This is a genomic window from Dermabacter sp. HSID17554 (assembly GCF_003989295.1).
GTDB classification, from domain to species: domain Bacteria; phylum Actinomycetota; class Actinomycetes; order Actinomycetales; family Dermabacteraceae; genus Dermabacter; species Dermabacter vaginalis.
This window is the reverse complement of the sequence record NZ_RBLW01000001.1, coordinates 288358-346028: the sequence shown is the minus strand read 5'-3', so window position 1 is coordinate 346028 and position 57671 is coordinate 288358. Positions and strand designations below refer to the sequence as shown.

The 57671-nt window shown below is 62.6% G+C and carries 49 protein-coding genes (1 of these 49 running past the window's edge); 26 read left to right on the top strand and 23 right to left on the bottom strand.

The window, feature by feature from the left end; translation table 11 throughout:
• Nucleotides 1-42: 42 nt before the first annotated feature.
• Complete coding sequence (locus D8M36_RS01610) at nt 43-642, bottom strand: DUF3043 domain-containing protein (protein WP_126846188.1); 600 nt, start codon at nt 640-642, stop codon at nt 43-45.
• A 132-nt stretch (nt 643-774) separates the two neighbouring features.
• Here D8M36_RS01610 and D8M36_RS01605 point away from each other — a divergent pair, with 132 nt between their 5' ends.
• From D8M36_RS01605 to ctaF, 5 genes are all read left to right on the top strand, one after another.
• Nucleotides 775-2148 carry a dipeptidase gene (locus D8M36_RS01605; RefSeq protein ID WP_126846187.1) on the top strand — a complete coding sequence of 458 codons (1374 nt, stop codon included), beginning with the start codon at nt 775-777 and terminating at the stop codon, nt 2146-2148.
• 101 nt (nt 2149-2249) lie between these two features.
• A complete protein-coding gene (locus tag D8M36_RS01600; RefSeq protein ID WP_126846185.1) occupies nt 2250-2606 on the top strand; it encodes a HesB/IscA family protein in 357 nt (118 codons plus the stop codon).
• A 332-nt stretch (nt 2607-2938) separates the two neighbouring features.
• A complete protein-coding gene (gene ctaC, locus D8M36_RS01595; RefSeq protein ID WP_074296613.1) occupies nt 2939-3847 on the top strand; it encodes an aa3-type cytochrome oxidase subunit II in 909 nt (302 codons plus the stop codon).
• Nucleotides 3844-5556, top strand: a complete 1713-nt coding sequence (gene ctaD / locus D8M36_RS01590) for an aa3-type cytochrome oxidase subunit I (protein ID WP_074296615.1) — start codon at nt 3844-3846, stop codon at nt 5554-5556. Before ctaC ends, ctaD begins: the two co-directional genes overlap by 4 nt.
• A 2-nt stretch (nt 5557-5558) precedes the next feature.
• Nucleotides 5559-5975: an aa3-type cytochrome oxidase subunit IV gene (gene ctaF / locus D8M36_RS01585; protein ID WP_126846183.1), complete on the top strand. Its 417-nt coding sequence runs from the start codon at nt 5559-5561 to the stop codon at nt 5973-5975.
• Between the two features lie 733 nt (nt 5976-6708).
• On the opposite strand, the gene D8M36_RS01580 is transcribed toward ctaF, so the two are convergent.
• The 6 genes from D8M36_RS01580 to ctaE all read right to left on the bottom strand — a co-directional run bounded on the left by D8M36_RS01580 (nt 6709) and on the right by ctaE (nt 13089).
• Nucleotides 6709-7845: an MFS transporter gene (locus tag D8M36_RS01580; RefSeq protein ID WP_126846181.1), complete on the bottom strand. Its 1137-nt coding sequence runs from the start codon at nt 7843-7845 to the stop codon at nt 6709-6711.
• Nucleotides 7842-8168 carry an ArsR/SmtB family transcription factor gene (locus D8M36_RS01575; protein ID WP_074296621.1) on the bottom strand — a complete coding sequence of 109 codons (327 nt, stop codon included), beginning with the start codon at nt 8166-8168 and terminating at the stop codon, nt 7842-7844. The genes D8M36_RS01580 and D8M36_RS01575 overlap by 4 nt, the downstream gene beginning before the upstream one ends.
• A 664-nt stretch (nt 8169-8832) precedes the next feature.
• Nucleotides 8833-10464: a cytochrome bc1 complex cytochrome b subunit gene (qcrB, locus tag D8M36_RS01570; RefSeq protein ID WP_126846179.1), complete on the bottom strand. Its 1632-nt coding sequence runs from the start codon at nt 10462-10464 to the stop codon at nt 8833-8835.
• A gap of 6 nt (nt 10465-10470) precedes the next feature.
• Nucleotides 10471-11547: a cytochrome bc1 complex Rieske iron-sulfur subunit gene (qcrA, locus tag D8M36_RS01565; RefSeq protein ID WP_164497567.1), complete on the bottom strand. Its 1077-nt coding sequence runs from the start codon at nt 11545-11547 to the stop codon at nt 10471-10473.
• Nucleotides 11548-11552: 5 nt separating this feature from the next.
• Nucleotides 11553-12353 (bottom strand): cytochrome bc1 complex diheme cytochrome c subunit, encoded by an 801-nt coding sequence (gene qcrC / locus D8M36_RS01560; RefSeq protein ID WP_126846175.1) that lies wholly within the window; start codon nt 12351-12353, stop codon nt 11553-11555.
• A gap of 49 nt (nt 12354-12402) precedes the next feature.
• Nucleotides 12403-13089: an aa3-type cytochrome oxidase subunit III gene (gene ctaE / locus D8M36_RS01555; RefSeq protein ID WP_065247913.1), complete on the bottom strand. Its 687-nt coding sequence runs from the start codon at nt 13087-13089 to the stop codon at nt 12403-12405.
• A 228-nt stretch (nt 13090-13317) separates the two neighbouring features.
• Here ctaE and trpD point away from each other — a divergent pair, with 228 nt between their 5' ends.
• Nucleotides 13318-14388 carry an anthranilate phosphoribosyltransferase gene (gene trpD, locus D8M36_RS01550; RefSeq protein ID WP_126846173.1) on the top strand — a complete coding sequence of 357 codons (1071 nt, stop codon included), beginning with the start codon at nt 13318-13320 and terminating at the stop codon, nt 14386-14388.
• On the opposite strand, the gene D8M36_RS01545 is transcribed toward trpD, so the two are convergent.
• Together D8M36_RS01545 and D8M36_RS01540 are read right to left on the bottom strand one after the other, a co-directional pair.
• Nucleotides 14366-16072: a DEDD exonuclease domain-containing protein gene (locus D8M36_RS01545; protein ID WP_126846172.1), complete on the bottom strand. Its 1707-nt coding sequence runs from the start codon at nt 16070-16072 to the stop codon at nt 14366-14368. The genes trpD and D8M36_RS01545 overlap by 23 nt on opposite strands.
• 12 nt (nt 16073-16084) lie before the next feature.
• Nucleotides 16085-17887: an AMP-dependent synthetase/ligase gene (locus tag D8M36_RS01540; protein ID WP_126846170.1), complete on the bottom strand. Its 1803-nt coding sequence runs from the start codon at nt 17885-17887 to the stop codon at nt 16085-16087.
• Nucleotides 17888-18019: 132 nt separating this feature from the next.
• Between D8M36_RS01540 and D8M36_RS01535 the strand changes: the two genes are divergently transcribed.
• Together D8M36_RS01535 and D8M36_RS01530 are read left to right on the top strand one after the other, a co-directional pair.
• Complete coding sequence (locus D8M36_RS01535; RefSeq protein WP_126846168.1) at nt 18020-18760, top strand: lysophospholipid acyltransferase family protein; 741 nt, start codon at nt 18020-18022, stop codon at nt 18758-18760.
• A gap of 58 nt (nt 18761-18818) precedes the next feature.
• On the top strand, nt 18819-20219 hold the full coding sequence (locus D8M36_RS01530) for a class II 3-deoxy-7-phosphoheptulonate synthase (RefSeq protein WP_126846166.1): 1401 nt from the start codon (nt 18819-18821) through the stop codon (nt 20217-20219).
• A 6-nt stretch (nt 20220-20225) separates the two neighbouring features.
• On the opposite strand, the gene pknB is transcribed toward D8M36_RS01530, so the two are convergent.
• Entirely contained in the window at nt 20226-22337 is a 2112-nt protein-coding gene (gene pknB / locus D8M36_RS01525) for a Stk1 family PASTA domain-containing Ser/Thr kinase (protein ID WP_238638339.1), read from the bottom strand.
• A gap of 64 nt (nt 22338-22401) precedes the next feature.
• Here pknB and D8M36_RS01520 point away from each other — a divergent pair, with 64 nt between their 5' ends.
• Nucleotides 22402-22776, top strand: coding sequence for an Rv2175c family DNA-binding protein (locus D8M36_RS01520; RefSeq protein ID WP_238638338.1), 375 nt, complete (start codon nt 22402-22404; stop codon nt 22774-22776).
• Here the strand turns inward: D8M36_RS01520 and D8M36_RS01515 are convergent.
• Nucleotides 22773-23855: a polyprenyl synthetase family protein gene (locus D8M36_RS01515; protein WP_161970179.1), complete on the bottom strand. Its 1083-nt coding sequence runs from the start codon at nt 23853-23855 to the stop codon at nt 22773-22775. The two genes, D8M36_RS01520 and D8M36_RS01515, sit on opposite strands and share 4 nt — an antisense overlap.
• 164 nt (nt 23856-24019) lie before the next feature.
• Here D8M36_RS01515 and D8M36_RS01510 point away from each other — a divergent pair, with 164 nt between their 5' ends.
• From D8M36_RS01510 to D8M36_RS01500, 3 genes are all read left to right on the top strand, one after another.
• Nucleotides 24020-25252 carry a hypothetical protein gene (locus tag D8M36_RS01510; RefSeq protein WP_126846160.1) on the top strand — a complete coding sequence of 411 codons (1233 nt, stop codon included), beginning with the start codon at nt 24020-24022 and terminating at the stop codon, nt 25250-25252.
• Between the two features lie 101 nt (nt 25253-25353).
• Nucleotides 25354-25836 carry a universal stress protein gene (locus D8M36_RS01505; protein ID WP_236886215.1) on the top strand — a complete coding sequence of 161 codons (483 nt, stop codon included), beginning with the start codon at nt 25354-25356 and terminating at the stop codon, nt 25834-25836.
• A gap of 128 nt (nt 25837-25964) precedes the next feature.
• Nucleotides 25965-27485: an RNA polymerase sigma factor gene (locus D8M36_RS01500; protein WP_153246493.1), complete on the top strand. Its 1521-nt coding sequence runs from the start codon at nt 25965-25967 to the stop codon at nt 27483-27485.
• Nucleotides 27486-27637: 152 nt separating this feature from the next.
• On the opposite strand, the gene D8M36_RS01495 is transcribed toward D8M36_RS01500, so the two are convergent.
• A complete protein-coding gene (locus D8M36_RS01495) occupies nt 27638-27841 on the bottom strand; it encodes a DUF7455 domain-containing protein (RefSeq protein ID WP_074296640.1) in 204 nt (67 codons plus the stop codon).
• A gap of 150 nt (nt 27842-27991) precedes the next feature.
• Here D8M36_RS01495 and D8M36_RS01490 point away from each other — a divergent pair, with 150 nt between their 5' ends.
• Nucleotides 27992-30109, top strand: a complete 2118-nt coding sequence (locus D8M36_RS01490) for a DNA gyrase/topoisomerase IV subunit B (RefSeq protein ID WP_126846158.1) — start codon at nt 27992-27994, stop codon at nt 30107-30109.
• A gap of 27 nt (nt 30110-30136) precedes the next feature.
• Here D8M36_RS01490 and D8M36_RS01485 read toward each other — a convergent pair whose 3' ends face one another.
• Nucleotides 30137-31009: a D-hexose-6-phosphate mutarotase gene (locus D8M36_RS01485; protein WP_126846156.1), complete on the bottom strand. Its 873-nt coding sequence runs from the start codon at nt 31007-31009 to the stop codon at nt 30137-30139.
• Entirely contained in the window at nt 31006-33468 is a 2463-nt protein-coding gene (locus D8M36_RS01480; protein WP_126846154.1) for a DNA gyrase/topoisomerase IV subunit A, read from the bottom strand. Before D8M36_RS01480 ends, D8M36_RS01485 begins: the two co-directional genes overlap by 4 nt.
• A gap of 62 nt (nt 33469-33530) precedes the next feature.
• On the opposite strand from D8M36_RS01480, the gene D8M36_RS01475 reads away from it, so the two are divergent.
• The 3 genes from D8M36_RS01475 to D8M36_RS01465 are packed head-to-tail and all read left to right on the top strand — an operon-like array spanning nt 33531 to nt 37623.
• Nucleotides 33531-35978, top strand: a complete 2448-nt coding sequence (locus tag D8M36_RS01475) for a GNAT family N-acetyltransferase (RefSeq protein WP_126846152.1) — start codon at nt 33531-33533, stop codon at nt 35976-35978.
• A complete protein-coding gene (locus tag D8M36_RS01470) occupies nt 35975-36532 on the top strand; it encodes a DUF5998 family protein (protein WP_126846150.1) in 558 nt (185 codons plus the stop codon). The genes D8M36_RS01475 and D8M36_RS01470 overlap by 4 nt, the downstream gene beginning before the upstream one ends.
• A complete protein-coding gene (locus D8M36_RS01465) occupies nt 36529-37623 on the top strand; it encodes an alkaline phosphatase family protein (RefSeq protein WP_126846149.1) in 1095 nt (364 codons plus the stop codon). The genes D8M36_RS01470 and D8M36_RS01465 overlap by 4 nt, the downstream gene beginning before the upstream one ends.
• 21 nt (nt 37624-37644) lie before the next feature.
• On the opposite strand, the gene sepH is transcribed toward D8M36_RS01465, so the two are convergent.
• The gene (gene sepH, locus D8M36_RS01460; RefSeq protein WP_126846147.1) at nt 37645-38922 is read right to left on the bottom strand and encodes a septation protein SepH; all 1278 of its coding nucleotides are present in this window, start codon (nt 38920-38922) and stop codon (nt 37645-37647) included.
• 264 nt (nt 38923-39186) lie between these two features.
• Here sepH and D8M36_RS01455 point away from each other — a divergent pair, with 264 nt between their 5' ends.
• The gene (locus D8M36_RS01455; protein WP_055088108.1) at nt 39187-39489 is read left to right on the top strand and encodes a DUF4193 domain-containing protein; all 303 of its coding nucleotides are present in this window, start codon (nt 39187-39189) and stop codon (nt 39487-39489) included.
• Nucleotides 39490-39501: 12 nt separating this feature from the next.
• Here D8M36_RS01455 and D8M36_RS01450 read toward each other — a convergent pair whose 3' ends face one another.
• Nucleotides 39502-39981, bottom strand: a complete 480-nt coding sequence (locus D8M36_RS01450) for a DUF3093 domain-containing protein (RefSeq protein WP_161970178.1) — start codon at nt 39979-39981, stop codon at nt 39502-39504.
• Nucleotides 39982-40104: 123 nt separating this feature from the next.
• Between D8M36_RS01450 and dut the strand changes: the two genes are divergently transcribed.
• From dut to D8M36_RS01430, 4 genes are read left to right on the top strand one after another with little or no spacing between them, the layout of a single operon-like run.
• Complete coding sequence (gene dut, locus D8M36_RS01445; RefSeq protein WP_082991107.1) at nt 40105-40620, top strand: dUTP diphosphatase; 516 nt, start codon at nt 40105-40107, stop codon at nt 40618-40620.
• A 2-nt stretch (nt 40621-40622) separates the two neighbouring features.
• Nucleotides 40623-41306, top strand: coding sequence for a DUF3710 domain-containing protein (locus D8M36_RS01440; RefSeq protein ID WP_126846143.1), 684 nt, complete (start codon nt 40623-40625; stop codon nt 41304-41306).
• A 3-nt stretch (nt 41307-41309) separates the two neighbouring features.
• Nucleotides 41310-41672, top strand: coding sequence for an OB-fold nucleic acid binding domain-containing protein (locus D8M36_RS01435; protein ID WP_238638337.1), 363 nt, complete (start codon nt 41310-41312; stop codon nt 41670-41672).
• Nucleotides 41669-42382 carry a DUF3159 domain-containing protein gene (locus D8M36_RS01430; RefSeq protein ID WP_126846141.1) on the top strand — a complete coding sequence of 238 codons (714 nt, stop codon included), beginning with the start codon at nt 41669-41671 and terminating at the stop codon, nt 42380-42382. Before D8M36_RS01435 ends, D8M36_RS01430 begins: the two co-directional genes overlap by 4 nt.
• 18 nt (nt 42383-42400) lie before the next feature.
• On the opposite strand, the gene D8M36_RS01425 is transcribed toward D8M36_RS01430, so the two are convergent.
• Together D8M36_RS01425 and D8M36_RS01420 are read right to left on the bottom strand one after the other, a co-directional pair.
• Entirely contained in the window at nt 42401-43111 is a 711-nt protein-coding gene (locus D8M36_RS01425) for a potassium channel family protein (protein ID WP_126846139.1), read from the bottom strand.
• Nucleotides 43108-43776: a potassium channel family protein gene (locus D8M36_RS01420; protein ID WP_126846137.1), complete on the bottom strand. Its 669-nt coding sequence runs from the start codon at nt 43774-43776 to the stop codon at nt 43108-43110. The genes D8M36_RS01425 and D8M36_RS01420 overlap by 4 nt, the downstream gene beginning before the upstream one ends.
• A 145-nt stretch (nt 43777-43921) precedes the next feature.
• Between D8M36_RS01420 and D8M36_RS01415 the strand changes: the two genes are divergently transcribed.
• Genes D8M36_RS01415 through acnA form a run of 3 tightly spaced genes read left to right on the top strand, consistent with a single transcriptional unit; the run spans nt 43922 to nt 49954 of the window.
• Complete coding sequence (locus D8M36_RS01415; RefSeq protein ID WP_161970177.1) at nt 43922-45931, top strand: APC family permease; 2010 nt, start codon at nt 43922-43924, stop codon at nt 45929-45931.
• Nucleotides 45928-47253: a class I SAM-dependent RNA methyltransferase gene (locus D8M36_RS01410; RefSeq protein ID WP_126846133.1), complete on the top strand. Its 1326-nt coding sequence runs from the start codon at nt 45928-45930 to the stop codon at nt 47251-47253. Before D8M36_RS01415 ends, D8M36_RS01410 begins: the two co-directional genes overlap by 4 nt.
• A gap of 40 nt (nt 47254-47293) precedes the next feature.
• Nucleotides 47294-49954 carry an aconitate hydratase AcnA gene (gene acnA, locus D8M36_RS01405; protein ID WP_126846131.1) on the top strand — a complete coding sequence of 887 codons (2661 nt, stop codon included), beginning with the start codon at nt 47294-47296 and terminating at the stop codon, nt 49952-49954.
• A 211-nt stretch (nt 49955-50165) separates the two neighbouring features.
• Here acnA and D8M36_RS01400 read toward each other — a convergent pair whose 3' ends face one another.
• The 5 genes from D8M36_RS01400 to D8M36_RS01380 all read right to left on the bottom strand — a co-directional run bounded on the left by D8M36_RS01400 (nt 50166) and on the right by D8M36_RS01380 (nt 56223).
• Nucleotides 50166-52400 (bottom strand): CAP domain-containing protein, encoded by a 2235-nt coding sequence (locus D8M36_RS01400; RefSeq protein ID WP_126846129.1) that lies wholly within the window; start codon nt 52398-52400, stop codon nt 50166-50168.
• A 332-nt stretch (nt 52401-52732) separates the two neighbouring features.
• Entirely contained in the window at nt 52733-53530 is a 798-nt protein-coding gene (gene map / locus D8M36_RS01395; protein ID WP_126846128.1) for a type I methionyl aminopeptidase, read from the bottom strand.
• A complete protein-coding gene (locus tag D8M36_RS01390) occupies nt 53527-54495 on the bottom strand; it encodes a COX15/CtaA family protein (protein WP_126846126.1) in 969 nt (322 codons plus the stop codon). Before D8M36_RS01390 ends, map begins: the two co-directional genes overlap by 4 nt.
• Nucleotides 54496-54532: 37 nt before the next feature.
• Nucleotides 54533-55327 carry an ABC transporter permease gene (locus D8M36_RS01385; protein ID WP_238638336.1) on the bottom strand — a complete coding sequence of 265 codons (795 nt, stop codon included), beginning with the start codon at nt 55325-55327 and terminating at the stop codon, nt 54533-54535.
• The gene (locus D8M36_RS01380) at nt 55324-56223 is read right to left on the bottom strand and encodes an ABC transporter ATP-binding protein (RefSeq protein ID WP_126846124.1); all 900 of its coding nucleotides are present in this window, start codon (nt 56221-56223) and stop codon (nt 55324-55326) included. The genes D8M36_RS01385 and D8M36_RS01380 overlap by 4 nt, the downstream gene beginning before the upstream one ends.
• 186 nt (nt 56224-56409) lie before the next feature.
• Here D8M36_RS01380 and D8M36_RS01375 point away from each other — a divergent pair, with 186 nt between their 5' ends.
• Nucleotides 56410-57216: a helix-turn-helix transcriptional regulator gene (locus tag D8M36_RS01375; RefSeq protein WP_126846122.1), complete on the top strand. Its 807-nt coding sequence runs from the start codon at nt 56410-56412 to the stop codon at nt 57214-57216.
• Nucleotides 57213-57671, top strand: the 5' portion of a protein-coding gene (gene sufB / locus D8M36_RS01370; RefSeq protein ID WP_126846120.1) for a Fe-S cluster assembly protein SufB. The gene runs 969 nt beyond the window's last position; 459 of the gene's 1428 nt are visible here — the first part of the coding sequence; it begins with the start codon at nt 57213-57215; the stop codon falls past the right edge of the window. The genes D8M36_RS01375 and sufB overlap by 4 nt, the downstream gene beginning before the upstream one ends.

Sequence of the window (57671 nt, the reverse complement as noted above, 5' to 3'; positions counted from 1 at the left end):
GAACGAAAGTTCGGGCCGGGGGTTTTGGTGTGTGAGGAAGTCTTACGGACGCGGAGCCTCGCCGTGTTTGATCTGCGGCTTAGGCATACGCCACGGGCGAATGTTCGTTGAACGAAGAAGGCCGTACGACACCATGCCGGCGGGGACCACGCCGAAGCGTTCGGTAAGAACCTTGCGAATCTTGCGGCGCAAGAGGAACGTATCGATCACGACGACGAGGATGCCCGCCCACAGCACGACGAGGAACACGATCGAGACGACCTGGAATTTCACCGGGTCGATGAGCTGCATGGCGAACGGGAACAGCATCGCGATAAGCGCGAACGGCAAAAAATACTCAGCGACGTTGTGGCGCGAATCGACGATGTCACGCACGAGACGGCGATCGGCGCCTCGGTGCTGCACGGGGTAGTGCGCCTCATCACCGGTGAGCAGAGCTTGATGTTCGCGGTTTGCAGCGGCGCGATCTTTCTGCTTAGAGCGGCGCTTTGCTTCCTTGCGGTCCTTCGGCACGAGAGGCGTGCGGCGCGCGGCGACAGCTTCCTTGCGCGAGCGGGTTGGACGCCCCTTCTTCGGGGTCGTCGCGGAGTGCTCAGCGCGAGTGGGGCTAGGGGAGTGCTCGGATGGGGTCTCGGTATTCACCCGGCCAATCTTAGTCTCCCGGGGGCCGGACTCGCGCGGTTGGTACGGAGTTTCGTGAGGAATTCCGACGCTTGCGGGGATACGGTGGAGCCAAAGCCAGTATCGCGCTCGCCGCGCGGAAGGAGAAGAGGAATGTCGCTCAGCGTCGACGCCATCAATGACAAGGTCAAAGCCCTTCAACCCCAAGCACTCGAGGATCTCACCGCGCTCGTAGCGATCCCCTCGATTGCCTTCGATGGCTACGATCAATCGCACGTGCAGGCGAGCGCCGAGAAGGTGGCGTCGCTCCTCGAAGATGCGGGCATGCCCGAAGTGAGCATCGAGTCCGTTGATGGTGGCGCCCCCGCGGTTCTTGCTCGCCGCCCAGCGAAGCCTGGAAAGCCGACCGTGATGCTGTACGCCCACCACGACGTGCAGCCCGTTGGCGACGAATCCGAGTGGACCACCCCGCCGTTCGAGGCCACTGAGCGAAACGGCCGCCTGTATGGCCGCGGAGCTGCCGACGACAAGGCCGGCGTTATGGCGCACGTGACCGCGCTTCGCGCCCTTAAAGATGAACTCGAAGAGTCCGGCGTGGGCATCGTCGTGTTCGTCGAAGGTGAAGAGGAATACGGCAGCGAGACCTTCCGCCCATTCCTCGAAAAGCACCAGGACCTGATGCGCAGCGACATCATCGTTGTGGCCGACTCCTCGAACTGGGCCGTTGGCCGCCCCGCCCTCACGACGAGCCTGCGCGGCGTTGTCGCCTTCGAGCTCGACGTCCAGGTTCTCGACTACTCGGTGCACTCGGGCATGTTCGGCGGGCCGGTGCTCGATGCGCTCACGCAGCTCTCGCGCATCCTCACGACCTTCCACAACGAGGACGGCACCATTGCCGTTGAGGGACTTCACGTTGCCGAAGCCCCCAAGGTCGACATGGAGGAAGCGGACTTCCGCCGCGACGCCGGCGTACCCGAAGGGCTGCCCCTTGCGGGTGACGGCTCGATCACGTCGCGCCTGTGGACCAAGCCCGCGATCTCGGTGATCGGCATCGATGCGCCGCCCGTGCAGCAGGCCTCCAACACCCTCATCTCGAAAGCCCGCGCCAAGGTGAGCGTTCGCATCGCCCCGGGCGAAGACCCGGCACACGCGACCGAAGTGCTCAAAAAGCACGTTGAGGCTCACATTCCCGCTGCCGCCAAGGTCACCTTCACCCCCGTTGACGCGGGCAAGCCGTTCCTCGCACCCGCGAGCAGCGAGGGAATGGATCTTGCGCGCCGCGCGTTCCATGATTCGTGGGGAGTCGAGCCCGTGGATACCGGGCTCGGCGGCTCGATCCCGTTCATCTCGGATCTGCTCGAGCTGTTCCCGAAGGCTGACGTGCTCGTCACCGGCGTCGAAGACCCGGATTCGCGCGCACACGGCGTCGACGAATCGCTCCACCTCGGCGACTTCGAGCGCGTATGCGTCGCCGAAGCGCTCATCCTGCTCGGCGCTGCCGAGCTCGACCCGAAGGAAACCGCCTAAGTCACACGTGACGAGGGAATGCCCACGCGTCATAGACCGCGTGAGGTGGGCCCGCGTACAGTGACGTTAAGCGTCACCTACCCGGACTTAACGGAGGAACCATGACTACGACCGAAACACAGACGGCTCCCGCCCACGGCGTGACCCTCACCCAGGTGGCCGCCGATAAGGTCAAGCAGCTGCTCGCACAAGAGGGCCGCGATGACCTGCGCCTTCGCATTGCCGTGCAGCCCGGCGGATGCTCGGGGCTCATCTACCAGCTCTATTTCGACGAGCGTCTGCTCGATGGCGATGCCACCGTGGACTTCAGCGGCGTTGAGGTCATTGTCGACAAGAACTCGATCCCGTTCCTTTCCGGTGCGACGATCGACTTCTCCGACACGATTGAAAAGCAGGGCTTCACGATCGACAATCCGAACGCGTCGAGCTCGTGCGCATGCGGAGATTCCTTCGCCTGAGCGCCACAGTGAGAGCGATACGAGTGGGCTGCCGCACATGCGGCGGCCCATTCGACTTTCCTCGAGTAGCCGTCGGAGCCTGGTACTGGGGCGCACGCGCCGTGAAAACATCCCGACCGGCATAAACGTGACTGAGCAAACCCCACCGAATCCGCGAAAAGCGGCTGTGAAGGCCACATTTAGTGGCGAGTCGCGTATGATGACTAAGGACTCTCGTCCCGATCCAGGCGTGCGCCCCGTGCAGCCGGGAGGGAAGAGCCCGAAATAACAGCACAATCGAGCGCGAATCTCCCCGCAGCCGATTCGCCACGCGATACACGGAAGGTCAGCCTGTGATCCCCCAAACCCCGGAACGCAGTCGCCGGATGCCGAAGGCCATCGCCGCTTTCGCCCTTACGGCGCTTGCTCTCGTGGGCTGCACGGAAGAGCAGCAGCGAGGATTCCTCCCTGGTGACACCACCCACCAGATCACAAACCACACCGACCGCATCATCACGATGTGGAGCGGCTCGTGGATCACCCTCCTCGCCGTCGGTCTCCTTGTGTGGGGCCTCATCTTCTGGTGTGCGATCGCCTACCGCCGCAAGAAGAACGACAAGGGTTTCCCCGTTCAGCTGCGCTACCACGTGCCGATCGAACTGACCTTCACGCTGATTCCGGTCATCATGATCATGACCCTCTTCTACTTCACGCAGCGTGATATCTCCGAGATTGAGCGTCTCGATCCGAACCCCGATGTCACCGTCAACGTCGTTGCCAAGCAGTGGAGCTGGGACTTCAACTATGTTGACGCCGATGTCCACGAAGATCCGGGTGTCCAGTCGTTCCGCACCGGCGAAGAAGGCGCAGCCGAGGATCTCCCGACCCTCTATCTCCCCGTCGGTGAGACTGTCGAGTTCCAGCTGGACTCCCGCGACGTCATCCACTCTTTCTGGGTCGTGGACTTCCTGTACAAGAAAGACATGATTCCCGGCCACACCACCGCGTTCCAGGTCACGCCGCAAATTGAAGGCACCTACGCGGGCAAGTGCGCCGAACTGTGCGGTGAGTACCACTCTGACATGCTGTTCAACGTCAAGGTCGTGTCGAAGGAAGAATTCGACAAGCACATGGAAGAGCTGCGTGCCAAGGGCAATGAGGGGCAGCTTTCGAACGACCTCAACCGCCTCCAGAAGTCCTGGAATATGAAGGACGATTCCGACCGCCGCATCGAAAACCGTCGTGAGGATGCCAAAAAGTGAGCACTACCACCACAGAAACCACGCGCCGCTTCGCCCCGGCACAGCCTGAGACGAAGAAGGGCAACCAGTTCTTCAAGCTCCTCACCACGACCGATCACAAGACGATCGGCATCATGTACATGGCCACCGCCTTTTTCTTCTTCTGCTTTGGCGGCGTGCTTGCGCTTCTGATCCGCGCTGAACTGTGGGAGCCCGGTCTCCAGGTTGTCGTGTCGAAGGGCCAGTACAACCAGCTCTTCACGATGCACGGCACGATCATGCTTCTAATGTTCGGCACGCCCCTGTTCGCGGGATTCGCGAACTACCTTCTGCCGCTGCAGATCGGTGCGGTCGACATGGCGTTCCCACGCCTGAACATGTTCTCCTACTGGCTCACCGGCTTCGGTGCCCTCATTGCGTGCGCGGGCTTCCTCACCCCCCAGGGTGCGGCTTCCTTCGGTTGGTTCGCCTACGCGCCCCTTTCCGACACCACCTTTACGCCGGGCCTCGGCGGTGACCTTTGGGCCTTCGGTCTGTGCATGCAGGGCTTCGGCACCATCCTCGGCGCCGTCAACTTCATCACCACCATCATCACGATGCGTATGCCCGGCATGACCATGTTCCGTATGCCGATCTTCACGTGGAACGTTCTCATCACGTCGATCCTCATCCTCATGGTCTTCCCGCCGCTCGCTGCCGCGCTCTTCGCCCTCGGCGCCGACCGCGTGCTCGACGCGAATATCTTTGATCCCGCAAACGGCGGCCCGATCCTCTGGCAGCACCTCTTCTGGTTCTTTGGCCACCCCGAGGTCTATGTGCTCGCACTGCCATTCTTCGGTATCGCCTCTGAGATCATCCCCGTCTTCAGCCGCAAGCCCATCTTCGGCTACAAGACCCTCGTCTACGCGACCATCTCGATCGCTGCCCTTTCCGTGACCGTGTGGGCCCACCACATGTTCACGACCGGCGCGGTCATGCTCGACTTCTTCGCGTTCATGACGATGATGATCGCCGTGCCCACGGGCGTGAAGTTCTTCAACTGGGTGGGCACCATGTGGCGCGGATCCATCACTTTCGAATCACCGATGCTCTTCACGCTTGGCTTCATGACCACCTTCCTCTTTGGTGGCCTCACCGGCGTGATCCTGTCGACCCCGGTGCTCGACTTCCACCTGAGTGACACCTACTTCGTTGTCGCCCACTTCCACTACGTCATCTTCGGCACGGTTGCCTTCGAAATGTTCGCGGGCTTCTACTTCTGGTGGCCCAAGATGTTCGGATACAAGCTCCGTGAAGACCTCGCGAAGATCCACTTCTGGCTTCTTCTCGTAGGCTTCCACATGACCTTCCTCATCCAGCACTTCATGGGTGTGGAAGGCGCCCCCCGCCGCTACATGAACTACCTCGCCGAAGATGGCTTCCAGTGGATGAACCAGTTCTCCACGATTGGTGCGTTCATCCTTGGCGCCTCGACCCTCCCGTTCATCCTCAACGTTGTGCTTACCCACACGAAGGGCAAGAAGGTCACCGTCAACGATCCGTGGGGTTACGGCGCCTCCCTCGAGTGGGCCACCTCGTGCCCGCCGCCGCGCCACAACTTCGCCGAACTACCGCGCATCCGCTCGGAACGCCCGGCCTTCGACCAGAAGTTCCCCGAAGTCGCCGCCGTCGATCAGGTTCACGTCAATCACGACGAGGCAGCACTCGCTAGCGCCCACGGAGGTAAGTAAGAATGCGCACCAACGTCATCATCTTCGCCCTCATCGGCTGTTTCGTGACCGTCGTCGGCGTCGTTTACACCCTCCTTACCCTCAACGTTGATCCCGGCGGGATCGAATGGGTCGGTGTTCCCGCACTCTTTGCCCTCGCGGCGATGTGCTGGATGATCGCTATCTACGTGTGGATGAACGAACGCCGCTTCGGCGGCGGCGCCCAGGACGACGACGATGCTGAGGTTCACGAAGAGGCTGGCCACAAGGGCATTTTCGCCCCGTACAGCTGGGCACCCCTCGTGTGCGCAGTCGGTGCCTCCCTCGCGTTCGGCGGTTTCCCGATCGCCTACTGGATCACCGCCCTCGGCGTGGTCATCGGCATGATTGGCGTCGTCATGTGGGTGATGGCCTACTCCGTGGGGCACAACAACCACTGAGAGTAAGGCTCCTAGGCGCTCCTGAAATTGGGCGCTGACATCTTCGACAGAGTGAAGGCCCGGCTGGCTCGCATGAGCCCGCCGGGCACTTTGCTGTGTATCGCGAACACCGCGACGGCTCGTGGCCGAGATCGCCGATAGGTGGTTGGACGCAAGGTGGAGTGGCCGGGCTAGCGTGGATAGCGTTGATTTCGGAGATTGGGAATTGTGCAATCCGCCCACGAAACCATCACGCCACTCATCCTCGCTAATTCGGTAGGAATGTAGCCCTTGGCGCACACTGGCGGGACTCTTGTGGAAACGTTCGATTGTCGATCCGGCTGGATCGAGATGTCCCAATGTGCGGGCGTCAGGCCCAACTTTGCGGGTCTAGCTAGCTCCACCGCGTCGCGGGTGTTGGCGGTAGGTTCCTTTCGTCGTTTGGGCAGAAGCTGTTCCTAGACGGCATGGTACTTATTGAGCCCTTGCCCGACGCGGGGTACGCATAGCAGTGAAGTGAAGGCGACGAAGGGTCATTTACTGCCGTGGATGAGTCGGTATTGCTGGGCTGTTGGTGGGTTGTCATCTGCGGTTCGACTTGGACCGCCATAGGCGCGAGTGATGCGGTAGGGCGTTGCTGGCGGCCGGCACCCTGGCAGTCGGGGGAGCTGGGGCGCTGGGCGGGTCCTAATAGAGTACGGGCTGTCGAAACGAGAAGCGATGAAGCGGCTTGAAGACGTATTGGGTCACGCTGCTACGCTTTGGAACCCACCCGTTGTCGAATAATCTGGCAGAGCAGTGCGAGTGCGGCGACGCCCGCTGCCGAACCGCACAGCACGGCCGGCGCCACGTGCACAGCTACCAACAGCGAGCCAAGAGTCGCCCCTAGTGCCGATCCCAGGTAGTTGGCTGATGCGTTAGCAGCCACAGCCGTGGCACCATCTGCTGGATTCGCCTGCAGGAGCACATGTTGCTGGGGCGCGAGGGACGACCAACCACACAGCCCCCAAATGAACAGGCTCACCACGGTGACCCCTGGCAGATGCCCTTGAGTCATGCCGATCAGCGCGCATGTCAGGCCGGCAAGGATGACAGCGCTCAAGCGCAAGGGGGCACATCTGTCCACGAGCCGTCCGATGCCTAGTGCACCGAGCGCCCCACCGAGTCCCCAGACCCAAATCCCCAGGCTCTGATGCGACGCTAGACTTCCGGCGGACAGCACGACGGTCAGGTAGGTGTAGAGCCCCAAGGAAGCCACTGCGGTGAGAAGAGTTACTGAAATCGTGAGGAGATTCCGTGGGCTTGTGATGGATCGCAGTCGGTCAGCAGCGCTAGACGCCGGAATTGACGGTAGCTCGCCGCCGCCCAGCGTTATGCCTGCTAGCGCAGCGCAGCCAATGATCACGATCAGCAGTATCGCGGCGCGCCATCCCCACAGTTGTGCCAGGAACAGGCCGATGGGCACACCGAACACGGTACCGACGGCCAGACCGGCAAGAACCAAAGCCACCGCACGACCACGACGCTGTTGATCTACAACCTCTGAGGCCACCGCGGACGACAGTGGCGAGTACACGCCTGCTGCTGCGCCAGCGACTATACGAGTGGCCAGGAAGACCCCGATCGTTGGTGATAGTGCTGTGATCAGGTTAGCTACCGTGAATACCAGCAGGGCTGTAACCAAACTGCGTCGTGACCGCTGCCCAGCGCGTCCTGCAAGTAAGGGGCCCGAGACTGCGTACGAGCCCGTGAATGCCGCAACGCTCAACCCGACATCGGCTTCCCTAGTTCCCAATGAAGAGGCGACCTGGGGTAGAAGACCCGCCACGACATAGGCGTCTAGGCCGAGGGCGACGCTGCCCAACACGAATGGCCACAGTCGACGCATCATTCTTGTGCCGCCTTGGAGGCTGCGTTTGCGATAAGTGCCGCAAGAACCCCTGGGAACAGCTCATCCAGATCCTTGCGCCGTAACCGGATTAGGCATGCACGGCCCTCGCTCCTCGTCCACGTCACTCCTGCCTCTCGCAGCATACGCGTGTGGTACGTCAGCGTCGAACGGGGGAGGTCGTCCGCGAGCTCAAGGCTGTCGTGCTCCTGCCCGTCGGCTAGGCGGCAGATCATTTCTAACCGCGTAGGGTCGCTCAGGGCGGCAAGTACCCTAGGCAAACTGATGTCGTCAGGATTTGGGTGGTGATATTCACGGGGTGTCATCGCGCCTCCATTAATCGTGCAGTAATAGCTGCACGATTATCGTACAGGAAAAGCTGCACGATTCCGAACGCCGTCAGTGAGGTGACACCGGACATTCAGACGATTTGGGCTCTCCCGGTGGTGTCTAGAAGTGTTGCGGCGGCTCTCGACGAGGGATACGTGATTGATGGTGGCTCCAACGCAACAGTGACGAGATTTCTAGCCGTTAGAAGGCGGAGCCGAGACCGCGGTTGAGCGCCGCACTTGTGTAAAGCAAGGGGTGCCCGGGGTAGAGGGCGACAAACTATCTGCGGGTGCGACAGGGGAAACTCATTTGGATGTTTGGGCAAACGTGAACTTTTTAACTGTGGTGGGAGCGATTTGGCTGCGCTCCTTCTGGACGTGTGGCCGGTTTCGTGACGCGCGGTGCGCATGCACGAAAGCCGAGCAACCGTCGGACTGCCGACGCAACAAAACCACCACGCGAACTAACGAAGTTTGACTGCCCTTAATCAACCCGGTGAGGAGGGAAGAGGGGAACAGAAGAGAAGGGAACGGAGGTGTGGTGGGGAAGCAGGAGGCAAAGCAGAAGAAGCCCCGACATGCGGAAGTGGGGGCCTGCCTCGAGCCAAACGCTCGGAGGCAAACCCCCACAACCTCTATGGAATTCGAGGAGTGTACTCGATCAGCTGCCGATGAGAGCCTTGATCTTATGCTCCTCGTGACCCGAGTGCTCGAGTGCCTCGCGGAGCTCCGCAGGCGTGGCAGGCTCCACGCGATCCTTGAAGAAGAAGCTCGAAGCCTTTGCACGCAGCGACGAGACACCCTCGCCCTTTTGGAGCGGGCGGTGGTTGTCGTAGCTGACGAGCACCCAGCGGTCGTACTCGCTAAGCGGCTCGTGGATCTCGAGCGTCTCACCGTTCTCCATACGCACAACCTTGCCGGTTTCAACGCCGTGGAGGGCGAGCTGCTTCTTGTGCTTCTGAATCGAAAGGCACAGGCGCTTCGTCACGATGAACGAGATGATCGGGATCGCGAAAATACCGATGCGGAAGAACCACGTGAGGTTGTTGAGCGACATGTGGAACGCCACCGCCATGAGGTCGTTCGCACCGGCGAGAATCGACACGAGGTACGCGGCGATCCACGCGACACCGAAGCCCGTGCGCACCGGAGTGTTGTATGGCAGGTCGAGCACGTGGTGCTCGCGGTCGTCGCCCGTCACCCACTGCTCGATGAACGGATACAGCGCGAGGCTGCCAAACATGATGCCCGGGAAGACCATGCCGGGAATGATGATGTTCAGTGAGATCGGGTAACCGAAGATGGTGGGCTCCCAACCCGGCATGAGGCGCAGCGAGCCTTCGAGGAAGAGCATGTACCAGTCAGGCTGCGAGCCAGCGGACACGGGGGAGGGGTCGTAGGGGCCGTAGTTCCACACGGGGTTCATCGCCACAGTAGCGCCCACGAGGGTCAGCACACCAAACACGATGAAGAAGAAGCCGCCAGCTTTTGCCGTGTACACGGGGAACAGCGGGTAGCCCACAACGTTGCGGTCGGTGCGGCCCGGGCCGGGGTACTGCGTGTGCTTGTGCATCACGAGGAAGAACATGTGCAGCGCGATGAGTGCAAGGATCGCACCCGGGATGATGAGAATGTGCACCGTGAAGAGGCGCGGGATAATGTCGTGGCCCGGGAACTCGCCACCGAACATGAGCATCGACATGTAGGTGCCGAGGATCGGGATCGCCTTCATCACGCCATCGGCGATGCGAAGGCCGTTACCCGAGAGCACGTCGTCGGGAAGTGAGTAGCCCGAGAAGCCCGCGAGCATCGCGAGAACCATGAGGCCGAAGCCAATGAGCCAGTTGAGCTCGCGCGGCTTGCGGAATGCACCGGTGAAGAACACGCGGAACATGTGCACGAAGATCGCCACCATGAACGTGAGCGCAGCCCAGTGGTGAATCTGGCGAAACAGAAGACCGCCCCACACGTCGAATGACAGATGAAGGGTCGATTCGAATGCCGCCGACATGTGCGCGCCTTGAAGCGCCGTATACGAGCCGTCGTAGACAACCTCGTTCATCGAAGGAACGAAGAACATGGTGAGGAAGATGCCCGAGATGATCAGCACCACGAAGCTGTAGAGCGCGACCTCGCCGAACATGAACGACCAGTGATCGGGAAAGATCTTGCGCGCGAAGCCCTTGACAATGCTGGCGCCGCTCGTGCGCTCGTCGAGCCAGCTTGCGCCAACTGAACCGAGTTTGAAGGCCTTCGAGTCGCGGTCGAGGCCGGTGGTCTGGGTGTCACTCATGAGGAATTACTTCTCCTTGTGAATGTCCCAGAAGCTGGGACCGATGGGCTCGGGGAAATCGCCGGTCGCCACGAGGTAGCCCTCGTCGTCAACCTCGATGGGAAGTTGGGGAAGCGGGCGGTGCGCGGGACCGAACACGACCTTCGCGCCGTCAGTGACATCGAAGGTCGACTGGTGGCACGGGCAGAGCATGTGGTGGGTCTGCTGCTCGTAGAGAGCTACCGGGCAACCAACGTGCGTGCAGATCTTGGAGAACGCGAGAATGCCTTCGTGCCCCGCTTCAAGCGATGCTTCGCTCTTGCCATCCGCAGGATCGATGCGCACGAGCACGGCGGCTGCCTTGGCACGTTCTTCGATCCAATCGGGCGTTTCTTCCGTGAGGCCCTCGGGCATCACGTGGAAGATCGAGCCGACCGTGACGTCGGAGGCCTTGATCGGGGTCTGGTCGTGGTCGCGAGCGATGCGCACCCGCTTCTTGTTTTCTGTTGCCCGGCCCCAGTAGGTGTGGTGGAGCTTGTTGCCGGGCAAGGGGCCAAGGGTAGAAATCGGGAAAAGCACCGCGATGGGGAGCGCCGCGAGCGCTCCCACGAGCGACGCTACAACGAGGGGGCGGCGAGCAATACCGGATTCGTTGATGCCGTCGACAAGAATGTTCGACGCAGCTTCGCGGGTCTCCTCGTCACCTCGCTGTGCGTGACGCTCCTCGGTGACTTCGTGGTCGGGCATGAGGGTTTTCGCCCAGTGAATCGCGCCCGCGCCAATAAAGAACACGCCCACGGCGAGGCCAACGCCCATGGTGAGTGTCGACCAGTGCACGGCCGAAAGCGTGCCTTCCTCGGCAAGGAGGTTCGTGCCCGTGGGGCTGAACAGGAAGTAGGAGGCGATAAAGAACGCCGTACCAAGGATCGAGAGGAGGAAGAGCAGCGAGACGATTCGCTCGGCGCGCTTTTCGGCCTTTGGGTCGAGGTCCGCCTGGCGATATTCGTGGGGCGGAATACCCGGGTTACGGAAACCACCTTCCTCTGCGCGCGCGACGGTGCTTACGCCCTTGCGCGGTGAGGTGCCGTCAATGTTGTGGGTCAGTTCGTTCACTTTGCCTTAGCTCCCAACCAGATTGCGCAGCCGAGCAGGATCGCGAGAATCGCCGTCCAGGCGAAGAGGCCCTCGGTGACCGGGCCGAGCGCGCCAAGCGAGTACCCGCCGGGCGAGCCATTCTCTTCGAGCTGGTTGAGATAGGCGATGACATCGCGCTTGTCATCGGGGCTCAGGTTGTTGTCGTTGAACACCGGCATGTTCTGGGGGCCGGTTTCCATGGCTTCGTAGATGTGCTTGTCCTCAACACCGCGAAGAGTGGGGGCCCACTTTCCCTCGGTGAGGGCGCCGCCAGCGGCGGATGCGCTGTGGCACATGGCGCAGTTGATGCGGAAAATTTCGCCGCCCTTGGTGACGTCCGCACCCTCGGTGTTGAGCTGCTCTTCACCCGGGACCGAGGGGCCGGGGCCGAGCGAAGCGACATAAGCGGAAAGCTGCGAGATCTGCTTGTCAGTGAACTGCACGGGCTTGCGCTGCGCCTGGGGGCCGGATTCCTGCATTGGCATACGACCCGTGCCGACCTGGAAGTCGACGGCTGCGGCACCGACGCCGATGAGCGAGGAGCCAACTGTATTACCGTCGTCGTCCTTGCGGCCTTCGCCGTTCATGCCGTGGCAGGTCGCGCAGTTCGACACGAAAAGCTTCTTCCCCTCGGCGACATCCGACGCCGAGAAGGCCTCGGCGGAAGCATCCTTGGGGGAGAGGACGGCGAACAACCCGCCCGTGGCGATCAACGCCATCAGGATGATGGCAAGGAGCGCCATCGGGTGATGGCGGTGTGTGGCCAAAGCCTTCACTGTGAGGACCTCGTTTCGGTAAAGGGTGCGAATCCGAGCAAGGGAAACTTTAGAAGAAGACCCAATTGCCTTCGACGGTGTGCAGGACGAGTGGATCGAGGAGGTAGACGACGAAGAAGAGTGCTACCCAAATGACATCGACGAAGTGCCAGTAGTACGACACGCAGATCGCGCTGACTTCTTCGTGGTGCGTGAAGTTCTTCGCGGCGTAAGCGCGCGCGAGAACAAAGAGGAAGGCGATGAGCCCGCCAAGGACGTGGAGGCCGTGGAAGCCCGTGGCGAGGTAGAAGATCGAACCGTGCGGCGTGCTCGAAATCGTGAGGCCCTTGTGGATGAGCTCGGCGTACTCGAAGACCTGGCCTGAGACGAAAATCGCGCCGAGCACGAACGTGAGCGTGTACCACTCGATAAGGCCCCAACCGGCAATGTTGACGATCGAACCGGTGCGGCGCTTACGGCGCTTCTCGGCTGCGAAGACGCCCATCTGGCATGTGATCGAGCTCGTGACCAGGATGATCGTGTTGGTGATCGCGAAGTTGAGCGTGAAGTTCTTCTGGCCCTCGTAGAACACTTCGGGCACAACGCCGTACAGCGTGAAGTACATGGCAAAGAGCGCACCGAAGAACATGATTTCGCTCGCGAGCCACACGATGGTGCCGACCTGAGTGGTGTTCGGCCTGCTCACGGGGGAGGTGCGAGGGGCGGAGGAAAGAGTCGCTGTTGTCACGGTTCTCATTCGTCGTTGGTCGGGAAGCGAGGCCATGCACGGCACATGGTCTCGGCCGTGGGGCAGGAGCCCTCGCGGCCCTGCTGGGACAAAAGTCCGTGCGCAGGTTTTTTCAGCATACCCGCTAGGAGCGTGATTGTTGAATCGAACGGGGGCTTTTGTCCCGGTTTTTTGCGTGATCTAAGCCCTGTTCCGCCTGGTGAGCATGCCCTACGTCACGAGTCGTTGCGGCTTAGCATGGGCGCTATGACGGATCAAGAAATCTATACCTGGCCGGCACTGACGACCGCCCTCACGAAGGGGCGTGATCTCACGAGCGATGAGGCGTGGTGGGCCATGGGTCAGGTCATGAGGGGGAAGGTTGATCCGGTCCCACTCGCGGGTTTCCTCGTGGCACTCCAAGCCAAGGGCGCTGTCGTGCATGAAGTGAATGCGCTTGCCTCCTCGATGCTCGAGCACTCTACAACCATCACGGCGCCGCAAGGTGCCGTCGACATCGTGGGTACCGGCGGCGATGGTGCGCATACGGTGAATGTCTCGACTATGGCCTCGCTGGTCATTCGTGGCGCCGGAATCCCTGTCGCGAAACACGGCAATCGGGCCGTGAGCTCGAAATCGGGTTCCGCCGACGTTCTCGAAGCACTGGGCGTGCGCCTCGACCTTCCCGTTGCACATGTTCAACGCGTCCTTGACGAAGCAGGAATTTCGTTTTGCTTCGCGCAGGTGTTCCACCCTTCGATGAAACACGCGGCTCCCGCACGCGGCGGCCTCAAACTTCCCACGGTCTTCAACGTTCTCGGTCCCATCACGAATCCCGCGGGCGTTCGGGCACATTCAGTAGGGGTTGCTTTTGAGGAGATGGCCCCCGTGATCGCTGGAGTTTTTGCCGACCGCGGGGCTTCGGCCGTCGTCGTGCGCGGCCGGGACGGTCTCGATGAGCTGAGTATCGCCGCCGAATCCGATGTCTGGGAAGTCCACGGCGGTGTCGTCACCACACACGTGGTCGAGCCCGAGGATTTCGGACTTTCACGTGCGAGCATCGACGCACTTCGAGGAGGCGATCCTGCCTATAACGCGCAAGTCGCGCGCGATCTTCTCGCGGGCAAAACGGGGCCGGTTCGCGATGCCGTCGTGCTCAATGCCGCTTCGGGCATCGTCGCAGCCGAAGGACTTGAACAAGATTCCGACGCCTGCCTTGCTTTCATGGACCGCATGCGTATCGCGGTGACGCGCGCAGAAGCATCACTCGATTCCGGCGCCGCTCAGGCTGCGCTTGATCGCTGGGTTACGGCGTCGCAGAGCGCGTGAACGTGCGCTGAAATTCCTCGAGTGTGAAGCGCGCTGTTGCGGGCATCGACCATTCGCCCTCAATGTGCACGATCCTTATCCCCGGTTCGGCGAGCCACTCGAGGATGAACTCGGCCTCGTGGTGATAGCCGAAGCACATTGGCGCGCGCAGCTCGGTCTCCGGTTCGCTTTCGCGTGAGAGCTGCGCGACCGCAGAGAGCGGGTCCGTCCACGCGGGCATCGTGCGAGTGGCTCCGAGACGCCCGTGGCGCACCGCGAAAATCTCCCACTGCCATGGCGTATCCGCCTCGGCTCCCGGGCAAGCGACCTTACGAGCAGCGACAATGAGCGGCACGGCAGCGATTGAGCGCAGCCGCGCCGCGCGGCGTGCCGCATGCGTAAACAGTTCCACTCGGGTGCGGAGTGCTTCGGCGTTTTCGTAAAGTCCGCGCTCCACGAGGACACGCATCTTCGCCGCCGCATACTCGAAAACATCGCGTGGATCCTCGGTGAGGGCTCGGTGCATGCGCGCGTGGAAGCCCGGGTGTTCGTACAGACGGTCCGACGGTCCCTCGGCAACCGTCGGACCCTCGCTCTCAAGCGGGCCCGCCTCAGAGCCGGGAGTTTGCTCGCTCCCGACCGCCGAGCCCAAGGCCGCGTAGACGAGCGAGCGAATTGGTTCGACATCGTGGCGCGAGCGCAGCGGACCGATATAGGCATGGACGGCGGTTTCTTCATGAACTTTGCGCGCGAGGCGCAGACCATCCTGATTCACACGCAGCCAATTGCCGAGCGATCGCCGCACTCCCTGGCGGTTCGCGAGAGGTCGCGTGCGGGCGATCGCGCGCATTTCGCGGACCGCGGCTTCGGATTCGCTCGAGCATTGCACCACGTCGATGCGCTCGGTCGCGGGGATGATGTCGAGAACGGCACGCCTGGTTTCGTGCGGCGAAAAGTAGGTACGCACGCGTGAGCGGAGGTTGCCGGATTTCCCGATATACAGCACGGAGCCGTGTGCATCGATGAACGAATACACGCCTGGGACTGCCGGAATGTCGGCGGCGAGGTAGCGTTTGCGAATTTGTGCGGGAGTCGCCCTCTTGCCGCTCGTGGTGAGATCGGAAAGATGACTCGCTCCACTCGTGGAGAGGCGCGCGATGATTTCGTGGAGCACATCGACTGTCGCACGCGCATCGGAAAGTGCCCGGTGGTTCGGGACTGTGGTCGCCCCCACGGTGCTTGCGAGCGTTGAGAGCTTGTGGTTTTTCACCTCGTCGCGGCCAAAGACCCTGCGGGCGAGAGCGAGAGTGTCAACAACCTCGAAGGGAGGCCAACGGTACTCGAGCTTCAGTGCCGCGGCCTTGAGGAAGCCGATGTCGAAGCGCGCGTTGTGGGCAACGAGCACGGATGTACGCGCGAACTCGAGAAACGCGGGGATGACGGCTTCGGCCGTGGGCGCCTCTCTCACCATGTGATCGGAAATACCGGTCAGCGCGGCGATATACGCGGGGATCGGACGTTCGGGGTTGACGAAGGTTTGAAATTCTTCGACGACCTCGCCGCCCACCACACGAACGGCGCCGATCTCCGTGATCGCGTCGAGATCGGCGTTAGTCCCGGTTGTTTCGAGGTCGACGACGACGAATTCGACATCGACCAGCTCAGGGCCGAGATCCTCAAACGCTCGCTGCGCTACGTGAGCGATTGCGCTTCCGCCTTACTTTTTCTTCGTATAAATACGGTCGATGACGTCGGAGAAGTCTTTGACGACGGCCGCGCGCTTCAGTTTGAACGACGGGGTGAGGTAGCCGTTTTCTTCCGTGAAGTCCGCGTCGATGATCTCGAACTTACGGATCGACTCGGCGCGCGAAACCGACGTGTTGGCCTCGTCGACGACTCTTTGGACTTCGGCGATGACATCTTCGTGGGAAATCGCTTCGGCCATTGGAACCGAGTCAAGTCCCTTGTTCTTCAGCCACCGCGGAAGCATCTCGCGATCGAGCGTCACGATTGCCGAGACGAAGGGTTTCTGGTCACCAAGAACGATGCACTGGCTGACAACAGGACTCTGGCGCACGACGTCCTCGAGCTGCGCGGGGGAGACGTTCTTCCCGCCCGCCGTCACGATGATTTCTTTCGAGCGCCCGGTAATCGTGATGTAGCCATCTTCGTCGATCGTGGCGGTGTCGCCCGTGTTGAACCAGCCATCCTGGAGAGCCTGGGCTGTTGCTTCGGGGTTGTTCCAATACCCCTTGAACACCATGACGCCTTTCACGAGAAGCTCACCCTTATCGTTGAGCTTCACCTTCGAGCCAGGGAACGGCGGGCCCACGGTGCCCACCTTTACGTTCCAAGGGTTGTTGACGCCCACGGGGGCGGTGGTTTCAGTGAGGCCGTACCCCTCGAGAATCGTGACGCCCACCCCGCGGAAGAAATGGGGGAGGCGATCGCCGAGCGGTGCACCGCCCGAAATAGCGTAGGTGAGCTTGCCGCCCATGAGGTTGCGAAGCTTCGAGTACACGGGCTTGTCGAACAGCTTGTACTGAGCCTTGATGTGCAGGGGAATCTTGCCGGTATCGAGGCCCTTGGAGTAGTCAATTGCGACGTCGACCGCGTGGTGGAAGATCTTCCCCTTGCCGTCGCCAACAGCCTTTTGCTCGGCACCGTTGTAGACCTTTTCGAATACGCGCGGTACGGCGAGCAGAACGGTCGGCTTGAACGATGCCAGGTCGTCGAGAAGGTGCTTCGCGTCAGGCGAAAAACCGGTCGTGCATGCGGTGACGACCGTGATGAAAGTGATGTCGCGCGCGAACACGTGCGCGAGGGGCAAGAACATGAGGAGGCGCGAGCCAGGAGGCATCACGGCCTCACCGAGAAGCCCAATCGCATTGAGCGATTGGTCCATGAAGTTCGCGTGCGTGAGTTCCACGCCTTTCGGGCGGCCCGTTGTGCCCGAGGTGTAGACGATCGTTGCGGTGTCGGTTTTGTGGCGGCTCGTGCGAGCCTTTTCGACAGCCTCGTCGTCAACGTCGCTCTCGGCAACGGAAAGTTCGTCGATGATGCCTTCATCGATAACCCAGACCTGCTCGAGGTCAGGTAGCGAGGCGCGCACCTCATCGATGTCCTGCGCATGGCCGGCGTTCTCGCAGAAAATGAAGCGTGCACCCGAGTCAGAGGCAATCCATTCGATCTGCCCGGGGGAGGAGGTTTCGTAGATCGGCACGCTAATGGCGCCGGTGAACCACAGCGCCCAGTCGATGAGTGTCCATTCGAAACGTGTGCGCGACATGATCGCCACGCGATCACCGGGCTTGAGACCCTCGTTGATGAGCCCTTGCGCGAGGCGCTTGACGAGCGTGATGAACTCGGGTGCATACATGGGCGACCATGTGCCCGGTGTCAGCTGGCGCTCCCACAGGGGGATATCGGCGTGCTTTGTGCGGCGCAAGAGGAGGAAATCAGTGATGTTTTCGTCGGGTTTCGACTCAGCGATCTGAGGTGTTTCGAACTCGCGTGACACGGGGGAATGCTCCTTGACTGCTAGGCGGCGCTGAAGTCGAGTGTACGCGTCTCCGATGGATTGGGCCTCCTTGGCAGGCCTTCGTGGCGCGTTCGTTCCCTCACGCTGGTCGCTGCCCTATAAGGTTGAGCCGTGCATCTCTATCCCGCCTTGCAGCCCATCGTGAAATTCCTCCTGAGGATCGTATGGCGCCCGACAGTCTCGGGCCTAGAAAACGTTCCGTCCTCGGGGCGAATGATCATGGCCTGCAACCATGTCTCCGCGTTTGAAACCTATGTTGTGCCGTGCATGATCCCGCGCGAGATTCACTGGCTCGGCAAAGACTCTCTCTTTAAAGGCAAGGGATTGCCGGGAAAGTTTTTCGCGTGGCTCATGCGGTCTGTCAATGTCATCCCCGTGGACCGTTCGGGGCAGGCAGGCGCGAGCGCGGCGCTGAACGCGGGGATTGCCGTGCTTGAAGGTGAGCACGCCCTCGGGGTTTTTCCCGAGGGCACGAGAAGCCCCGATGGTCGCATGTACCGCGGCAAGACTGGCGCGGTTCGTCTCGCGCTCGCGACCGGGGCGCCTATTCTTCCCGTTGCTGAAATTGGTGCGTTTGAGGCCCAGCGCTCGAAGAAATCCATTCTTCCGAAACTAGGAGCGAGCCTGCACACGACGATCGGCCCCACGCTCGATATGCGCGCCGAGTTGGCAGGTCTCAGGGGCGGGGCGTCGAGCAATTCCCCCGCTTCGCGCGATGAGCTGCGTGCCCTTGCGCGTATTCTCATGGAGGCGATTCGCGACTTGTCCGGCCAAGAGTACGTCGATGAGTACGCTTCCGAGGTGAAGAAGAGCCTCAAGGCTTCGCGCGCGAAGGCGCACGAGCGCGTTTGAGCGCGACCGCGCGTGGACTGCACATGCCCCGCACGCAGGTTTCGCCTACTATGACCGGGTGAGTTACCAGAACCGAAACGTTGCCGCGAGCTTCCACCCCTTTGAGCTCTCCGAATCCTCAGCCCACCTTGAGGCACTCTCGTCGTGGCGCGAATATCCGCGCATCCAGCAGCCCACGTGGCCGAATGAGGAGGAGCGCGCGCGGGTGTTTGATGAGCTTCGCGCAGCGCCACCACTCGTGTTCGCCGGCGAGGTCGACCTGCTTCGCACGCATCTCGCGAAGGCAGCTCGTGGTGAGGCATTCTTGCTCCAAGGCGGCGATTGCGCCGAAACTTTCGCCGATTCGACCGCAGATCGCATTAAGAACAAGGTTCAGACGATCCTCCAGATGGCAGCGATCCTCACCTATGGCGCCTCCCTGCCCACAATCAAAATGGGGCGCATGGCGGGACAGTTCGCGAAGCCTCGCTCGAGCGATACCGAGACGATCGATGGCGTGAGCCTCCCGAGCTACCGCGGCGATGCCGTAAACGGGTATGAGTTCACGCCCGAATCCCGCGTGCCGGATCCTTCACGCCTGTGGAAGATGTACACGACCGCTTCGCAGACTCTTAATCTTTTGCGAGCGTTCACGGGAGGCGGTTTCGCCGACCTCAGGCAGGTGCAGGCCTGGAACAAGGGCTTCGTGGAGTCCGACGCCTACTCGAAGTACGTGCGCGTCGCGGACGACATCGAGCGTGCCGTGCGCTTTATGGAGGCGATCGGCGTGGACTTCGATCCCATTCGCATGGTCGAGTTCTACTCGTCTCACGAGGCGCTTCTTTTGGATTACGAAGAAGCACTTGCGCGCGTTGATTCGCGCACGGGGGAGATTTACGGCTGCTCGGGGCACTTCCTCTGGATTGGGGAACGTACACGTCAAATCGATGGTGCGCACGTGCACTTCATGTCGCAACTGCGCAATCCGATTGGGGTGAAGCTCGGCCCGAACGCAAGTGTCGAGGACATGCTCCGCCTCGCCGATGTTCTTGACCCCGAGCGCGAGGCAGGCCGCCTCACCTTCGTGAGCCGCATGGGGGCCGCGAACGTGCGCGAGAAGCTTCCCGTGCTCCTCGAGGCCGCAAAGAGCGAGGGAATCGAGGCCGTCTGGGTAACCGACCCGATGCACGGCAACACGATCACGAGCTCGAACGGTTACAAGACTCGCCGCTTCGACGACATCATGGACGAAGTGCGGGGCTTCTTCGAAGCGCACTGGGCGGTCGGTACCGTACCCGCCGGGCTCCACATGGAGCTTACGGGCGATGATGTCACCGAGGTTCTCGGTGGCTCAGGCGAGCTTGATGAAGAGGGGCTGCAGCATCGCTACGAGACTCTCGTGGATCCCCGTCTCAACCACTCGCAGTCGCTTGAGCTCGCGTTTCTCGTCGCAGATATGCTTGGCAACCGCCCGAGCTAATCGGCTTTAGTAGACCGTAATCGTGACGGTCGAGCCGCGGGGCACCTTCGTGCCGCCCGGCTGGGACTGTTGCGACACGAGATCGAACACGGGGGTTCCGCGTTCGTACACGACCTCGACCTTGAGGCCGGCGCCCTCGAGCGCCGCACGGGCATCCGCTTCACTCTTGCGGAAAACGTCGGGCACGTCCACGAGGTTCGGGCCTAGCGAGATCGAAACCTTCACCTCGCTACCGGGAAGCGCGGAAGTGGCTCCCGCCGGGTCCTGGGAGATGACCTGCCCCGCCGGCACTTTCGAGTTGTACTGCTCGGTGACCTTCGCGACGAGCCCCGCGTCTTCGAGTGCTTTGATGGCGGCTTTGCGTTCGCTTCCCGCGACGCTCGGTACCTCAATGGGCTCGGGCCCGTCGCTGACGGTAAGCGTGATGTTCGCACCGTGGGGCAGCGATGTGTCAGCGGGCTCCTGGCTGATCACGGAATCTTTCGGTACATCCGAGGAATATGCGCGGGTTTCGGTGCTCTCGAATCCTGCGTCTGCCAGGGCCGAGGTGGCGTCGGAAATTGGCTGTCCCTGCACCTGCGGCACATCGAATAGTTCCTGGCCCAGCGAGAGCGTGAGACGCACGGGCGTGCCTTTGTGTACTTCGGTTCCTGTTGCGGGGTCGGAGGAGATCACGCGCCCCGCGGGGACGTCGTTGCTATAGGCCTTGGCGGTCGTGACGTCGAGATCCTCCGCCTGGAGCGCAGCCTCGGCATCGCTGAGGGGAGCGCCCGCAACGAGCGGAACGGTCCGCATACCGCCCGGACCCTCGGTGTTGTACCAGCGCAGCGCCCCGAAGATCGAAGCCGCGAGGAGCGCGAGGATGCTTACAATCGCGAGAGCGCTAAGGAGAGGCGAAGGATGCGAATCGCGGGTATGGGCGCCTCGTGAACGGCAGGGGCCCGTGAGAGCCACTTCGCGAATACTCTCATCGGGATCAGTGGAGTCCGACGGTTTCTCGCCCGGAGTGAAACTCTTGCGCGCTGTCGCGCTCGTGCTGCCCGAAGCACCGTTGCCTAAGGTACTGGAGGCACCCTTCTCCCAGAACAATTCCGCTCGTGACGCACCATCCCTTGACGCGTGCGAAGGCGACGGTGGCGATGCTGGTGACGAGGGGGCCACGGCGCGCTTGGCGTCGGGGGGAATCTGGCGCGTAAGCCGAGGAACATTAGCCGTGGCGTCGTCTGCGGCTGCTTCGACCGCGGGCTGCGCGCGATACGCGAGCTCGGCGGCGCTCAGCGTATCGAGGATGTCGTCGAGGGCGAGGAGAACTTCGTGGGCACGTGTCGGGCGTGAGGCGGGCAGGCGCGAGGCAGCCCACGTGATGATCGAATCGACGGAGGCGGGGACGCCCGGCGCGAACTGCGAGGGAGCGGGGATGTCTTCGTGCGCGTGCTGGTAAGCGATGTGCACCGCCGAGTCGCCCTGGAAAGGCGTGCGGCCCACGAGCATCTCGAACATCATGATGCCCCATGAGTACAGGTCGCTGCGCGCGTCGCTGACGCCGCGCGTGACGACCTCTGGGCTCACGTAGGCGACTGTGCCGAGCATCGTGCCCGTCGCGGAGGTTGTCGCGGAACCTACGGCGCGCGCGAGGCCGAAATCAGCGACGAGGATGTCGCGCTCGGCGTTCACGAGCACGTTTTCCGGCTTGATATCGCGGTGGATGATGCCTGAGCGGTGGGCGGCGTCGAGAGCGGCAAGCACGTCGCGGCCCACACGAAGAGCACGCTTGAGCGTGAGGGTTTTTTCACGTCGGAGTTCGTCGCGAAGGGTTTCGCCTTCAACGAGCTGCATCGCGAGGTACACGCGCCCCTGGTCCTCGCCCTGGTCGTAGACGTTCACGACATGAGGGTGGGTGAGTCGAGCGGCACTTCGCGCTTCGCGTGAGAAACGCGAGATGAACTCGGGGTTATCCGCGAGATGCGGGTGCATGATTTTGAGCGCGACGGGGCGATGCAGGCGCTCGTCGAAGCCTCGATAGACCGTGGCCATGCCGCCACGCGCAATCAAGTGCTCGATGCGATAGCGATCGCTAAGGACGAGGCCGATGTCTGGGGAAGAAGACTCGGTACTCACGCCGCAAGTCTATGCGCGCCTCTCTCGCGTGCCCGCGCGCGACACCCTGGAATATGCTGAAGGGGTGAATATCTCAGAAGACGACATTTCCCGCCTCGACTCGCTCGTCGGTCAGTGGCTTACCCTTCCGGACGTTGCCGAGATTCTCGATATTTCCGTGACGAAGGTTCAGCGCCTCATCGAGGATTGCCACCTCGTTCAGGTGCGTCGCGGGACGCCCAAGGTCCGCTCTGTCCCCGCTGATTTTCTTCTTGAGGGCGAGGTCATTGCGCACCTTCGCGGCACGATTATGGTGCTGCGCGATCAACACCTTTCCGACTACGAGATCCTCGAGTGGCTTTTCACCTCGGATGATTCTCTGCCTGGTCGCCCGATCGATCACTTGCGTCGCGGCCAGCGAGGAGAGGTGCGTCGGCGCGCGCAGTCGCTCGGTTTCTAGCGTCCCGTTCGGGCAAGTTGTCGCACGAGTGAGTCGAGGAGTTCGCACGCGTTCCTCGATGTCAGCGTTGAGAGTTCCCTGGCAACGACATCGCGCGCGTTGTCTTCCCGGGTGCGAATGAGGCCCTCGACGCTTTCGCGCGCTCCCGTAGATTCCATGATGTCACGCACATGGGCAACCTCTTCGGCGGTGGCCTGAGGGTTGCCCACGGTGGCCTCCAGCACGCGGCGCTCAGCTTCGGTTGAGCCTTCTTCGGTGAAAGCGAGGAGCATCGTGCGCTTCCCCTCGAGGATGTCGGAGCTCGTGGATTTGCCGAGCGCAGATTCGTCGCCAAATACTCCGTCGAGATCGTCGCGAAGCTGAAACGCCTCGCCTGCAGGAAGCGCGTAGTCGCCGAGGGCGTTGAGGAGCTCCGGGGAGGCGCCACATCGGGTGGCGCCGATCATGAGGGGCCGGTGCACCGTGTAGGAAACTGTCTTCCACCGAGTCACGAGGCGGGCGGAAGTAGCTGCGGAGTCGGTGGAGGTGATGGCGCCTGCCTGGTTGAGAATATCGAGATACTGACCGGCCATGACTTCCGCGCACAGTGCGTGGAAATGTAGGCGGTCGGCTTCGCCCGCAAAAGCGGAGGAAGCGAGTTGGTGGGCGAGCGAAAGTGCGAGGTCACCGAGGATCACTGCTGTTGCCACCCCGAAGTCCTCGGCGTTGCCTTTGAGGTTGTGCTTCTCGTGCTGGGCCGTGGCGGCGACGTGGATCGCGGGGCGGCCCCGGCGCGTAGGGGAATGATCGAGGACGTCGTCGTGGATGAGTGCTGCCGCTTGGACGAGTTCGACTGCGGCGCCGAGCTGAGCGATGTCGTGTTCTGTCGTGTCGTCGAGGTCGCCCGCGGCCGCGAGCGCTCCCGCGCGCACGAACATGGGGCGTAGACACTTGCCGCCTTCGAGGAATCCTTCGAGCTTGGAGCTGAGTGCTGCGGGCTCCGGCGCTAGGGCGGCAAGAGTCTCCTGTTCACTTTGAAGGAAGCGCGTGAGAATCGCCGTCACGCTTTCGCGGACGTCGTCGAAAGGGGGGTGTTGCACGCGGGTCCTCCTTGGCGCGGGGGCGTTGTTTTTTCGTCGTTTTGCTCTGCTTTTCCATCGTGCCACAGCAAAACTCGTGGCGGCTCGCGCTCCACAGCTGTGGCGCCTCCCCATATCCGGTAGCGCGCCTCGCATGCGGGGACTGCGCAGGTGATCGTGGAGGCATGACACACAACACACAGCAGTTTTCGCCAGGATCCACGGAGCTTGCTCCCACCGTCAATCTCCTCGATGCACGAGAAATTTTCGCGGCAGTCGCCATGCAATTCGCCCACCTCGACCTCAACTCTTCTTTCATCATTTTCGGGTGCGGGGCGAGCCTTCACGGCGATTCTGGTGTGATCCTTAGCCGCATGCGTCTTGAGGAATGCGCGGAGGCAGAACTTCTTGCCCGCGAGATTGCTCGCCTCGCGCGCAACCTGCAGGAGCTCGGCGCCACTCACCTTGCGCTCCTCGCAACGGGCACCCCAACACCCGGTGAGTGTGGCGAGTGTTCGGGGGCGCGAGTCGAGTGCTTCGACGGTCATTGGCGTGACATGGCCGAGACGAGCCAGCTGATTGCACTCTGCGACCTCGTTGCCGAGGCGTGTCTCATGAGCGGGGTCACAATCCCGTGTGCTCTTCACGCTTACGAAGGGCTGTGGGCGTTCAGCTCAACCGTTGATGCCGAGTACTGGCGCGTCTCCCATCTCGGGGAGCTCGAAGAGAGCGCCTTTGCGGCGAGTGTGGTGGCGAGCGGAATTCCGTTCCGCTCGAAGATCGAAAAGTCGAGCTCCCATGACGTGCTCATTGCGGCGGTGAAGCCATTGTGCGATAGCGACGTGGCTTTTCCTTCGCTCAGGTGCCTCGAGAATGAAAGCCGCGAGGCCCTCGAGGATCTGCTCACACCACATGCTTTCGCCGGCGAGGGAGAGCAGAAGCTGGAGCGCGGCATCGCGGAACGCTACCGCGAGGCTGTCCTCACGCTCGCGTCGCTCGCCGTGCTGGGACCGGGCCGCGACCACATCATCGCGAGCGTGATTGGCCTAGACGAAGAGGAGCCGCTCAGCCCGTCCTACGCCATCGAACGCGTCTTCGAAGATCCGGAGTTTTTCCCCGCAGCACATCTGATGCCCGGTGGAGAAGGCGATCGTCTCATCAACGCCCTGGCAGAGATTTGGCGGCGCTCGAACGGGTGGGACTGCTCGGCCCGCTATCGTGCTGCCTTCGCCAACCTGGCGGCGATTGCCGCATTTCTCCTGTGGTTCAGCGGGCGCATGGGGGAGGCCCATCGGCTTGCGAGCGACATTATCGCGGTGGAGGACTCGTCCGAAATGGCCGAGCTCGTCGTCGGCCTCGGGGCCGGTGGAGTGAGCCCACTGTGGCTTGAGGAGGCATACGCTCCCCCGAGCAGGTGAAGAAGGGCGCCGTGCGACGGACAGGGAAACGCACACGTGAGGTAGGAAAGGTACACGTGACGCTGCACGCGCGCAGCGATTAGACTTGACGCGCACGATCGTTGAGCGCCACACGCGCACCGTCTGCGCAGCACACGCTGCCCGTCGAAAGGACCGTCATGGTTGTCGTTGCCGCCTACGCCTCGACCTCGCAGGGAGATGCCGCGCTCGCTGCGGCCATTCGCGATGTTGCCATGACCGACCGCGAGCTGCTCGTTGCGTCCTTCCCCTATTCCGATCCGCTTGAGGGCTCCCGATCTGCCGATGCAGAGGAAGTCAACGAAGCGATCAAGCGCGTGTCCGCGGACATGAGCCATGAAGAGCGGGCCTACCTTGAGACTCTCGAGGTTCGCGTGCGTGAGGCCGGGTTGGAAAGCTCGCGCGACATCGGTGATTTTCTCTTGCGCGTCGTGCGGGAGGAAAAGGCGAGCCTGATCGTGATTGGCCTTCGACACAGCGCGCCGGTAGGTCGGCTCATGCTCGGCCAAACCGTTAAGCGGCTGCTACTCGAGTCGCCCTGCCCTGTTCTCGTGACAAAGGACTAGTCTCAGTTGGAATAGATGAGGGGCAAGGGCCGTTATAATTGTACGGTCCGTGCGCAATTCGCCCGCCAGTCACCCGGTGCGAGAGCTGAGCCCGCACGCCACCCTCGGATCCCAACTGAAGGAAGCCTGTGTCGACGAGCACGTCTAAGAAAGAAGAAGTCGCCGAGAACCTTGAGTCGCTCACGAAGGCACTCGACGGTGAAACCTCGGTGAGCTACGAGGCACTCAAAGCCGCCGCCAAGAATCTTGGCATTTCTCCCTACAAGGTTGCCTCGCTCTCGAAGAAGCTCGAGGAAGCCGGCATCGAGATTCTCGATCGCCCGAGCGGCTCTCGCAAGAAGAAGTCGAGTGCGAAGAGCGCCGAAGCGCGCAGCAACGACTCCGCCGAGGCGAGCGACTCGTCTAAGAAAGCCGCGACCTCTTCGGCAAAGGGGAGCAGCGCGAAGAAGAGCACCTCGACTGACAAGAGCGCTGAGGCTCCCTCGGAGGCGGAAGATTCCTCGCACGAAGCTGAAAGCACTGAGACCGTAGAATCGAAGGCTTCACGCAAGAAAGCCGCTAAGGCTTCCTCCGCCAAGAAGGCCGGTAAGCGCGGCACTAAGAAAGAAGAATCCGCCGCGGAAGAGGCGGGAGACGCCAAAGGCGAGGACTCCTCTGACGACGACGATCCGAGCAAGGGGTTTGCTCTCACCAACGACGAGGACGACTCGCCCGCTCAGCAGGTCGTCACTGCCGGAGCTACCGCCGATCCCGTCAAGGACTACCTCAAGCAGATCGGCAAGGTTGCGCTGCTCAATGCGGTTCAGGAAGTCGAGCTTGCCGAGCGCATTGAGGCAGGCCTGTACGCCGAACACAAGCTCAAGCAGGATCCCTCGCTCAAGAAGGGAATCGAAGGGCGAGATCTCGAACTCATTGTTGCCGATGGTCGAGCAGCAAAGGATCACCTCCTTGAAGCGAACCTGCGCCTCGTCGTGTCGCTCGCCAAGCGCTACACGGGCCGCGGCATGCTCTTCCTTGACCTCATCCAGGAAGGTAACCTCGGCCTCATCCGTGCGGTGGAGAAGTTCGACTACGCGAAGGGCTACAAATTCTCGACCTACGCGACCTGGTGGATTCGTCAGGCGATTACGCGCGCGATGGCTGATCAGGCGCGCACGATCCGCATCCCGGTTCACATGGTGGAGGTCATCAATAAGCTCGCGCGCGTGCAGCGCCAGATGCTTCAAGATCTCGGCCGCGAGCCGCTCCCCGAGGAACTCGCGAAGGAACTCGACATGACCCCGGAAAAGGTCGTCGAGGTGCAGAAGTACGGTCGCGAACCAATCTCGCTCCACACCCCGCTCGGCGAAGATGGCGACAGCGAATTCGGCGACCTCATCGAGGACTCCGAAGCGGTCGTACCCGCCGATGCGGTGAGCTTCACCCTCCTGCAGGAGCAGCTCCACTCTGTTCTCGACACGCTCAGTGAGCGCGAGTCGGGGGTCGTGGCCATGCGTTTTGGCCTCGAGGACGGCCAGCCCAAGACCCTCGACGAAATCGGCAAGGTCTACGGTGTCACGCGCGAGCGTATTCGCCAGATTGAGTCGAAGACCATGAGCAAGCTGCGCCATCCCTCGCGCTCGCAGGTGCTCCGCGACTACCTCGACTAAACCGTATGGTTATCTAAGTGCTGCTCGCGTCCCTCCACGTGGACGCGAGCAGCACTCGCTTTGAGGTGAGCATAAAGTGGCCGCGCCCCGGAGGGCGCGGCCACTTTTTCGTGCTGTAAGGAGATACGGGCGCTCCCCGTAGCTCACCCGCGCTACTGCGCGGAAGTCAGGCGCTCGGTCTCATCGACGACTCGGGTCGCGATCCCCTCGAGGGCCTCGGCGTTGGCACGTGCGTGGTGGGCGCAAAAGAGAAGCTCGCCGCCCACCTCGAGTTCGAACTTCACGTAAGCCTGCGCGCCACAGCGATCGCAGCGATCGTGCGCGGTCAAAGTGCGTTCTTCTAGCATCGTTTCCATGCCCCCATTGTGGTCGTTACGCGCGCGTGAAGCGAGCAGTTCCCACCGTGGTTCGCTCGCAGCGCAATCACCTGTGGCACGCCTAACGCGGGGCAATCGTCGGAATCTCAAATCCACCGAAAGGGGCCCTCTCCCGCCTAAAATCAGGGCGTGGCACAAAAGACAAACTCCCAAACGGCTGCCTACGACGCAGCGAACCTCCAGGTTCTCGAAGGGCTCGAAGCCGTCCGTAAACGCCCAGGTATGTACATCGGCTCGACCGATTCGCGCGGCCTCATGCACTGCCTGTGGGAGATCCTCGATAACGCGGTTGATGAGGCCCTCGGCGGTTTCGGCGACGAGATCACGGTGATCCTCCACCCCGACGGCTCGATCGAAGTGCGCGACAAGGCGCGCGGCGTGCCGATTGATAAGGAACCGCGCACCGGCCTCACGGGCGTTGAAGTCGTCTACACGAAGCTCCACGCCGGCGGGAAATTCGGCGGCGGCTCTTACTCCAACTCGGGCGGCCTTCACGGCGTCGGCGCCTCCGTCGTCAACGCCCTTTCCTCTCGCATGGACGTCGAAGTTGATCGCGGCGGAAAAACGTATGCGATGAGCTTCCAGCGCGGTATCGCGGGCACGTTCGACGATGCCGACGCCCCGGATCCCAACGCGCCGTTTACGCAGTTCACGGGAGCCGGCGAGCTGCGTGAGATCGGCAAGGTAAAGCGGGGCGTCACGGGGACACGCGTGCGCTACTGGGTGGACCCTCAGATCTTTATCAAGGGTGCGCACGTTGTTCTCGATGAGATCCAACGTCGCGCACGCCAGACCGCGTTCCTCGTCCCGGGGCTCAAGATTGTGCTGCTTGACAAGCGCGAGGAACGCACCCCCGAGCAAAGTGAACGCACAGTTTTCCACTACGAAGGCGGTATCTCGGAGTTCGTCGAGTATCTGGCGAAGGATCAGAAGATCACCGACGTGATCCGTTTGAGCGGCTCGGGGGAGTACACCGAGACCGTTCCCGTTCTCGATAAGAGCGGGCGCATGGTCTCCAAGGACGTCGAGCGTACATGCGAGGTTGATATCGCCCTGCGCTGGGGCGCGGACTACGACACGACCATTCGTAGCTTCGTGAACATCGTTTCGACGCCGAAGGGCGGCACGCACGTCGCAGGCTTCGAACAGGCTCTCGCGAAGGTCATCCGCAAGGCTGTCGAGGCTCAGTCGCGCCGCGTGAAGTTCAACTCGAAGAAGGACAAGATCGAGAAGGACGACACGCTTGCTGGCCTTACTGCCGTGGTGACCGTACGCATTGATGAACCGCAATTCGAAGGCCAGACGAAAGAGGTGCTCGGCACCCCCGCCGCTCGCCAGATTGTCGCCAAGGTCGTCGAGCGCGAACTCGGCGCCTTCCTCAGCTCGACCAAGAAGGGTGAAAAAGAGCAGGCCACGCTCGTCGTCGACAAGGTCGTGAGCGAGATGCGTGCACGTGTCGCCGCCCGCATGCACAAGGAGGTTTCGCGTCGTAAGAACGCGCTCGAATCCTCGACGATGCCTACGAAACTTGCGGATTGTCGCCACACGGGGATCGACCGCTCCGAGCTTTTCATCGTCGAGGGCGACTCGGCGCTCGGCACGGCAAAGAGTGCCCGCGATTCGGAGTTCCAGGCGCTCTTGCCGATCCGCGGCAAAATCCTCAACGTCCAAAAAGCCTCGATCACGGACATGCTGAAGAACGCCGAATGCGCGAACATCATCCAGGTGATCGGCGCCGGATCGGGACGCACGTTCGATATCGAGCAGGCGCGCTACGGCAAGATCGTCATGATGACCGACGCCGATGTCGACGGAGCCCACATCCGTACGCTTTTGCTCACGCTTTTTCACCGCTATATGCGTCCACTCATCGAAGAGGGGCGTATCTATGCCGCCGTACCGCCGCTGCACCGGGTGGAAATCATCCACGGTGGAGCGAAGAAGAACGAGTTCGTGTACACGTATTCGGAGAAGGAACTGCATCAGCTTTTGAAGAAGCTCGAGCGTTCAAAGAAGCGTTATAAGGAGCCGATCCAGCGCTATAAGGGTCTTGGCGAGATGGACGCCGATCAGCTCGCGGACACGACCATGGACCCTTCACAGCGTTTGCTTCGCCGAGTGACCATTCAGGATGCCGAGTCGGCGGACCGCGTGTTCGAGCTGCTCATGGGCTCCGAAGTAGCGCCGCGCAAGCAGTTCATCGTCGAGGGAGCCGAAGAGCTCGACGTCGAGAGGATCGACGCGTAGGGGCCTGCCTCAAGAAGAGCGAGTGCGTCAGCCGCGCGTGAGGCTGTAGTGCGCCGTGAGCGTGTGCGCTTCACCGGGGGCTAGAGGCACCGCACCGCCTTCGCTGACTGCGGTTTCAACACACACGAAGCGGGTCCACTCGTCATCGGGAATGTCCGCGGTGGAGGCGACGTCTTCGCGCCACGGCGTCCACACGACCGTGCGGTTCGCCCCGCTCTGTGCGATTTCGATGCGCCGATTGGCGCGGGGATCAGCAAGAACGAGCGGTGGAGCCGCCTCGAACACGAGGTCGGTGGGGGCGGCGAAGGTCTGGTTTTCGGTTCCGACGCCTGCCGCGCGACCCCGCGCCGCATCCGTAAAGGGCACCCCCGCGAGCCCTTCGAGGCGAGCCTCGCGTACGTCTTGCACAAGGAAATACGTGTGGAATGCCGCTTCGAGTTCGAGGGGCTGTTCGCCAGCGGTCACGGTGAGGCTCAGTTCGAGGGTCGCGCTCGCCCGCACGTGGAGGCGGGCCGCGCCGACCTCGAAACCGGGGTAGTGGCGTCGCTCCTCAAGGTCGAAAGCTGCGGTCACGACTCCGTTCGGATCGACGTGAACGCTTGTGAGTGCCCACTTTGCCCGCCTGAACCAGCCGTGTTGTGGCTCTTCGTTGCCTGAGCGACCGTGGCCGAACCACGGGCCAATGAGGGGTACTCCGCCGCGGATATGAGAGGAGGGGGTGAAGGTGGCGAGCGGGGAAAGCCACATGGTTTCGCTGTGCCCTTTGGGTATCCAGCTCGTCACGTGTGCGCCCGAAAGAGAAATCTCGAGTTCGCATGCGGGGGTGTGAGCCTTCAGCACTCGGGCGCCTTCGCGCTCGTGTAGCGAGACTCCCTCGGGGAGGTGCATGGGGGTCGTCATGAGAGTGAACCAACCGCCGCGATGGGAAGCGTGAGAGGCGAACCGGAGCCGTCTCGCCGGGCGATCGGGGAGGGGAGGTCGATCGGTGCGCCGGCATCGGAACAGGCGAGTGCGGGCGCATTGACGATCCACGCGGAGATAAGCGTGTCTTCCCCGCGCAGGAAGCGATGACAGCGAACGCCGCCCGTCGCGCGTCCTTTTGCGGGGTATTCCGATGCGGCGGAGACCTTGAGGGAGCCCGATTGCACACCGTCGAGCGCACTCGACGAACCGGCGACGGTCACGACCTCGCCGGGCTTCGTGACATCAAAAGCACCAAAGCCAATGACCCTATCGCCCTCGCCGAGCTTGATGCCTGCCACGCCGGAACCTCCACGGCCCTGGGCGCGTACACCCGAGGCGGGGAAGTGCAAGAGATGCGCATGAGCGGTGATAAAGGCCAGATCCATGTCGGCATCGTCGAGCATGTCGACGACGCCCACGACACGGTCGCCGCCCTTGAGCGTCACGATGTCGAAACCGTCCGACTTCGGGAAGTCTCTGTTGACACGCTTGACGACGCCGTTCGCGGTACCGAGCGCGATGCCGCCTGTGTCGGTTTCGCCCTCGGGAAGTTCGAGACGCACGAGGCCCACGATTTTCTCGTCCTTTTCGAGCGAGAGGAGGTCGGCGAGACGCGTGCCACCCGCGATAGAAGACGAGCCCGCCGCGGGAGCGAGCGCGGGGAGGTCCACGACGTCGACGTGGTGGAGCCGGCCGAGGTCGGTCACGGCCCCGATGACCGAGCGCGTCGTCGTGCTGACGCGCGCGAGGATCACGTCGTGCTGGGAGCGCGTGTGGGCGTCGGCGCCAAGGGTCGTGCGTCGGGGGACGCGGGCCACGAGGCCTGTCCCGGAGAGGAGGACGTCGCACGGTGAATCCTCGATCTCGAGGCTCGCCGGGGTGGCTTTGGCCTTTGCGGCATCGGCCTCAAGGAGGATCGTGCGGCGCGCCGTGCCGTGTTCCTCTGCGACTTGCTGCAATTCGGCGCTGACGACGCGGTGCAGTGCGGACTCTTCGGAAAGGATTTCGAGAAGTTCGGCGATGTCGCGCTCGAGTTCGTCTCGCTCCGCCTCAAGCTCGAGGCGCGAGAACTTGGTGAGGCGGCGAAGGCGCAGCTCAAGAATGTACTCAGCCTGGGCACTCGAGAGGTCAAAGACCGTCATGAGACGCTCGCGTGCGCTCTCGACGGTGTCGGAGGAGCGAATGATCTGAATAACTTCGTCAATGTCGACGATCGCGATGAGGAGGCCCTCAACGAGGTGGAGGCGGTCGCGGCGCTTACCAAGACGGAACTCGGTGCGGCGACGAACAACGTCGATGCGGTGGTCGAGGAACACGCGAAGGAGCGGCTTGAGCCCGAGGGTGCGGGGCTGCCCGTTCACGAGCGCGACATTGTTGATGCCGAACGAATCCTCCATGGGCGTGTGCTTATACAGCTGCTGAAGAACGGCCTCCGGGTTGAAACCGCTCTTGAGCGTGAGCACGAGCCGCATTCCGTGCTTGCGGTCGGAGAGATCCTGGTAGTCGCTAATGCCCTGGACTTTCTTCGCCTGAACGGCGTCGCGAAGTTTCTCCGCGATCTTCTCGGGGCCAACCTGATAGGGAAGTTCGGTCACGACGATCGCTTTTTTGCGACTCGTGACGTTTTCGACCTTCGTCGTCGCGCGAATCTTGAAGGTACCGCGTCCCGTCTCGTAGGCATCGCGAATACCCCCGAGCCCCACGATGCGCCCGCCGCTTGGCAGGTCCGGGCCAGGAACGAAGCGCATGAGATCTTCGAGCGTGGCCTCGGGATGATCGAGGAGGTGGCGCGCTGCCGCGATGACCTCCACGAGGTTGTGGGGAGCCATGTTGGTGGCCATGCCCACCGCAATACCCGAGGCGCCGTTGACGAGCAGGTTCGGGTACTGGGCGGGAAGGACCTCCGGCTGGAGAAGCTGGTTGTCGTAGTTCGGCACCATGTCGACGACGTCTTCGTCGAGGGAGGCCGTCATCAGAAGCGCGGCCTTCGCCATGCGCGCCTCGGTGTAGCGCGCCGCCGCGGGCCCGTTGTCGAGCGAGCCAAAGTTGCCGTGACCGTCCACGAGAGGCAGGCGCATGTTGAAGTCTTGCGCGAGACGCACGAGGGCGTCATAAATCGCGGAGTCACCGTGAGGATGGAGTTTGCCCATGACATCGCCAACGACGCGTTGGCTCTTCACGTGCCCCTTGTCTGGGCGGAGCCCCATGTTGTCCATCGTGTAGAGGATCCTGCGTTGGACCGGTTTGAGCCCGTCGCGCGCATCGGGGAGCGCACGCGAGTAGATCACCGAGTACGCGTACTCGAGAAAGGAGGTCTCCATCTCGCTTGTGACGTCGATGTCGACGATGCTTTCTTTGATCGGCTCCGGTGCGGGCGTGGATGTACGTGAGGCCATGCGCACCATTGTGCCAGCGTCAATCCCACATACGGGGGAGGTGGCGAACGTAGAATCGTCACATGGCACGAGGAAGGCGAGGCGCAAAAGGGCGCGCACACGATGGTCACTACCCCGAGTGGTGGTCCTCGTACGAGTGCGCGGCAAACGGCATGGGCGTTCTCGTGCGCCCCCTCGCAGCCTCGGATTCCCGGGCACTCGAGGCTTTTTACTCGGGCCTCTCACAGCAAACGCGGTATCAACGCTTCTTCACCTCGAAGCGCACTCTTTCGCGTGAGGAGCTCAAGCGGCTCTCACGCGTTGACGCCCGTGACCGCATCGCCCTCGTGGCGTTGAGGGGCGGGGCCATCGTGGGGGTTTCGCGCCTGACCCGCACAGCGCCGAGTGTTGCCGACATCGCGTGCGTCGTATCGGATCGTCTGCATGGGCAGGGAATCGGCACCATCCTCATCGAACGCCTGACGGCTATCGCCCGCTCGGTGGGTATTGAAACGTTCACGGCGGATGTGCTCGCCGATAACGATGCGATGTTCCGCGTTCTTGAGCGCACGGGCTTCGAGCTTGAGCGAGGAAAAATCGAGGAAGGGGCCGTGGCCCTTTCCTGGAGCACAGTTCCGACGCCCGCCACCCTCACGGCGCAGCGCGAGCGTGTGCGTCGAGCTGAGGCCGCAGCCATGGCGCTGTTGTTCGACGCGGCATCGATCATGGTCGTGGGGGCGAGCCGTCGCCGGGACCAGGTGGGAGCCCAGATCATTCGCGGGCTCATCGCGAGTGGCTTTAGCGGTGCGATCTTCCCCGTGAACCCCGAGGCCTATGAAATCAATGGCCTTAAAAGCTTCGGAAGCATCGCCGATGTCCCCGGTCCCGTGGACCTCGCGGTCCTCGCCCTTCGCCCCGAGCGGTGTATCTCGGCGCTCGAAGCTCTCGCGGAGCGCGGCGTGAAAGCCGTAGTCGTGGTGAGCGCGGGCTTCGCGGACGCGGGCGAAGAGGGGCTCGCCGCGCAGGAGGCGCTCGTTTCTGCTGCGCGTGCACACGGCATTCGCATTCTTGGGCCCTCCTCGCTCGGGTTCTTCCGCACGGGGGAGAATCCCCTCAACGTTTCGCTCGCGCCGCGGACCTCCGAGCGGGGAACGATCGCGCTGGCCGGTCAGTCGACGGCCCTCAGTGCGATGATTCTCGCAGGAGCTGACTCGCGCGGCCTTCGCGTGAAGGAGTTCCTCTCCGCAGGTAATCGCGCGGATCTCTCCCTCACGAGCGCACTGGAGCGTTGGCACAGCGACGAGGACATCGAATTCGTCGCACTTTCTCTCGAATCCCTCGGTGATCCCGCGAGACTCGTGTCCCACATCGAGACTCTTTCGGCACGAGTCCCCGTTCTCATTGTTCGCCCGCCCAACGAGCCGGAACGCGGCCCCGCCGACACCGCGCGTAAGGCCTCACCTCTTCCCGATCGCGCCATCAACCAGATTTTGGATCGCGCCGGAGCGCTTCGTACCGAGAGCGTCGACCACCTGCTCGATACCCTCGCCCTCCTTTCTCGCGAGGGTCGCGCTCACGGCACTCGAGTGGGGCTTCTTTCCAATTCGAGTGCGCTAGGCGCCACGTTGAGGGCGGCCGCCCACGAGGCGGGGCTCGACGTTCGACGCGAGAATTTCCGTGTGCCGATCGTCGGCGATGATCGTTTCGTTTCGCGCGCCTTCACCGCGATGGCCGCCCCGGGCGGCGTCGACTGTGTGATCGCCGCGATCCTCGACACACAACGGGTGGATCTCGTACACCTTGCCCAGGCGCTTTCAACCCTCGCGTCAGGCTCTGCCGTTCAGGTACTCATGGTCGTCGTGAGTGATGAACCCCGCGTACGTGTTTTGCGGTCAGCATTACGCGAGGATCCGAGCCTCCCGCCAGTCTTCGCGACCGCCTCACGCGCGAGCGAAGCACTCGCGACCTCCCTGCGCGCCGCACACTCGCGTGTCCGGAGGCCCCGCCCGGTACCGGCTACTCGCACCCTTACCGAGACCCAGCTCGAGCACGCTCGCGCCGCGCTTTCCCCCACGCCCGCGCAAGGGGCTCTCCTCGGCGCGCTCGGCCTTCCCTTCAACGATTCCCGCCGCACCCGCGAGAGCGAATGCGAGCTTCGCCTTCGCTTCGAGCGCGACGATGCCCTCGGCCCAGTGTTCACACTCGCCCTCACCGGAATCGCCTATGAAGTGTTCGCCGACGCTTCCTATGCGCGCCTTCCACTCCGGCAGGGAACGGCGGAGGCCATGCTCGAGGAGCTCGAGGCCGCGCCTGTTCTCGACGCTCACGTCCCACGCGACTGCGAAGGCCGTGCGCGGCTCGTCGAGGCACTCGACACTCTCGCCGCCGCATTCTTGCACCTTGACTCTCTCACCTCACTCACCTTGAATCCCGTGCGGGTGCACGCCAAAGGGCTCGAGATCGGCGGATGCGAAGCAACCGTCGGGCCTCCTCACGGCCCTTCACCGGACCTCACTACACTGGAGCCATGAGCCTTCCACCGACACTCCTCACGGAACTCGAGCTTGCCGGGTATTTCCCCGACACGGCCCGCGCAGCCCTCGAGCGCGCCGTGCGCGAAAGCCGAATTCGCAGCTACCTGGTGCGACCCGAGACAACCTTCGATGGGCCGGAAGTGCGCCGCCACCTCACGATTCTCGCGCTCACCGACGAGCACCTGGTCATCGTGCACCTCGACGACGAAAGCGCGGACGCGCTCAACCCCACCCAGGTGATCGTCTCCACCGAACGGGTCAAGCTCGCGCGCGTGGGCAATCTTGCGCTTGCGCAAGCGTACGACGCCGATGGCGCCGCAATCGCGCCGCGTGAGGCGGAAGTGACACTCGGCCTGAACTGGGGCGCGAACCGACGGCTCGATGTGCAACCTGCCTGGTGCGACGACCCGCAGTGCAGCGCCGATCACGGATATACGGGTGAGAGCCGCGAAGCGGACCTCGTTTTGCGGGTGAGCGCCATCGCCGACGGCGAACAGGCCATCGCCGACGCGCTCGCATTCTTCGATTCCCTTTACGACGCAACGCAGTGACCGATCCCGTTGATTGGCGCGAGGGCGAACCACGCCTCGTGCGACGATGGCGCGAGGCGCTCGAGGCGCGCAGCGGCCGCGACCTCCTGATCCTCGTCGATGGCCTGGGCTTTGAGGACCTCGAACGCTATCGAGGTCACACACGGTTTTTTCGCACGCACGCGAACTCTCTCGAGCGAGAAACGACCATCGCACCCGCCACCACGACCAGCGTGCTCGCCTCCCTCTTTACGGGAGTGTCACCACTCGCGCACGGCATTCTCGGTTACGAAGGGCTCACGTCGAACGGCACTCGCGTGAATAACCTCAGGGGAGCAAAGAATCTTGACCCTCGCGAGTGGATACGCGCCCGCGGATACGCGGAGAACTCTGAGCGCTTCGTCGCGCATGTGGGGCCGGCGCGCTACCGCAATAGCTTCCTCACGGGCATGCTTCAACCCGCTGAACGCTGGGATTTTTTCGGCTACTCCTCGCCCGGCGGAAGAATTGGCGCCGTGCGAAAGGCACTCTCTCACGTCGGTGCCGGCGGCGCGTGCTACCTCCATGTCCCGGATATCGACAAAGCGGGGCACCGCTACGGCCCTGGCTCGACCGCGTGGCTCGACGCTCTTGAAGACACCGACAGGTTTCTTGACACGCTCATGCGTTCCGTCCCTGAAGGCACGCGCGTAAGCATCACCGCGGATCACGGCATGGTCGAAGCCGATTTTGAGCAGATCATGGACCTCGCACACGCCCCCGGCATGCTCTCACGATGCAGTGCCGTCGCGGGTGAGGGGCGCGCACTCATGGTCCGGTTCCGGGATGCCGACGGCCACCCGCCCCTCGCGGAGCTTCGGTCGTGGGTAGGGGAGCGGGGGGACGTTCTCGATACCGACCAGATGCTTTCGAGCGGGCTTTTGGGAGAGGCGCGCGGGTCGGAGCGAGCAATCGTTGCGCAGCGGCTCGGTGACGCGCTCATCTTCGCTCGAGGTCGCCACCAGTTCACCCATACGGGCTTCGTGAGCGCAGCCTCCCTTACACAACGAGGAGTTCACGGTTCGCTCAGCGATGCTGAACTCGCGGTGCCGTTTCTTCAGTTCACGGTGTAGCAGGCCGCGGCTTCGCCACTTCTAGTCTTTGTGGCCAAACACGATGTCATCCCACGACGGGATGGACGCACGCTGGCGCTTCGTCTTCTTTTGAGGCTTTTTCGGCTCCGCGTCAAAGCCGGGCAGAGGCGTGAGGTTCTCGTCTTCAGCCTCGCCCGCTGCCGGTGAGTCATCTCCCTCGTTGGCGGGCGCGGACTCCTCGAGGTCCTCTTTCGCGGCGATATCCGCGTCGGTCGAGGTGCCCTCGTGGGTGTCGTCCTCAGAGGCTGACGGATCGTGAGCGGGGTCGGGCGCTTCGCTCAAATCGTCCGGGCCGTCGATGTAGGAGACCTCTTCGGTATCAAAGGTATCGGCGCGAACCTCGCGGTTGTGATGGTGGGCGCTGATCGGGACGATCCGCACGGGAGCAGGGCGCTCTTCCTCCGGAGCCGCGAGTGCCTCTTCTTGGGCGCTCTCGTTGTTGTCGCGTGCCTCAGGCTCATATTCTTCGAGGCTCTGCCACGGCGAGGCCGGAGCCGGAGTTTCGGTGTGCACCGCCGAGGGCTCCGGAGCGGTTTCCACGGGTGCCGAAGCAGAAACCGGCGTTCCACGGCGTGCGTTGAGTTCGTCGAGCTCTCGTTCCGAGATTGGCGAGGAGGCGGCAGGCGAGTCGCTTGAGGGATCAGCCGTACTCTCCTCGATGTTGAACACATTTGCTCGCTGCGTTTTGAAGCGCGTGCGCGCGGGAGAATCCTCGCGTTGGGCCTCGGAGTCGGAAAGCCAGCGTGCTTCGTTATCCTCGGCCGTCACGACGCGATTGGGAAGATCCGCCTGCCACGTGGCGATGCGCGAACGACCACCGGCGACGAAGGTGAGCTGGAGGGTCCACGTGCCGTCACTGCGGCGCCACGCATCCCACTCGAGATCCTCGTCAACCCCGCGTGCGCGCAGGCGAGGCTCCACGACGTCAATGAGCTTCTCGGTCCCGCCCTTCGAGGTGCGGAAGTCCTGTGCACGGCGCGCAGTGTGATCACGCTCGGCACGAACGGGCCCCTCGTAGCGCTTCACGTGCTCAACTTCCATCCCCGCGAGTTCCGCGATCGACTCCACGGTCGATCCGCCCCTCAGCATCGCCTGGATGTCCTTGGGTTTGAGAGCCGACGAGTGATTTTGCTGGAGGAGTCCAACGGACGACGCATCGCGGCGTACCGCCGCACGCAGGGCTTCATCAATGCGCACCGTGTATCGCTCGCCCTCAGCGTCGAGCAAAATGAGGTGATCGGAGTTCTCGTGCAACCCGCCGAGTGTGAGCTCGCGCATTAACGGCCTTCTTTCTCTATCGAGGTCTCGCGTGCTGCCAATACTAAAACGCGAGACTCGAAAAACGCTGCTGACACGGCGGGACAGTCCTTGAGGAACACTCGTCAAACCTCACGCGCGGGTTATGCGGGCGCGAGGTATCGAACTCTGGTAGTTTCTTCGCACAGCTTGCAAAAGCCGAGGCAAACTGCGAGAATTCCCGCCGTTGCTGAACACCGCACCGGGCGCGGACCCCAGCGCCCCAGATCCCCGTGAAAGAGAACCATGGCTACCGATTACGACGCCCCATTCAAGAAGGACGACGACTCGAGCGAAGACTCGATTGAAGAACTCAAGGGGCGCCGGAACGATAACGCCTCACCTTCCGTCGATGAGGACGAGGCCGAAGCCGCGGAGGGGTTCGAGCTCCCCGGCGCCGACCTCTCGAATGAGGAGCTGTCGGTCACCGTTTTGCCTCGCCAAGTCGATGAGTTCACGTGCGGTTCGTGCTTCCTCGTGAAACATCGCAGCCAAATTGACCACGTCGAAGGAAAGCTCATTATCTGCAAGGAGTGCTCGGGCGACTGACGCGCCCGGCCCTTAGCGGGTGTGCGAGGAATCGTCCTCGCGCACCCGCTTTGTCTTTGCCGCCTTGAGTGCGAGAGCAAAATCCTCGGGGCGCCGAAGCGAGAGAACGAGAGCGGGGGTTGGATCTTCAGGGTCGAGGACCGGCACCTCAACGCCGGTCGAAATCCACCCTCGCACCACACGAAAATCCAGCGGGCGAATGTCGGGTCCGAGGATCTTGGCGAAATCCGACTTCGCAAGGATTCGCGGCTCGCCGAGGACGTCCACCTCAATGCGTGCCGGTCCCGCGGCAACCACGTCTTCGCGAACCTCGACGACCGGGGATGCCGCGAAAAGGAGAACGGGAAAAAGGATTCCGAGGGCGAGCGCGGTCACGATGCTGACGATCTCGCTCAGAGGCAGGAGGATCGCTCCGAGCAGCACCCCGAAGATGACGGCAATGAGTGTGACGAAGGGGCCCGGGTGCAGGCGCTCCTGAAATAGGGAAGACATAGCTGCCATCGTCTCACACAGCACTTCGAGCCGAGCCTGCCCCCGCGCAAGATCCCCCACACACGAGGGGCGCAACCGTGCAAGTATCCGCACGAATAGCTCGAGCGGCGATAGGCTGAGCCCATGAGTGAAAACGCCACCGCGCCCACGCCGTCCGCCGGCGCCCCGCGCCCCGTCGAATTGCCGACGGTGTGTGAGGCGCCCGAGCTTGCGCTCTCGCGTGCGCACGCTGACGACGCAGGACTCGATCTCACGAGCGCCATTGACTTTGACCTCGCCCCCGGTGAGCGCGCCCTCATTCCCACGGGAGTCAGGATCGCTCTTCCGCCGGCCACCGTCGGGCTCGTGTGCCCCCGCTCCGGACTCGCCGCCAAGCACGGCATCACGATCGTGAACGGGCCGGGAGTGGTAGACGAGGGCTACCGGGGTGAACTTAAGGTTGCGCTGCTCAACACCGACACAACCGAGACCCTGCACATTGCGCGTGGTGATCGCATCGCTCAGATCGTGATCGTGCCGATCCTGCGCCCCACGATTGTGGAGGTCGACTCCCTCGACCCGGCAGCGCGCGGCGAAGCTGGTTTCGGTTCAAGCGGTGGTTTTTCTTCCACGACCAATGGCGAAGGACACGAGGGGTAAACATGGGACTTTTTGGACGCTCAAAAAAGAAAGCTTCAGTTACTGACAGCGCGCCGCTCACGCACACTCCCTCACCGGAGGAAGAGGAAGTCAAGGGCCCCTTTGATATCAAGGATGCCCCCGATACCGAACGTCTCGATTTCGGATCGATTCAGATTCCCGCACGCGAAGGCATGAGCATCGCCGTCGAGGTAGAAAAACGCTCGAGGGCCGTCACGGGCCTCACTCTCACGTACGGTGAGTCGCAAATGCAGATCAACGCTTTCGCTGCGCCGAAGAGCGAAGGGCTGTGGGATGACATCCGCAAGTCGCTGCGCGAATCAGTCGCGTCGCAAGGCGGCACGACGGAAACACGTGAAGGGGCGTTTGGCACCGAACTCTACGCGCGCATTCCGCTCGCCATTAAGGGATCGAACGCGCGCGCTCACAGGCCCATGCGCTTCGTGGGCATTGACGGGCCCCGTTGGTTTCTGCGCGCCGTGATCTCCGGAGCAGCGCTTCAAACCGGTACGGTGCGCGAAGAGATCGAAGACATCATTCGCTCGATCGTTGTCGTGCGTGGCTCCATGGCGAAGGCACCCCGTGAGGTTCTCGAACTGAAGGTTCCCGGTGAGGGGAATGCTTCACCGCTTCCGGATGACGCGGATCCGCTCGGTCAGGGGCCCACAATCGCCGAGGTGAGGTAGGCCGTGAGCGTCCTCACGAAGGCGAGGGATCTGTTGAATGCGTCCGCGTCGACCAATGACGACGACGAGAGCGGCGTGGAGAATCTTGACGAGATTGCGTCCATCATGTCCCGCCGCCCGGCGCATTGCCTTGGCACGGTCAGCTCGATCGTCGTCCAGCCGGCAGGCCAGGATCCGAAGCTCGACGTTGATCTCCACGATGGTACGGGCAGGCTTGCCCTCGTGTGGCTCGGGCGTCAGTCGATCGCCGGTATCGAACCTGGTGCGCGCCTGGAGGTCGAGGGATTCGTAGGCCTGCGAGGCCGTAAGCGCATCATGTACAACCCCCGATACACGATCCACGGTGCGAAGGACGACGGCCAGTGACCTCACCATCGTCAGCCCCCGAACCACCTGCAACCGGGCTCAAAGCGAGCTTTACCTCTGATGACTACAGCGTCATGAACGCGATCGGTGGCGTGAGGGGGCTCATCGAATCGGTCCTCCCGACCCTCCTGTTCGTTGTGCTGTTTCTCTTCACGCGCAACGTCGTGCTCGCGAGTGTCGCTTCGCTCGGCGTCGTCGTTCTCGCACTCGTGTGGCGCATCGCCACGAAAAGCCAGGTCACACCCGCCATCAGCGGTGCGATCGGGATTGCTCTCGGCGCGTTCATCGCCGTGAAAAGCGGCGACGGCAGTGGCTTTTACCTTCCCGGTCTGATCACCAACGCCGTCTATGCCGTGGGACTGATCGTCTCGATCCTTGTGAAACACCCGGCAGTGGGATACGTGGCCGCACTCGTCGACCCGCGAGTTTCAGCCTGGCGCACCTCTCGCGAGGGCAGGCGCACCTACACGTATGCCACGCTGTGGTACGCGGGGCTCTTTGCGCTCAAGGTCGCAGTGCAGGCACCCCTGTATTTTGCGGGATTCACAGACGCGCTCGGTATCGCCAAGCTCATCATGGGGATCCCGGCATTCGTGGCGGTCACGTATGTGGTTTTTCTGCAGCACCGCGCGCTTGTGAAGCGGTGGGATTCCGACGCCACCAGCGCTCACATAGAGGCGACGTCCCCCAAAGAGTCCAAGCGTTCGTAGGGCGAAATTGGAGGGTTTTTAGTCCTCGTCCTCGTCACTAACCCGCACAACGGGCAGCGCTGCGGTCGTTTCCTCGAGTCCCCTTGGCACCACCGTGCGCTGAAGAGCCGTCAAACATGAGCGGTGAGCGAGGAACAAAAGCTCATCGCGCGGCTCGAGGGCCTCGGATTCGGCAGGTGGGCGCGGATGCCCCTCACGCACGACGCCAACGAGGGTCGCGCTCCTCGGCCACGCTACATCACCGATGTCTTTGCCAACGATCGGCGAGGTTTCCGGGACGGTGATCTCGACCATGCTCGTTTCGGACTTCGCGAAGGAGAACATCGTGACGACAGTGCCGATGCTCACGGCCTCTTCGACGAGGGAAGTCATAATCCGCGGGGTCGACACCGCAACGTCGACGCCCCAGGCATCGTCGAACATCCATTCGTTGCGAGGGTGGTTGACGCGGCCCACGGTTCGCGGAACTCCGAACTCGGTTTTGGCGAGGAGGGAAACGACGAGATTCACCTTGTCATCGCCCGTGGCGGCGACAACCACGTCGGTTTCGGCAAGCTTCGCCTTTTCGAGAACATCGAGTTCGGCGGCGTCGCCCTGCACCCACGTGACTTCGTCAAGACCGGGATGTGCCCCCTCCCGGTCGATCAGGGTGACCGTGCGTCCCTTGTCGAGGAGCTCCCGCGCGATGCTTCGCCCCACACTTCCTGCACCCACGATGACGATCTTCATTCGGCGTCCTCCTCAAATTGGTGGGTGAGCAGTGCGGAAACCTCCGCCTCTCGCTCTGTTTCGAGCGTGAGGTGCACGATGTCCTCTTCCTGTATGCGGTAGTCGCGCCTCGGCAACGACCCTTCGCCGTAGCGGGTCACGAAAGCGACGCGCGAGGCGGTGAGTTTTTCGAGGTCCGCGAGCGTTGTGCCCACCCAACTGGGGTGGAAATCGCAGGCGAGCATCGACACGTTACCGGAAATATCCTGAAACTCACGAGCTGACTGGCCCGGAATCAGGCGGGTAAGCATCTGATTCGTGGTCCACCGCGCCGTGGGCACGGTTGCGATACCAAGGCGTTCATACACCTCGGCGCGTTTCGGATCGTAGATACGCGCGACGACATTGCGGATGCCGTAGAGCTGCCGCGCGGCGCGGGCCGCGATGATATTGGAGTTATCGCCGCCTGCGACCGCGGCAAAGGCGATGGCTTCGTCGCAACGAGCGCGCTCAAGCGAGCGGCGGTCAAAGCCGATTCCGTGGACTTTGATCCCCTCGAAGTCATCGGGGAGTATGCGGAACGCCTTCTCGTCGCGATCGATAATCGCCACCGAGTGTCCGTTTGTCTGGAGCTTTGTGGCAAGCGTTGCGCCTACGCGGCCGCAGCCCATAATGACGATGTGCATTGCTGATCCTCGCCTGATGCGGTTGGTGTGGTGCGCGCCGGAGCTGGCCCGGACGATAAATCCAGCCTAACGCGTGAGGGGAGCTGCGAGGCGTGCGCGCGGATGAGGATGTGCGCCGTGCCCGGGCGGAGAGTAGATTATTCGTGTGTCCCGCCCCCTCGCTTCCGTCAAACGCATTGTGATCGGGCGCCCGTTTAGCTCCGATCGCCTCGCGCGCCAGCGCCTCCCGAAGCGCTTCGCTATTCCCTCGTTTGCAGCCGATACGGTGAGTGCACTCGCGTACGCCCCCGATGAAATCATTCTCACGCTCGGCCTTTCCGGAATCGGCCTTTTCGCATGGAGCCCGTGGGTAGGAATCGCCATCGTCTTTGTCATGGCGATCGTCGTGACCGCCCACCTGAACGTGATCGAGGAATATCCAGGCGGCGGAAGCGACTTCGTTGTCGCGCGAACCAATCTTGGTCCGAACGCGGGCCGACTCGCAGGTGCGGCTCTGGTGACCGATTATGTACTCACGGTCGCGGTCGCTTCCTCGCAAGCGGGCGCCTATATCGGGGGTGCGATAAGCCCTCTTGCACCGTTTCAAACCGGCATGGCGATGGTGATTATTGCGCTCCTTGCACTCGTGAATCTTCGAGGCGCGCGGGAATCGGCGCGGCTCGTGAGCCTTCCCGTGTATACCTTCATCGCTTTGATCACCATCACTCTCGTGTGGGGCGGAATTGAGGCATGGCAAGGGACGCTCGGGCTATCCCCACATGCGGGAAGCTATCCGGAACCGGGGGAGGGGGAGCCTGCGGCTCTCACTGCGCTCGGCGGCGCGTTCGTTCTTGCGCGAGCTTTTTCGAGCGGCCTTCCCGTGGTGTCCGGTGTCAAGGCCATCACGAACACCGTGCCTGTTTTCCGGCCCCCGAAAGCCCGCAATGCGTGCATCACGCTGGTCATTTCGGGCGCGATGACGGCGGTGCTTTTCCTCGGGGTCATGCTACTCGCCCTCGCGACGCGCGTGAGTCTTTCGCCCCGCGAGGCGGAAGGCGCGCGCGTGAGCGAAGCGACGCCAGTGCTCGGCCAGATTGCGGAGGCCATTTTCGGGGCCGGATCGCTCATGTCGCTCGCAATGCTCGCCATGGCCACTCTCGTGCTGTGCATTGCCGCGAACACCGCCTTCACCGGACTGCCGGTACTGACGGCGGCGCTCGCCCGCACCGGTGACATCCCCCGCGTGTTCGCCTCACGGGGCGACAGGCTCGTGTACTCCAATGGCATTCTGCTCCTCGCGGGGCTTGCGGAAATCGTGGTTCTCGCGACGGGCGCGAACATTACGCTGCTCATCCACATGTATGTCGTGGGCGTTTTTATGACCTTCACGATCGGGCAGCTGGGGATGTTCCGCCACTACACGAAAAAACACCGCGTGGCGGTGCGGCTCAAGGAACGCCAGCGCTTTGCCCGCAAACGCGCGGTCAGTCTCGTCGCGACCGTGTGCCTGGCCCTGGTCCTTGTGACCGTGGCCACCGCCAACTTCCTCCTCGGCGCATGGGTGACACTCGCTGCCGTGGCGCTTATGTGGGCAGCGATGACGATCATCAGCCGCTACTACTCTCGGATCTTCTCGAAACTCGCTCTCGGCCACGACGAGGATCTTGGCCGCTGGCCGATCGCGGCACCCGCCCCCCTCGACGGTAAAGATCCCACACGGGGCATCGTTCTGCTCACGCAACTGAACCGACCCGCCATTCGAGCGATCAAGGAAGCGATGGCGTCACCGCACCTGAGCCTCCAAGCCGTGGCCGTGAAGACCAAGGATTCCGCGATCGACACGCTTAGCACGGAGTGGTTCAGGCGCAAGATCCCCATCCCGCTACGAGTGATCAATTCGCCGTATCGCGCCCTCCTCGCGCCGCTCGACGACTACGTGCGATCTTTTACACGCACGTACCCCCGTGACGCCGTGGTTGTCTACATTCCTGAATTTCTCGTGGGACACTGGTGGGAGTCGATCATGCACAACCACGTGCTGAGGCGAGTCACGACCCGACTCGAGAAGTATGAGCGCGTGACGGTCCGCCGTGTCCCTTGGGATCTCGATGGTTCTGAGCACGAAGCATCGATCGCGTCGTACAGGAATCCCGCTGTCAAGGAGCTAGCCCCATGACCCGTCCCGCATCCGAGCGACCAAAAGAAGTGCAGGAGCTCGCAGGGGAAGGGCGGCTGATCACCCTGACCGTCGATAAGCCGGCACATGGAGGCACCTTCGTCGCGCGTCACGAAGGTCGCGTTGTCTTCGTGCGTGGCGCGTGCCCGGGAGAAACCGTCGTTGCTGAAGTGCTTCCTGACTCGAAGGCGAACGCGCGCTTTTGGCGTGCCGAAACGATCGACGTGATCGAGGCTGGGCCCGATCGCGTCCCTAGTGCGTGGCCTGAATGCGGATACGAGGGACTCGGTGGAGCCGACTATGCCCATATCCGCATCGAAGCGCAGCGTCGTATCAAGACCGAGGTTCTTCAGGAGCTCATGACGCGCGCCCGGATTGGCACGTACCCGATTGAAAACATCCAAATCGAGCCCGCTCGGGACGACCACACGGGGCTCGGTTGGCGCTCGCGCGTCCGCTTCGCCGTCGATCAGGGCAAGGTCGGCATGCACGGCTGGCGCTCCCACGAAATTCACGCCGTTGGGTCAAATCCTCTCGCCCATCCCGCAATCCAAGCACTCGGCATCGACGTGTGGAAGGCCCCGAGCGGCGTCGTTGCAGTCGATGTCGTCGCTCCAAGCGGGAGCGCGCCCGCGATCATCGTGCGCTCCGAGAACGATTTGACCCTCGACGATCTCAATCTTCCTACCACCTGCGAGAATGCGAGCATCGTGCTCGCCACGCGCACGAGTACCACTGCTCTGCGCGGCGACGACTCGGTGCGGGAAATCGTCGGCGATGACGTTTTCACTCTCTACGCGAGCGGTTTCTGGCAAGTGCACGTTGATGCGCCGCGCCTTCTGACCGCCGCCGTCGGACACGCTCTTGACGCGCACGAAGGTGAGCGGATTTGGGATCTGTACGGCGGGGCGGGCCTTTTTTCGGTCCCCGCAGCCCGCGCAGTCGGCCGCACAGGTGCACTTGTGAGCGTCGAGGGAGCGGAACGCGCGAGCGCCGACGCCACCGAGAACCTCGCGGCCTACCCCCAGGCCAAAGCCGTCACCGCGGATGTCCGCGACTTCCTCGCGGACGCGAATGAAGGGCCTGACCGCGTCATCATGGACCCGCCCCGCGCGGGCGTTGGCGAAAAGGCCATGGCGCGCCTTGCCGAGCTCACTCGCGAGCGCATGGTCTACGTTTCGTGCGAACCCTCCACTCTCGCGCGCGACCTGCGAGTTGCCGAGCACGAGGGCTGGGCCATCACCGATTTCCAAGTCTTCGACCTATACCCCCACACCCACCACATGGAATGCGTTGTGAAGCTCGAACGGGCCGCACGATAATTACTGACAACGATCAACCGCACTTGCGATTGGAGCCTCGATGAGCACGGTGAATTCTTTCGGCGCGAAGACCTCCCTGAGTGTCAACTCCCGCGAATACGAGATCTATGCACTCGACGCTGTTGAGGGGTACCGTCGGCTTCCCTACAGCCTCAAAGTGCTCCTTGAAAACCTTCTGCGCACTGAAGACGGAGAAAACATCACCGCCGCCCACGTCCAGGCGCTCGCCAACTGGGATCCCCAGGCCGAGCCGAGTGAGGAAATCCAGTTCACGCCAGCGCGCGTCATCATGCAGGACTTCACCGGCGTGCCCTGCATTGTGGATCTTGCGACGATGCGCGAAGCGATGAGCGACCTCGGCGGCGATCCCTCCAAGATCAACCCCCTTGCCCCTGCGGAAATGGTGATCGACCACTCCGTCATGATCGATGTCGCCGGCCGCGTCGACGCTCTTCAACTCAACATGGATCTCGAGTTCGAGCGCAATCGCGAGCGTTACCAATTTCTCCGTTGGGGCCAGGGCGCGTTTGATGATTTCAAGGTGGTGCCGCCAGGCACGGGAATCGTTCACCAGGTCAACATCGAATACCTCGCCCGGACCGTGATGACCCGCGAAGTCAACGGAGTTTTGCGCGCCTACCCCGATTCGTGCGTCGGTACCGACTCGCACACGACGATGGTCAATGGTCTCGGCGTGCTCGGCTGGGGCGTTGGCGGCATCGAGGCGGAAGCGGCCATGCTGGGCCAGCCCGTATCAATGCTCATCCCGCGAGTCGTGGGTTTCAAGCTCACTGGCGAAATCCCGCCCGCCGCAACCGCTACCGACGTTGTCCTCACGATCACCGAGATGCTCCGCAAGCACGGTGTCGTGGGCAAATTCGTGGAGTTCTACGGCGAAGGTGTTTCGCAGGTTCCCCTTGCGAACCGCGCCACGATCGGCAATATGAGCCCCGAGTTTGGCTCGACCGCCGCAATCTTCCCGATCGATGATGTCACTCTCGACTACTTGCGCCTCACGGGCCGTGACGACGATCAAGTGGCCCTTGTCGAGGCTTACGCCAAGCGTCAGGGGCTCTGGCATGACCCTAAGAAGGAAGCGGAATACTCCGAATACCTCGAGCTAGACCTGGCAACCGTCGTCCCCTCGATCGCCGGGCCCAAACGCCCGCAAGATCGCATTGTGCTCACCGAAGCGAAAGAAAGCTTCGCGAACTCCCTGCCGGCCTATGCCGAGAACACCTCGAGTCCCACAGCGGTCAAGGGAACCGATTACACGATCGACCACGGCATCGTCTCGATCGCGTCCATCACGTCGTGCACGAACACGTCGAATCCCTCGGTCATGATGGCCGCGGGGTTGCTGGCGAAGAACGCGACTGAACGTGGCCTCAACGTCAAGCCCTGGGTGAAAACGTCGATGGCACCTGGCTCGAAGGTCGTCACCGACTACTACGAGAAAGCCGGCCTGTGGCCCTTCCTCGAGAAGCTTGGCTTCCACCTCGTCGGGTACGGCTGCACGACCTGCATCGGCAACTCCGGCCCTCTCGCCCCCGAAATTTCCGAAGCCATTGCCGAGGGCGACCTTGCCGTGACCGCTGTGCTTTCGGGCAACCGCAATTTCGAGGGGCGTATCAACCCGGACGTCAAGATGAACTACCTGGCTTCGCCGCCCCTCGTCATCGCCTACGCGCTTGCCGGCACGATGGACTTCGACTTCGACTCCGACCCGCTCGGGCACGATGCCGAGGGCAACGCCGTGTTCCTTCGCGACATTTGGCCGACTCCCGCCGAAGTCGAACACACGATCGCCGAGAACATCACGCAGGAAATGTTCGAGAACGATTACGCCGACGTTTTCGCAGGCGATGAGCGTTGGCGCGGACTCGATACTCCTGACGGCGACACGTTCTCGTGGAGCGAAGATTCGACCTACGTGCGCAAACCCCCGTACTTCGAGGGGATGAGCATGGAGCTTGAGGCGATTCGTGACATCGACGATGCGCGCGTACTCGTGAAGGTCGGTGACTCGACGACAACCGACCACATCTCGCCCGCGGGTGCCATCAAGGCCGACTCGCCGGCCGGGCGCTACTTGCGCGAGCACGGCGTGGACCGTAAAGACTTCAATTCCTACGGCTCGCGCCGTGGCAATCACGAGGTCATGATCCGTGGCACCTTCGCGAACATTCGCCTCAAGAACCTTCTTCTCGACGGCGTCGAAGGTGGTTACACGAGGAACTTCCTCACCGGTGAACAAAGCTTCATTTACGACGCCGCCCAGGACTACGCCGAAGCGGGAATCCCGCTCGTCGTCCTCGCCGGCAAGGAGTACGGCACCGGCTCCTCTCGCGACTGGGCAGCCAAGGGCACGAAGCTGCTGGGCGTACGCGCGGTCATCGCCGAGAGCTACGAGCGTATTCACCGCTCAAACCTGATCGGTATGGGGGTGCTACCTCTGCAGTATCCCGCTGGCGAGTCGGCTGAAAGCCTCGGCCTCACGGGCGAAGAAACCTTCTCCATTTCTGGCGTGAGCGCTCTTAACGAAGGCGTCACCCCGAAAACCGTCTTCGTACGCGCAACGCGCGAAGGTGAAGAACCCATCGAGTTCGATGCGCTCGTGCGCATCGATACCCCCGGCGAGGCCGACTACTTCCGTGCCGGCGGTATCCTGCAGTACGTCCTGCGCTCGCTCGCCGAGTAGGGGAGAGCCGGAGCCGCTTTCACTGTTCCGCAGCCCGCGTATCGCCTGATGCGCGGGCTTGTGGCGTCGCATGGCTCGAAAGTGATGCCGCTTCGCACGGGCCCGGGCACGTTGCTGATTTCCCAAACCCCCACAATCCCTATGCAATCGACGAAGGAGGGGCTGCCTCGGGATGAGGCAGCCCCTCCTTGGGATTACGGGAGCGGCGAGGTCACTCCGCGGGAACCTCGATAATCGTGGTGTAATCCTTCTTCGTCGGCTCTTGAGCCTCAACGCGCTGCTGCTCTGCTTTCGCGTTGTCAGCTTTCGCCTGCGCTTCATTCAGCTCGTTCTCGGCATCCGACGCCGCTTTGTTGTCGCGAGCGGCGTTTGATTCTGCCTCGCCTACGATCTTACTTTGATTGTCGACCTTGGCCTGCTGCTGCTTGCGGGCAGCGTCGGCCTCAGGCGCGGCAGCTTCGGCCTCGGCGAGGTCAGCCTGAGCCTTAGAGGAGGCATCCTCGCTCTCGGTCTTCCGAATGTCTGCGTCGCCCTTAGCCCTCTTGGCGTCTTCGAGGTCCTGATTGCTCTGGTCGGCTTCGGCCTGGGCCGCGTCGACATTGCCCTGTGCTTCGCTGATGTCCGAATCGAGTTTCTTCAATTCATCGACCCGCGGGGCTTCTTCAAGCTTAGAGATACGCTCATCAACACCGCGGCGCACGCCCTTCGTGTAGTCGAGGCCGTCCTTGCCGCCTTCCCACTTGTCGTACTCGGTGGTGTTGCGATCGTCAACCGTGTGGGCGAGCTTCGTGCCACCCGTGACCGCGATTGCACCCTCGGGCACGTACTCGCCGCCAAGATTTTCGGGCATGCCCTTCGACTTCGGGACGACGGTGGTGGAGTTAGCCTCGTGGGCATCGTCCTTGATGAAGAACATGTTCGTGCCATAGACCTGGCCGTCGTCGCCCTTTGCAAGGCCCATACCAGCGTGCGAGAAGGTCTCGTCAAGCATGTTCTTGTTCTGGTCATCCGACTTTTGCCACTGCTCGAACAATGCATCGGCGCACTCGTCGACGGTCTCCATCTCCGTGCTGCAGGTCGCGGCGACGATGTTCTCGCTGCTGTAGCCTTCTTCGTCCCTATTCGAGTGCGTGAAGTCCTTGCTCGTGGCCATAGTCGTGGACCAGTCTGCGGCCTTGTCGTTGAACACCGGTGCGTACACGAGTTCGTTCAGACCGTTCTTCACGCGGTAGCCGTTCACACGTTCCGCGAGGGCGTCGGAGAGGGCACGAAGCTGGTCTTCCGAATTCAGCTGTGCGAACTCGAGGTTGCTCTGAATCGCAATGTTGTCACGCTTGTCGGAAAGCACCTCGAGCTGCTTGGTGGCCTGCTCGAGCTTGCGATCGGCATCCTGCTTCTTCTTCTCGGCGTCGGTGACCTTCTTCTCAGCGGTCTCCACGTCGGAGGCGGCCTTCTCCGCTTCGACCTTCAGCTTCGCCGCGAGGTCGCGCTTCTGGGCGAGATCGCCCGTACCGGGCATGGCAGCGACGAGTTCGTCGAGCTTCGCCTTTTCTTCTTCGTACCTGCGCTGCGAGGCATCAGCCTTGTCACGTGCTGCCTCGACAGTGCGGCGCGCATCGTCGAGGGCTCGGTTCGAACGCTCAGCCTCACTGCGAGCGTCATCTCGGTCGCGCTTCCAGCTTGCGAGTGCGGAGTTGTAGCCCTCTTCATCAAAGGCCGCAATCGTGACGGTGCCGGAGTTGTGCGAGTTGCCCGGCTTTCCGGGCTTGGGGTTTCCGGGCTCCGGAGCGGGGTTGCTCGGTTTGCCCGGCTTGTGCGGCTTCGGAGCTGGCTTACCGGTACCGTCGCCAGGTTTTTCGGGTGTGGGATGTGGCTTCGGCTGCGTGGGCTTCGGCTCCGCCGGTTGCGCCACCACGTTGCCCGGGAAGGGACCCGGGCCGTTCGAGGGATCCTGTGCGGGCGGAATCGGCGCATCGGATTCTCCGTGAGCAAGTGCGGTATCAGGCGTGACTTCGAAGGCCGGCTTCTGCTGGCCTGAGCCGTTTTCGCGAGTATTTTCGGGCGTATGGCCTGCACTCAATTCGGAGTCACCCTGGGCACGTCGACGTCCGCTGCTGTCCGAGCTTGCATCGCTCTCGGCGTTCACGTTGGAATCTTGGCCGGAGGCACGGTTCCTCTTCCGGGCCCACTGCTGCGCGAGGGACTCCCCAGAATGGTCTTCGTCTTCCGAGGGCGCGGGGGACGAATCCACGGAACCCGGAAGCCTGTCCTCCGTGTCATCCGTGCTCGTGGAGGAGCTCGAAGACGAATCCGCACTGGCCGTCACACTTGAGGACGGCGACTGCGCGGCGTCGTTGGACGCACTGCCGCCGGAGCACGCAGCGAGGAGCGACAAGGAGAGTCCAAGGCCGAGGACCGGCCCAAGCTTCTTACGGGTGAGGGTCATGGAGAGTCTCTTTTCTGTGCTCGAGTGTCTCGGCCACCGTTGCCATCGCTGTTCGCCACTGAGGGAAAGAGGGCGGTGGGCAGTGTTTTCGGACCGGGATCTGGCCTGGGCCGCTACGGATACTACTACTTACGCCGTTTCGAACGAAGGCGGGGAGCAACCATGTCGTTACCAAAATGTTACATTTCGGTGAATTTTTTGCGCGAGGTGGCTTGAAGGGGAGGGTCCCTGGGGGTTTGAGGTGCGAATGAGCGCTGGCAACCGTCGGAATTCACCGCCCACGGGCTCGCGTAGCGCGGACAGGTGCAGGGCAGGGGTAACCCCCACAACGACTATGCAATCCGGGGGAGGCCAGGGGTGCGAGCCGTGACGATGATGGGCTCGTCCTTCGTGACGATGAGAGTGTGCTCTGCGTGCGCGCCAGTCGAGCCGTCACCCGACTCAACCGTCCAGCCGTCTCGCTCGGTAATGCGCATAACGTCGGTCGTGGGGGTAAGGAACGGTTCAACGGTCAGTGCCATACCTTCGCGCAACCGCGATCCGGACCCCGGGGCGCCGTAGTTCGGTACGAAGGGAGCTTCGTGCATTGTGCGGCCAACGCCGTGGCCGCCAAACTCATGATTAATCGTGTAGCCCAACTCTGCGGCCCGGGTCTCAACGGCGTGACCGATATCGCCAACCGTGTTGCCAGCGCGAGCGGCGTTGATTCCCGCCCACATCACGCTCTCGGTGTCGCGAATGAGTGTCAGGTGGTCTTCGCGCTGTTCACCCACAACGATCGAGAGCGAAGAATCGGCAACCCATCCCTCGAGTTCGATAGCGAAGTCCATGGATAGCAGGTCTCCGCTCTCGAGGTTGCGGTCGTAGGGGCGGCCGTGGAGCACCGCGTTATTCACGCTCAAACATATGACTTTGCCGAAGGGCGAGCCGCCGAAACTCGGGTGGTAGTCGAGGTAGCACGAGGTTGCGCCGGCTTCGCGGATCATGCGGTGAACTTCGGCGTCGATCTCCAGGAGGTTGTCGCCCACGGCGACGGTTTTCTCAAGCGCTGCGAGCACGCCCGCCACGAACTCGCCCGCGGGTTTGATTTCTTCGGGGGTTGGGTAACGTTTCGTGCGGAACAGGCTCATTGCTGCGCCTCCTTTGAGTGGTCGTGCGGTGCCGTGCCTTCCCCGATCGGGTACCACGTGAACAGGCTTGCGCCGAGCCACGCGATGCCCGCGGAGAGCAGGGCCGCGCCAAACATATGCAACCCCACGAGAGCCTCGGGTAGGCCGGTGAAATATTGGATGTACCCGATCGCGCCCTGGAGGAGCGTCACGACCGTGAGGGCAATGAGAGCGTTCTTCGCCCGAGTGTGCGCCTTTGTGATCATAAGGATGATGGCGACACCGAGCAGAAGTCCGCAGAAAAGCCATACGAAATCGGCGTGAAGCCACGCGATTTTCGCTGGGTTGAACGGGAAGCGTTGCGGGGTGTTGGCGTCACCGGAGTGCGGGCCGGAGCCGGTCGTAAGAGTTCCAAGAATCAGCACCGCAAACCCGACGGCAGCAAGTGGCCAAAAAACGAATTGAGCACCGCGGTTCACGGCCAGTCTTGCGGAACCGTTGCCCTCGTAAAGTCGGTAGACCAAAACCGCGGAGGACGCCACGAGAATTGGCGAGACGATGAAGTGCACCGACACGAAGAAGGGGTGGAGGTGGAGGTAGACGACGAGCATGCCCCACACCGCCTGGAAGAGCGTCAGCGCGAGCGGCACCCATGAAAGACGCACGAATCCCGCGCCTTTGGCGCGAAGGTGCTTATAGGTTGCGACGAGTACGAGGATCGCGAAGATGAGCAACACGAGCGTGAGCGCACGGTTGCCAAATTCGATGAAGGGGCGCAGGCCCGATTCGGGGTGATACCGCGGCGTGAATTGTCCCGGTTCGCAGTGCGGCCACGAGGAGCAGCCGAGCCCCGACTTCGTCAAGCGCACGATGCCGCCCGTCACGATGATGCCGATTTGGCACGCGAGATTGATCCAAAAAATGACGTAAATCCAGCGATTGTGGCGCTCGGCAACGGCGCGTGGTGTGCTCTTCGGAGAGGTCATGCGCCAAGTGTAAGAAACCCCGGCCGGGACCCGCGGCTCAGCTGCTTGTCCAGCGGAAGAATCTCACCGTCAGGCCGCCAAAGAGGGCGGCCCAAATCGCGAGAAGCGCGAGTGACCATAGGGAGGGCGCGTGCCCCGAAAGTGCAGCGGTGAGGGCATTCGTGGCCGCCGCTGACGGTAAGAGCGCGACGATGGCGTCCAGGGGAGCCGGGAAACTCTTCGCGGGTATAGCGACACCTCCCACGGCAATGAAGAGGAGGAAGAAGATATTGGAAAGCGCGAGCACAGCCTCCGTACGGAGCGTACCGGCGATCAAAAGACCGAGGCCTCCGAATGCGCACGTCGCGAGAATCCATGCCGGGATCGACCAAAGGATTTCACTTGCGGTGGGGCGCCATCCGAGCGCGAGTGACAGCACGCCGAGAACGACGATCTGCAGGATGTGGACGAGGGAGAGGGCGCCAAGTTTGCCGAGCATGTACCCGCCCCGGCCGAGCGGTGTCGTGGCAATCCAGCGCAGCACACCATTGCGGCGGTCAAAACCCGTGGAGATCGCCTGGGAGGTGAGCGAGGTCGCGATGATCGCCGTGACGGCCGTCGCAGCAACCGCGTCGGAAATCGAAGGAGTGTGGCCACCAAAAAGCGCGGGCGATACGGGAATGAACCGAAGACCGAGGAGCACCATGGCGGGCAGCATGAGCGACACCATGAGCTGTTCGCCGTTCGTGAGGAGTGCCCGGGCTTCGAGTTTCGCGTGTGCGGCGATTCGCTGCGGTGCTCGTGCGGCGCGGGTACCGCTTACATTGGGCGAATGACGATCGGAGATGCTCACTTTTGCTCCTTCGTTGAGTGCGTGGAGAGCGTGACGAGGATGTCCTCGAGCGAGGCGGGGCCACGATTGACCGTGAGCGAAACCCCGTGCGCCGTCGCGGCTTTGCGCACGGCACGCTCGAATCCCGTGAGATTCTCTTGTGCTGTGGCTGTTGCCGAGACGTCGAGCGCGAGCGCTGTGCCATTCCCGAGGGTGTTTTCGACGTCGGCGAGGGTGCCGTCGGCCCGCACGACGCCACCGGCGATCACGATGATGCGATCGGCAAGTGAGGCGATGTCGTCGAGCGCGTGGGAGGTGAGGATTACTGCTGCCCCTCGCTCAGCTTCCGCGCGGATCAGTTCACGCGTGCGGCGCTTGACGGCGGCGTCCATGCCCGCGGTGGGCTCGTCGAGGAAGAGGACATCCGGTTCTCCGAGCAGTGCGAGCGCGAGGCTGAGGCGCTGGCGTTGCCCACCGGAAAGGCGACGCACGAGCGTTGAGGCAAACGCGTCGATGCCCAGTTCGCTCGAGAGCACTCGCCAGTTTCGAGGGTGCGAATAAAGGCAGGAAGCGTATTCGAGAAGATGCTTCGCAGTGGCGCCGGAGGTGAGCCCGCCGTCCTGAAGCATCACGCCCACGCGAGCGCGAGTCTCGGCGTCGTGGCTTTGCGGGTCACTTCCGAGGAGTCGAACTTCGCCGCCATCCGGGTTGAGAAGCCCGGTGGCGCACGCAATGGTCGTCGATTTTCCCGCGCCATTGGGCCCGAGAAGCGCGGTGATCTCGCCAAAGTTCGCCGTGAGGTTCACGCTTTCGCACGCCGTCACGGAGCCGAAGCGCTTGTGGAGATTGACGATTTCGAGGGCCGACGGTTGCGCGGTGTTCGGCGCCGGTCTCGTTGTGGAAGTGTTCTCACCCATGGCTCTTCATCGTAGTGCTCCGCGTGGGCGAGCGTGACGAGGGGCGAGGGCCGACGGTTGCCGCTCACCACCGAGCTATGTGACTTACACCGCGCCTTTGCGGGACTTAGGTAACCCTCCCTATCTTTTCGAAACTTGCGGTTTGTAGAATCGCAGCGTCCACCGTTTTGGCGAGAGGAGGATGCCGTGAATGATCGCACTGAAGCGCACGCCTCGGATTCGACGCGTGAGCGCCTCATCGAAGCCATTAGCATCGATGGCCCGATTGCCGCGGGCGACCTTGCCGAACGTTTCCACCTCACGGGGGCTGCCATCCGTCGGCACCTTTCCCACTTGCATGCCGAAGGCATCATCGAGGAAAAAGAGTCGTCTCACCGACCACGCGGGCGTGGACGCCCCCGCAAGGAGTTCGTGCTCGCCGCCAAGGCTTCCGACACCGACGCGACATCGCGCGAATGCGAAAGCCTCGCCCTTCTCGCGATGAAGGAGCTCGAGCGCGCGGGTGGACACGGAGCTCTCGTGTCGCTCGCGAAGGCGCGAACTGCCGAGTGGGAAGCGGAGTTCGAGAGGCGCTACGAGCGTGAAAGAGCCAAGGCAGAGATGACCCCCGCAAAACGGGTGCGTCTCGTGATCGATCTCCTCAAAGAACTCGGGTATGCCGCGTCACTTCGGCCCGTGACGGTCACCGTAGGCACACCCGGTAAGGCCGGCGCCGCGACGCGCACTCTCACGACCGTTCAGATGTGCCAGGGGCGCTGCCCCGTCCAAGACATCGCGGCTCAGCACCCCGAGCTGTGCGAGGTGGAAACCGCAGCGCTCTCGCGTATGCTCGGCGTTCCCGTGCAACGCCTCGCCACGCGAGCGGCGGGTGCCCACGTGTGCACCACGCACCTCACCCCCGCCATGAGCGAGGCGATCGCCGAGTCCATGGCGGAAGGGGAACTTGCCTCGGACGTCACCACAGATTTGCTCACAGAAGGAAGGAAGCCATGACGACTGCACCAGAGCAGCTCAGTCAGGACGAGATCATTGCGTCGATTGGCAGCTACGAATATGGCTGGCACGACACGGATACGGCCGGTGCCGCCGCTCAGCGAGGGCTGAGCGAGGACGTCGTTCGGAACATCTCGCACCTGAAGAACGAGCCGGAATGGATGCTCAAGCGCCGACTGCGCGCCCTCTCGCTCTTCGAAAAGAAGCCGCTTCCCACGTGGGGTGCGGATTTGAGCGACATCGATTTCGACAACATCAAATACTTCGTGCGCTCGACCGAGGGCCAGGCGAAGAGCTGGGAAGACCTCCCCGAAGACATCAAGGCGACCTATGACCGCCTCGGTATCCCCGAAGCCGAAAAGGAGCGACTCGTCGCGGGCGTCGCCGCCCAGTACGAGTCCGAGGTTGTGTACCACCAGATCCGCGAGGACCTCGAGAAGCAAGGCGTCATCTTC

Coding starts and splice junctions, on each gene's coding strand:
- D8M36_RS01605 (WP_126846187.1), top strand. CDS start 775: ATGTCGCTCAGCGTCGACGCCATCAATGACAAGGTCAAAGCCCTTCAA.
- D8M36_RS01600 (WP_126846185.1), top strand. CDS start 2,250: ATGACTACGACCGAAACACAGACGGCTCCCGCCCACGGCGTGACCCTC.
- ctaF (WP_126846183.1), top strand. CDS start 5,559: ATGCGCACCAACGTCATCATCTTCGCCCTCATCGGCTGTTTCGTGACC.
- D8M36_RS01580 (WP_126846181.1), bottom strand. CDS start 7,845: ATGATGCGTCGACTGTGGCCATTCGTGTTGGGCAGCGTCGCCCTCGGC.
- D8M36_RS01575 (WP_074296621.1), bottom strand. CDS start 8,168: ATGACACCCCGTGAATATCACCACCCAAATCCTGACGACATCAGTTTG.
- qcrB (WP_126846179.1), bottom strand. CDS start 10,464: ATGAGTGACACCCAGACCACCGGCCTCGACCGCGACTCGAAGGCCTTC.
- ctaE (WP_065247913.1), bottom strand. CDS start 13,089: ATGAGAACCGTGACAACAGCGACTCTTTCCTCCGCCCCTCGCACCTCC.
- trpD (WP_126846173.1), top strand. CDS start 13,318: ATGGGCGCTATGACGGATCAAGAAATCTATACCTGGCCGGCACTGACG.
- D8M36_RS01510 (WP_126846160.1), top strand. CDS start 24,020: ATGACACACAACACACAGCAGTTTTCGCCAGGATCCACGGAGCTTGCT.
- D8M36_RS01495 (WP_074296640.1), bottom strand. CDS start 27,841: ATGGAAACGATGCTAGAAGAACGCACTTTGACCGCGCACGATCGCTGC.
- D8M36_RS01485 (WP_126846156.1), bottom strand. CDS start 31,009: ATGACGACCCCCATGCACCTCCCCGAGGGAGTCTCGCTACACGAGCGC.
- D8M36_RS01480 (WP_126846154.1), bottom strand. CDS start 33,468: ATGGCCTCACGTACATCCACGCCCGCACCGGAGCCGATCAAAGAAAGC.
- D8M36_RS01475 (WP_126846152.1), top strand. CDS start 33,531: ATGGCACGAGGAAGGCGAGGCGCAAAAGGGCGCGCACACGATGGTCAC.
- D8M36_RS01470 (WP_126846150.1), top strand. CDS start 35,975: ATGAGCCTTCCACCGACACTCCTCACGGAACTCGAGCTTGCCGGGTAT.
- sepH (WP_126846147.1), bottom strand. CDS start 38,922: ATGCGCGAGCTCACACTCGGCGGGTTGCACGAGAACTCCGATCACCTC.
- D8M36_RS01455 (WP_055088108.1), top strand. CDS start 39,187: ATGGCTACCGATTACGACGCCCCATTCAAGAAGGACGACGACTCGAGC.
- D8M36_RS01450 (WP_161970178.1), bottom strand. CDS start 39,981: ATGTCTTCCCTATTTCAGGAGCGCCTGCACCCGGGCCCCTTCGTCACA.
- dut (WP_082991107.1), top strand. CDS start 40,105: ATGAGTGAAAACGCCACCGCGCCCACGCCGTCCGCCGGCGCCCCGCGC.
- D8M36_RS01440 (WP_126846143.1), top strand. CDS start 40,623: ATGGGACTTTTTGGACGCTCAAAAAAGAAAGCTTCAGTTACTGACAGC.
- D8M36_RS01425 (WP_126846139.1), bottom strand. CDS start 43,111: ATGAAGATCGTCATCGTGGGTGCAGGAAGTGTGGGGCGAAGCATCGCG.
- D8M36_RS01420 (WP_126846137.1), bottom strand. CDS start 43,776: ATGCACATCGTCATTATGGGCTGCGGCCGCGTAGGCGCAACGCTTGCC.
- D8M36_RS01410 (WP_126846133.1), top strand. CDS start 45,928: ATGACCCGTCCCGCATCCGAGCGACCAAAAGAAGTGCAGGAGCTCGCA.
- acnA (WP_126846131.1), top strand. CDS start 47,294: ATGAGCACGGTGAATTCTTTCGGCGCGAAGACCTCCCTGAGTGTCAAC.
- D8M36_RS01400 (WP_126846129.1), bottom strand. CDS start 52,400: ATGACCCTCACCCGTAAGAAGCTTGGGCCGGTCCTCGGCCTTGGACTC.
- map (WP_126846128.1), bottom strand. CDS start 53,530: ATGAGCCTGTTCCGCACGAAACGTTACCCAACCCCCGAAGAAATCAAA.
- D8M36_RS01390 (WP_126846126.1), bottom strand. CDS start 54,495: ATGACCTCTCCGAAGAGCACACCACGCGCCGTTGCCGAGCGCCACAAT.
- D8M36_RS01380 (WP_126846124.1), bottom strand. CDS start 56,223: ATGGGTGAGAACACTTCCACAACGAGACCGGCGCCGAACACCGCGCAA.